Annotated in this window: 55 protein-coding genes and 2 pseudogenes (1 of these 57 only partly in view); 28 read left to right on the top strand and 29 right to left on the bottom strand. The window is 67.1% G+C overall.

Features of this window, described 5'->3' with window-relative positions:
• Window positions 1-70: 70 nt before the first annotated feature.
• The gene (locus ACFXN1_RS05995) at window positions 71-493 is read right to left on the bottom strand and encodes a ribulose bisphosphate carboxylase small subunit (protein ID WP_379396985.1); all 423 of its coding nucleotides are present in this window, start codon (window positions 491-493) and stop codon (window positions 71-73) included.
• Between the two features lie 16 nt (window positions 494-509).
• Window positions 510-1,958, bottom strand: coding sequence for a form I ribulose bisphosphate carboxylase large subunit (locus ACFXN1_RS06000; protein WP_364610746.1), 1,449 nt, complete (start codon window positions 1,956-1,958; stop codon window positions 510-512).
• 123 nt (window positions 1,959-2,081) lie between these two features.
• Between ACFXN1_RS06000 and ACFXN1_RS06005 the strand changes: the two genes are divergently transcribed.
• On the top strand, window positions 2,082-2,957 hold the full coding sequence (locus ACFXN1_RS06005) for a LysR family transcriptional regulator (RefSeq protein ID WP_379441408.1): 876 nt from the start codon (window positions 2,082-2,084) through the stop codon (window positions 2,955-2,957).
• A 94-nt stretch (window positions 2,958-3,051) separates the two neighbouring features.
• On the top strand, window positions 3,052-3,420 hold the full coding sequence (locus ACFXN1_RS06010) for a MerR family transcriptional regulator (protein ID WP_379441409.1): 369 nt from the start codon (window positions 3,052-3,054) through the stop codon (window positions 3,418-3,420).
• On the opposite strand, the gene ACFXN1_RS06015 is transcribed toward ACFXN1_RS06010, so the two are convergent.
• On the bottom strand, window positions 3,395-4,039 hold the full coding sequence (locus tag ACFXN1_RS06015) for a hypothetical protein (protein WP_379463506.1): 645 nt from the start codon (window positions 4,037-4,039) through the stop codon (window positions 3,395-3,397). The genes ACFXN1_RS06010 and ACFXN1_RS06015 overlap by 26 nt on opposite strands.
• Before the next feature lie 195 nt (window positions 4,040-4,234).
• The gene (locus tag ACFXN1_RS06020; protein WP_379463507.1) at window positions 4,235-4,918 is read right to left on the bottom strand and encodes an MspA family porin; all 684 of its coding nucleotides are present in this window, start codon (window positions 4,916-4,918) and stop codon (window positions 4,235-4,237) included.
• 390 nt (window positions 4,919-5,308) lie between these two features.
• Between ACFXN1_RS06020 and ACFXN1_RS06025 the strand changes: the two genes are divergently transcribed.
• Window positions 5,309-7,075: an MFS transporter gene (locus tag ACFXN1_RS06025; RefSeq protein WP_379441017.1), complete on the top strand. Its 1,767-nt coding sequence runs from the start codon at window positions 5,309-5,311 to the stop codon at window positions 7,073-7,075.
• A 102-nt stretch (window positions 7,076-7,177) separates the two neighbouring features.
• Window positions 7,178-7,537 carry a MarR family winged helix-turn-helix transcriptional regulator gene (locus ACFXN1_RS06030; protein WP_379463515.1) on the top strand — a complete coding sequence of 120 codons (360 nt, stop codon included), beginning with the start codon at window positions 7,178-7,180 and terminating at the stop codon, window positions 7,535-7,537.
• A 68-nt stretch (window positions 7,538-7,605) separates the two neighbouring features.
• Here the strand turns inward: ACFXN1_RS06030 and ACFXN1_RS06035 are convergent, their stop codons facing one another.
• The 4 genes from ACFXN1_RS06035 to ACFXN1_RS06050 all read right to left on the bottom strand — a co-directional run bounded on the left by ACFXN1_RS06035 (window position 7,606) and on the right by ACFXN1_RS06050 (window position 12,578).
• The gene (locus ACFXN1_RS06035; RefSeq protein WP_379463508.1) at window positions 7,606-9,111 is read right to left on the bottom strand and encodes an FAD-binding oxidoreductase; all 1,506 of its coding nucleotides are present in this window, start codon (window positions 9,109-9,111) and stop codon (window positions 7,606-7,608) included.
• 134 nt (window positions 9,112-9,245) lie between these two features.
• Window positions 9,246-9,536, bottom strand: a complete 291-nt coding sequence (locus ACFXN1_RS06040) for a hypothetical protein (protein WP_379441014.1) — start codon at window positions 9,534-9,536, stop codon at window positions 9,246-9,248.
• Window positions 9,537-9,740: 204 nt separating this feature from the next.
• The gene (locus ACFXN1_RS06045; protein ID WP_379441012.1) at window positions 9,741-10,901 is read right to left on the bottom strand and encodes a helix-turn-helix domain-containing protein; all 1,161 of its coding nucleotides are present in this window, start codon (window positions 10,899-10,901) and stop codon (window positions 9,741-9,743) included.
• Between the two features lie 396 nt (window positions 10,902-11,297).
• Window positions 11,298-12,578 (bottom strand): ATP-binding protein, encoded by a 1,281-nt coding sequence (locus tag ACFXN1_RS06050; protein WP_379463509.1) that lies wholly within the window; start codon window positions 12,576-12,578, stop codon window positions 11,298-11,300.
• A 549-nt stretch (window positions 12,579-13,127) separates the two neighbouring features.
• Between ACFXN1_RS06050 and ACFXN1_RS06055 the strand changes: the two genes are divergently transcribed.
• On the top strand, window positions 13,128-13,616 hold the full coding sequence (locus tag ACFXN1_RS06055) for a hypothetical protein (protein WP_379441009.1): 489 nt from the start codon (window positions 13,128-13,130) through the stop codon (window positions 13,614-13,616).
• A 204-nt stretch (window positions 13,617-13,820) separates the two neighbouring features.
• Here ACFXN1_RS06055 and ACFXN1_RS06060 read toward each other — a convergent pair whose 3' ends face one another.
• The 3 genes from ACFXN1_RS06060 to ACFXN1_RS06070 form a co-directional block, all read right to left on the bottom strand.
• Entirely contained in the window at window positions 13,821-14,651 is an 831-nt protein-coding gene (locus ACFXN1_RS06060) for a dienelactone hydrolase family protein (protein ID WP_379441007.1), read from the bottom strand.
• 81 nt (window positions 14,652-14,732) lie between these two features.
• Window positions 14,733-15,164: a CBS domain-containing protein gene (locus tag ACFXN1_RS06065; RefSeq protein WP_379441006.1), complete on the bottom strand. Its 432-nt coding sequence runs from the start codon at window positions 15,162-15,164 to the stop codon at window positions 14,733-14,735.
• Window positions 15,165-15,372: 208 nt separating this feature from the next.
• The gene (locus tag ACFXN1_RS06070) at window positions 15,373-16,569 is read right to left on the bottom strand and encodes an FHA domain-containing protein (protein WP_379441004.1); all 1,197 of its coding nucleotides are present in this window, start codon (window positions 16,567-16,569) and stop codon (window positions 15,373-15,375) included.
• Between the two features lie 208 nt (window positions 16,570-16,777).
• On the opposite strand from ACFXN1_RS06070, the gene ACFXN1_RS06075 reads away from it, so the two are divergent.
• The 15 genes and pseudogenes from ACFXN1_RS06075 (at window position 16,778) to nuoN (ending at window position 33,192) form a co-directional block, all read left to right on the top strand.
• Entirely contained in the window at window positions 16,778-17,197 is a 420-nt protein-coding gene (locus tag ACFXN1_RS06075) for a hypothetical protein (RefSeq protein WP_379440900.1), read from the top strand.
• 328 nt (window positions 17,198-17,525) lie between these two features.
• A complete protein-coding gene (locus tag ACFXN1_RS06080; protein ID WP_033090134.1) occupies window positions 17,526-17,906 on the top strand; it encodes an NADH-quinone oxidoreductase subunit A in 381 nt (126 codons plus the stop codon).
• A 74-nt stretch (window positions 17,907-17,980) separates the two neighbouring features.
• Entirely contained in the window at window positions 17,981-18,535 is a 555-nt protein-coding gene (locus ACFXN1_RS06085) for a NuoB/complex I 20 kDa subunit family protein (RefSeq protein ID WP_379381074.1), read from the top strand.
• On the top strand, window positions 18,532-19,281 hold the full coding sequence (locus ACFXN1_RS06090; RefSeq protein WP_379440899.1) for an NADH-quinone oxidoreductase subunit C: 750 nt from the start codon (window positions 18,532-18,534) through the stop codon (window positions 19,279-19,281). Before ACFXN1_RS06085 ends, ACFXN1_RS06090 begins: the two co-directional genes overlap by 4 nt.
• Window positions 19,281-20,612, top strand: a complete 1,332-nt coding sequence (gene nuoD, locus ACFXN1_RS06095; RefSeq protein WP_379397016.1) for an NADH dehydrogenase (quinone) subunit D — start codon at window positions 19,281-19,283, stop codon at window positions 20,610-20,612. The genes ACFXN1_RS06090 and nuoD overlap by 1 nt, the downstream gene beginning before the upstream one ends.
• Complete coding sequence (gene nuoE, locus ACFXN1_RS06100) at window positions 20,609-21,325, top strand: NADH-quinone oxidoreductase subunit NuoE (RefSeq protein WP_379440898.1); 717 nt, start codon at window positions 20,609-20,611, stop codon at window positions 21,323-21,325. The genes nuoD and nuoE overlap by 4 nt, the downstream gene beginning before the upstream one ends.
• Window positions 21,322-22,641, top strand: coding sequence for an NADH-quinone oxidoreductase subunit NuoF (gene nuoF, locus ACFXN1_RS06105; protein WP_379440897.1), 1,320 nt, complete (start codon window positions 21,322-21,324; stop codon window positions 22,639-22,641). Before nuoE ends, nuoF begins: the two co-directional genes overlap by 4 nt.
• On the top strand, window positions 22,638-25,109 hold the full coding sequence (locus ACFXN1_RS06110; RefSeq protein WP_379440896.1) for an NADH-quinone oxidoreductase subunit G: 2,472 nt from the start codon (window positions 22,638-22,640) through the stop codon (window positions 25,107-25,109). The genes nuoF and ACFXN1_RS06110 overlap by 4 nt, the downstream gene beginning before the upstream one ends.
• A 7-nt stretch (window positions 25,110-25,116) precedes the next feature.
• Window positions 25,117-26,464, top strand: a pseudogene (gene nuoH, locus ACFXN1_RS06115) (NADH-quinone oxidoreductase subunit NuoH).
• Window positions 26,383-26,877, top strand: coding sequence for an NADH-quinone oxidoreductase subunit NuoI (gene nuoI / locus ACFXN1_RS06120; protein ID WP_379440895.1), 495 nt, complete (start codon window positions 26,383-26,385; stop codon window positions 26,875-26,877). The pseudogene nuoH and the gene nuoI overlap by 82 nt, the downstream one beginning before the upstream one ends.
• Window positions 26,874-27,749: an NADH-quinone oxidoreductase subunit J gene (locus ACFXN1_RS06125; RefSeq protein ID WP_379397024.1), complete on the top strand. Its 876-nt coding sequence runs from the start codon at window positions 26,874-26,876 to the stop codon at window positions 27,747-27,749. Before nuoI ends, ACFXN1_RS06125 begins: the two co-directional genes overlap by 4 nt.
• Window positions 27,746-28,045, top strand: a complete 300-nt coding sequence (nuoK, locus tag ACFXN1_RS06130; protein WP_357010729.1) for an NADH-quinone oxidoreductase subunit NuoK — start codon at window positions 27,746-27,748, stop codon at window positions 28,043-28,045. Before ACFXN1_RS06125 ends, nuoK begins: the two co-directional genes overlap by 4 nt.
• A 19-nt stretch (window positions 28,046-28,064) precedes the next feature.
• Window positions 28,065-29,936 (top strand): NADH-quinone oxidoreductase subunit L, encoded by a 1,872-nt coding sequence (gene nuoL, locus ACFXN1_RS06135; protein WP_379441020.1) that lies wholly within the window; start codon window positions 28,065-28,067, stop codon window positions 29,934-29,936.
• A 29-nt stretch (window positions 29,937-29,965) separates the two neighbouring features.
• Entirely contained in the window at window positions 29,966-31,582 is a 1,617-nt protein-coding gene (locus ACFXN1_RS06140) for an NADH-quinone oxidoreductase subunit M (protein WP_379441018.1), read from the top strand.
• Window positions 31,579-33,192: an NADH-quinone oxidoreductase subunit NuoN gene (gene nuoN, locus ACFXN1_RS06145; protein ID WP_379440894.1), complete on the top strand. Its 1,614-nt coding sequence runs from the start codon at window positions 31,579-31,581 to the stop codon at window positions 33,190-33,192. The genes ACFXN1_RS06140 and nuoN overlap by 4 nt, the downstream gene beginning before the upstream one ends.
• 49 nt (window positions 33,193-33,241) lie before the next feature.
• On the opposite strand, the gene ACFXN1_RS06150 is transcribed toward nuoN, so the two are convergent.
• Complete coding sequence (locus ACFXN1_RS06150) at window positions 33,242-33,961, bottom strand: hypothetical protein (protein ID WP_379397028.1); 720 nt, start codon at window positions 33,959-33,961, stop codon at window positions 33,242-33,244.
• A 213-nt stretch (window positions 33,962-34,174) separates the two neighbouring features.
• On the opposite strand from ACFXN1_RS06150, the gene ACFXN1_RS06155 reads away from it, so the two are divergent.
• Window positions 34,175-34,885, top strand: a complete 711-nt coding sequence (locus ACFXN1_RS06155; RefSeq protein ID WP_379440893.1) for an SDR family NAD(P)-dependent oxidoreductase — start codon at window positions 34,175-34,177, stop codon at window positions 34,883-34,885.
• A 33-nt stretch (window positions 34,886-34,918) separates the two neighbouring features.
• Here the strand turns inward: ACFXN1_RS06155 and ACFXN1_RS06160 are convergent, their stop codons facing one another.
• On the bottom strand, window positions 34,919-37,411 hold the full coding sequence (locus tag ACFXN1_RS06160; protein ID WP_379440891.1) for a patatin-like protein: 2,493 nt from the start codon (window positions 37,409-37,411) through the stop codon (window positions 34,919-34,921).
• Between the two features lie 747 nt (window positions 37,412-38,158).
• On the opposite strand from ACFXN1_RS06160, the pseudogene ACFXN1_RS06165 reads away from it, so the two are divergent.
• A pseudogene (locus ACFXN1_RS06165) lies at window positions 38,159-38,326 on the top strand (IS3 family transposase); the annotation flags it as partial.
• Between the two features lie 31 nt (window positions 38,327-38,357).
• Here ACFXN1_RS06165 and ACFXN1_RS06170 read toward each other — a convergent pair.
• Window positions 38,358-39,086, bottom strand: a complete 729-nt coding sequence (locus ACFXN1_RS06170) for a VIT family protein (RefSeq protein WP_379440890.1) — start codon at window positions 39,084-39,086, stop codon at window positions 38,358-38,360.
• Between the two features lie 278 nt (window positions 39,087-39,364).
• Between ACFXN1_RS06170 and ACFXN1_RS06175 the strand changes: the two genes are divergently transcribed.
• Window positions 39,365-39,643: a hypothetical protein gene (locus tag ACFXN1_RS06175; protein ID WP_379440888.1), complete on the top strand. Its 279-nt coding sequence runs from the start codon at window positions 39,365-39,367 to the stop codon at window positions 39,641-39,643.
• A 474-nt stretch (window positions 39,644-40,117) separates the two neighbouring features.
• On the opposite strand, the gene ACFXN1_RS06180 is transcribed toward ACFXN1_RS06175, so the two are convergent.
• The 5 genes from ACFXN1_RS06180 to ACFXN1_RS06200 form a co-directional block, all read right to left on the bottom strand.
• Window positions 40,118-40,945 carry an alpha/beta fold hydrolase gene (locus ACFXN1_RS06180; protein WP_379440887.1) on the bottom strand — a complete coding sequence of 276 codons (828 nt, stop codon included), beginning with the start codon at window positions 40,943-40,945 and terminating at the stop codon, window positions 40,118-40,120.
• Window positions 40,946-41,043: 98 nt separating this feature from the next.
• Window positions 41,044-41,595, bottom strand: coding sequence for a carboxymuconolactone decarboxylase family protein (locus ACFXN1_RS06185; RefSeq protein ID WP_379440885.1), 552 nt, complete (start codon window positions 41,593-41,595; stop codon window positions 41,044-41,046).
• A 130-nt stretch (window positions 41,596-41,725) separates the two neighbouring features.
• Entirely contained in the window at window positions 41,726-42,208 is a 483-nt protein-coding gene (locus tag ACFXN1_RS06190; protein WP_379440884.1) for an NUDIX domain-containing protein, read from the bottom strand.
• A 74-nt stretch (window positions 42,209-42,282) separates the two neighbouring features.
• On the bottom strand, window positions 42,283-43,245 hold the full coding sequence (locus ACFXN1_RS06195) for an ABC transporter substrate-binding protein (RefSeq protein WP_379440882.1): 963 nt from the start codon (window positions 43,243-43,245) through the stop codon (window positions 42,283-42,285).
• 64 nt (window positions 43,246-43,309) lie between these two features.
• Entirely contained in the window at window positions 43,310-44,050 is a 741-nt protein-coding gene (locus tag ACFXN1_RS06200) for an ABC transporter ATP-binding protein (protein WP_379440881.1), read from the bottom strand.
• A 137-nt stretch (window positions 44,051-44,187) separates the two neighbouring features.
• On the opposite strand from ACFXN1_RS06200, the gene ACFXN1_RS06205 reads away from it, so the two are divergent.
• From ACFXN1_RS06205 to ACFXN1_RS06215, 3 genes are all read left to right on the top strand, one after another.
• Complete coding sequence (locus tag ACFXN1_RS06205) at window positions 44,188-45,036, top strand: alpha/beta fold hydrolase (protein ID WP_379440879.1); 849 nt, start codon at window positions 44,188-44,190, stop codon at window positions 45,034-45,036.
• 9 nt (window positions 45,037-45,045) lie between these two features.
• On the top strand, window positions 45,046-45,405 hold the full coding sequence (locus tag ACFXN1_RS06210) for a VOC family protein (protein WP_354832850.1): 360 nt from the start codon (window positions 45,046-45,048) through the stop codon (window positions 45,403-45,405).
• Window positions 45,406-45,492: 87 nt separating this feature from the next.
• Complete coding sequence (locus ACFXN1_RS06215) at window positions 45,493-46,332, top strand: NAD(P)H-binding protein (protein ID WP_379440878.1); 840 nt, start codon at window positions 45,493-45,495, stop codon at window positions 46,330-46,332.
• Here the strand turns inward: ACFXN1_RS06215 and ACFXN1_RS06220 are convergent.
• The 6 genes from ACFXN1_RS06220 to ACFXN1_RS06245 form a co-directional block, all read right to left on the bottom strand.
• Window positions 46,293-46,382: a hypothetical protein gene (locus tag ACFXN1_RS06220; RefSeq protein WP_379440876.1), complete on the bottom strand. Its 90-nt coding sequence runs from the start codon at window positions 46,380-46,382 to the stop codon at window positions 46,293-46,295. The genes ACFXN1_RS06215 and ACFXN1_RS06220 overlap by 40 nt on opposite strands.
• Window positions 46,383-46,596: 214 nt before the next feature.
• Complete coding sequence (locus tag ACFXN1_RS06225) at window positions 46,597-47,469, bottom strand: NAD(P)-dependent oxidoreductase (RefSeq protein ID WP_379440875.1); 873 nt, start codon at window positions 47,467-47,469, stop codon at window positions 46,597-46,599.
• Window positions 47,470-47,639: 170 nt separating this feature from the next.
• Window positions 47,640-48,299: a nitrate reductase molybdenum cofactor assembly chaperone gene (narJ, locus tag ACFXN1_RS06230; RefSeq protein WP_379440873.1), complete on the bottom strand. Its 660-nt coding sequence runs from the start codon at window positions 48,297-48,299 to the stop codon at window positions 47,640-47,642.
• Window positions 48,296-48,526 (bottom strand): hypothetical protein, encoded by a 231-nt coding sequence (locus ACFXN1_RS06235; protein ID WP_379440872.1) that lies wholly within the window; start codon window positions 48,524-48,526, stop codon window positions 48,296-48,298. Before ACFXN1_RS06235 ends, narJ begins: the two co-directional genes overlap by 4 nt.
• A 157-nt stretch (window positions 48,527-48,683) precedes the next feature.
• Window positions 48,684-49,250, bottom strand: a complete 567-nt coding sequence (locus ACFXN1_RS06240) for a DUF308 domain-containing protein (RefSeq protein ID WP_379440870.1) — start codon at window positions 49,248-49,250, stop codon at window positions 48,684-48,686.
• Between the two features lie 20 nt (window positions 49,251-49,270).
• A complete protein-coding gene (locus tag ACFXN1_RS06245; RefSeq protein WP_379463510.1) occupies window positions 49,271-50,440 on the bottom strand; it encodes a helix-turn-helix transcriptional regulator in 1,170 nt (389 codons plus the stop codon).
• Between the two features lie 212 nt (window positions 50,441-50,652).
• Here ACFXN1_RS06245 and ACFXN1_RS06250 point away from each other — a divergent pair, with 212 nt between their 5' ends.
• Complete coding sequence (locus ACFXN1_RS06250; protein ID WP_379440868.1) at window positions 50,653-51,927, top strand: GH25 family lysozyme; 1,275 nt, start codon at window positions 50,653-50,655, stop codon at window positions 51,925-51,927.
• Between the two features lie 52 nt (window positions 51,928-51,979).
• On the opposite strand, the gene ACFXN1_RS06255 is transcribed toward ACFXN1_RS06250, so the two are convergent.
• Together ACFXN1_RS06255 and ACFXN1_RS06260 are read right to left on the bottom strand one after the other, a co-directional pair.
• A complete protein-coding gene (locus ACFXN1_RS06255; protein ID WP_379440867.1) occupies window positions 51,980-52,633 on the bottom strand; it encodes a 1,4-alpha-glucan branching protein in 654 nt (217 codons plus the stop codon).
• Between the two features lie 56 nt (window positions 52,634-52,689).
• Window positions 52,690-53,838 (bottom strand): epoxide hydrolase family protein, encoded by a 1,149-nt coding sequence (locus tag ACFXN1_RS06260; RefSeq protein WP_379440866.1) that lies wholly within the window; start codon window positions 53,836-53,838, stop codon window positions 52,690-52,692.
• A gap of 119 nt (window positions 53,839-53,957) precedes the next feature.
• On the opposite strand from ACFXN1_RS06260, the gene ACFXN1_RS06265 reads away from it, so the two are divergent.
• Complete coding sequence (locus ACFXN1_RS06265; protein WP_379440865.1) at window positions 53,958-55,304, top strand: cytochrome P450; 1,347 nt, start codon at window positions 53,958-53,960, stop codon at window positions 55,302-55,304.
• 113 nt (window positions 55,305-55,417) lie between these two features.
• Here ACFXN1_RS06265 and ACFXN1_RS06270 read toward each other — a convergent pair whose 3' ends face one another.
• Together ACFXN1_RS06270 and ACFXN1_RS06275 are read right to left on the bottom strand one after the other, a co-directional pair.
• Window positions 55,418-55,831: a VOC family protein gene (locus ACFXN1_RS06270; RefSeq protein ID WP_379440864.1), complete on the bottom strand. Its 414-nt coding sequence runs from the start codon at window positions 55,829-55,831 to the stop codon at window positions 55,418-55,420.
• Window positions 55,832-55,842: 11 nt separating this feature from the next.
• Window positions 55,843-56,351: the 3' end of a UbiD family decarboxylase gene (locus tag ACFXN1_RS06275; RefSeq protein ID WP_379463511.1), read on the bottom strand. The gene runs 994 nt beyond the window's last position; only the last 509 of its 1,503 coding nucleotides appear in the window; its start codon lies off the right edge, out of view; the stop codon is at window positions 55,843-55,845.

The raw sequence follows: 56,351 nt of genomic DNA on the forward strand, positions 1-56,351 counted from the left end.
CGCGTGGCCCACCCCCCCCGGTACCACGGGGCGTTCCGCGCTCACGATATCCTCCCGTTCCGAAAGCTGTTCAGCCGCCATACCTTTGGCCCGGACGGTCGTCGAGCGCGTAGGCGTGGAAGCCGTAGTGCTGACGGCGATCGTCGGACTCGGTCCGGTCGAGGCGGAAACCGGGCTCGTGGGCCGGGCGCTGCACGAGGAAACTCAGCGCCGTGGTCTGCCGGCCGTAGGAGGCGTCGTAGGCGTTCACGCGAATGTAGTGGCGCGGGAACGTGGCCCGGCAGGCGTTGATCTCGGCGAGCACCCCGTCGGGCTCGTCCAGATCGAACAGTGGCAGGCCCCACATCTCCCAGTAGTTGTTGCGCGGATGTGGATCGTCGGTGTACTCGATGGACACCGGCCAGTTGTTGAGCAGGGCGTAGCGGACCTGCGCGGCGATCTCGGGGTCGTCGAGATCCGGCAGGTGCGAGAAGGTGCCTTGGCGCAGATGCATGGGGATTCCTCGACTTTCAGCGGGAGGCCGTCGGGACGGCGTCGGGGGCGTCGGTGGAGGTGTAGTCGAAGGTGACATCACCCCAGGTGGCGAGCGCGACATCGAGCGGGCGGCAGATCTCGGCGGCGCGGCGCAGCACGTCCGGGCCCTCCTTGAGCAGATCGCGACCCTCGTTGCGCGCCTTGACCACTGCTTCGAGAGCGACCCGGTTGGCTTCCGCGCCCGCGGCGATGCCCATCGGATGGCCGATGGTGCCGCCGCCGAACTGCAGGATGGCGTCGTCGCCGAACAGGTCCAGCAACTGGTGCATCTGGCCGGCGTGGATGCCGCCGGAGGCGACCGGCATGACGCCGGGCAGGCTGGCCCAGTCCTGGTCGAAGAAGATGCCGTTGACCGGGTTCATCGGAATGTGGTTGTCACGCAACGTGTCATAGAAGCCCTTGACCGTGTGCGGATCACCTTCCAGCTTGCCGATGACCGTGCCCGCGTGCAGGTGATCCACGCCGATCAGCCGGCACCACTTGGCCAGGACCCGGAAGCTGACGCCGTGGGTCTTCTGCCGGGTGAAGGTGGAGTGCCCGGCCCGATGCAGGTGCAGCAGCATGCCATTGCGCCGCGCCCACTTCGACATGGACTGCATGGCGGTGTAGCCGACCGTCAGGTCCATCATGATGATGCAGCTGCCGAGCGATTTCGCGAATTCCGCGCGCTCGTACATGTCCTCCATCGTGGCGGCCGTGACATTGAGATAATGCCCCTTCATTTCTCCGGTTTCGGCGATGGCGCGGTTGACGCCCTCCATCGCGAACAGGTAGCGATCGCGCCAGCGCATGAACGGCTGCGAGTTGATGTTCTCGTCGTCCTTGGTGAAATCGAGTCCGCCCCGGCAGGCCTCGTACACCACGCGGCCGTAGTTGCGGGCCGACAGGCCGAGTTTCGGTTTCACCGTGGCACCCAGCAGCGGGCGGCCGTATTTGTTGAGATACTCCCGTTCCATAACGATTCCGTGCGGCGGACCCTGAAAGGTCTTGACATACGCCACGGGAATCCGCATGTCCTCCAGCCGCAATGCCTGCAGCGGTTTGAAACCGAATACATTGCCGATGACCGAGGAGGTGAGATTCGTGATGGAACCCTCCTCGAAGAGATCGAGATCGTAGGCGACATAGGCGAAGTACTCGCCCTTGCGGCCCGGAACCTCGTCGACGCGGTAGCACTTGCCCTGGTAGCGCTCGTGCGCGGTGAGCCGGTCGGTCCAGACCACCGTCCAGGTGGCCGTGGATGATTCACCCGCCACCGCCGCGGACGCCTCCACCGGATCGACGCCCTGCTGGGGCGTCACCCGGAAGACCGCCAGGACATCGGTGTCCTTGGGCTGATAGTCGGGAGCGTAGTATCCCATCGACGCGTACGACTGCACACCCGGATCCCACCGGCTGCGCTGATCATCGACAGATCCGGCCATCATTCCTCCTGCGAACCGGGTTGGGCGACTTGTGATTCCCAGGATGACCGGGCCGTTAACGACAAACAATTCGATTGTTTCTGTTCTCGCTCAACCTTTTCGTCGAGTTTGCTACCGTTGAGTATGGGTACGGTGAGCGCAGTGCGCATGGAAACCTTTCTCGCCGTTGCCAAGCACTCCAGCATTCGCCGCGCGGCCGCACAGTTGCACATCACCGAAGCGGCGGCCTCCGCGGCCGTAGCACACATCGAGAAACAACTCGGCGCGAAACTCGTCGCCAAATCCGGGCGGGGTATCGCGCTCACCGAGGCCGGCCGGGTCTACGCCGACTACTGCCGCAGCATCCTCGGCTTGATGAAGGAGGCACACGCCGCGGTCCGGGAAGCCGAGACCGGCCGGTTGCGTATCGGCGTGGTGGCGACCGCCGGCGAATACGTGCTGCTCCGGCTGCTCGCGTCCTTCCGCGTGCGGTACCCGGACATCGAACTGGGCCTGTCCATCCAGCCCCGCGACGTGCTCTACCTCGAATTGACCCACCACGAAACCGATCTCGTGATCGCCGGCCGCCCACCCCGCGACGCCGGACTGGTCACCCGCGCGCGCCGCCCCTGTCAGCTGGTCGTGGTCGGCGCACCCGACGCCTGGCCCGACCCCTGCGAGGCCACCTGGCTCCTGCGCGGCAAAGGCTCCGGCACCCGCGACACCACCCTCGCCCTCTTCGACCGCCTCCAAATCCGCCCGCCCACACTGACTCTCGGCACCCACGGCGCGGCGCTGGCCGCCGCCCGCGAAGGCCTGGGCATCACCCTCATCCACTCCGACGCCGTCGCCACCGACCTGGCAGCCGGACTGCTCGAAATCATCGCGGTCGAGGGCACCCCCCTCAACCGCCCCTGGCACGTCGTCACCACCCGCACCCCAGCCCCCGCCGCCCGCCTGTTCCTCTCCCACATCACCGACCCGGACAGGGTGGCGGACAAGGCCTTTCGCGGTGCGTAGTACCTGATCGCCGAGTTTTCCAGCAACGAAACTCGCGCCCGGTCCCCGACAGCTGATTGACATTGTCCCTGGGGACAGGGTTTACGGTCCGGGTGTGAGAATTGGGGAAGTCGCGCGGTTGGCGGGCGCGAGCCCGAAAGCGATTCGACGGTACGAGGCGATGGGGTTGACTTCGCTGCGGCGGTCGGCGAACGGGTATCGCGAGTATTCCGAGCACGATGTCCGCGTGGTTCGGGAGATCCGGACATTGGGTCGGCTCGGGATCGCGGTGGATGCTCCCGATGAACACCATCGCGGTGTCGGGGCCCCAGTGATACCGGTCCGGCGGGGAAGGGAACGACAAACGCCCGCCTTGCGTGGTGAAGGCGAGCGTTTGCCGAGCGGGCCCGGTGTCTGTCCAGATGGTTACCGATCCGGCACAGGCGGGGGCGCATGTCCTATAGGTCGACGGTCCCTTCGATGATGTTGGTGCCCAGTTCTTCGGTGAACAGCGGGTTCCGGTTGGCTGCCGCGCCGGTGATGAGGTCGTCGAAGGCGCTGTTCTCGTAGTCGAAGCTGTCCGCGGTGATGCCGGGGCCTGCGACCTCGAGTCTGCGGGGGATGACCGGCCAGGAGCCGACCTTGTTGAGCGCGTCGGCCTCTGCGGCGGTCGGGGTAGTGCTGGAGTAGGACACGAACTGCCCGGTCTGGTGGTCGATGCGGTCGCACTCGCACCTGGCCAGGGTGTAGCGCAGTTGCAGGGCTCCGCGCCCGATCCCGCACACTGTGAACGGAGTCGAGCCCAGGCGCTCGCCGATCGCGCGGAACAGGACCTCGAGCACACTGCGGTGGGCGGAGCCGTCGAGAGCGTCACTACTGCCCAGCGACACCAGGATCAAATCGGCGCCGGCGGCGCGGAGCGCCTCCCGGAACGAGTACCTCGGGCTGTCGAGTTGCCGAGCGAAGGTACCGGGATCGACGGCCGTCACGTCCGAGTCGCCCACCAAGATGAACGGTGCCATCAAGCCGCCGTCCGTGGCGGGAAACACCGCTGCGCTGCCGAGCATGAGAGGCCAGTTACTGGCTGGTGCCACAGTCGTCATCGTCGAACTCCTCACGTGGTCGGGAAGATCCGGAGAAGAACCGAACTTGCAGCAGACACCCCGCAGCGCGGCATCGTGCGAACTGCGCACATCACGCGCGAGGGCGCAGCCCATGCTACCTGCACCGTTGGGCCCGCGGACGAGCCTGGCCACCCGGTACAGGATCTCGCCCGTAGGACCCGATTCGGTCGGGTTTCAGAACGTGAACTGGTCGCCGTAGGCGGTGGTCTGCGCGAGTCCCTCGGCGGTGCTCACCGTGGTCGTGACGAAAGGGACGGCCGACACCGGCGAGGCGCATTGGGCGATGTTCAGCGCGGCATTGTTGAACGCGATGTGATGCGGGAACGTCGTGTTGGCATCGAGGCGGGCCGTCTCCGTTCTCGCAACAGTGACCTGGCCGGGTCCCACGTTCGCGAACACGCCTTCGCCCACGCCCAGAGTCCCGCCGACAGCGGGCCGACCCGTACCGGGCAGGATGACCGAGGCGCCGGGGAAGCCCGCCGAGGGGAAAACCCTGACTCCCAGCCTTTGATCGGTGCCGATCTCGACACCGAAGCCGCCGTCCACACTGATCCCGCAGCCGAGGATGAATCCCGCGACCGCCCGTCCGGACGTGATCGGGCCGCCGTCGACGGTGACCGAGTAATCGCCGGACATCTGCGCGGCATGCGAGAACGTCATGAGGAAGGTCGGTGTCCGGTCACCGGGCGGGTTCGCCTCGATGCTGTCGACCGACGCCGTCACATGAACTCCCCCACCGGAGACGTCTGCGCCGGGCGGCTGGGCGCGGCCGAGTCCGGGGCCACCGGTACACAGGCCCACCACGGCCAGATTTGCCGCGGCCGTAGCGGCCACGGCGCCGGTGAACGAACGTCGCATGCCTGGAGCCTTCCGGTTCGCGACGATAGGCAACTCGACAGCACAGGAACAAACCCACACGGGAGGAACACCGTTTCGCAAGCCTAAACGGTGCCACCGGCCAGGTGGTGTCACAGCAAGGCGTGTCGACCAGGCCACCCCCGTCGACCCGACGGACATCGACACCGAAGCCGCCTCCCTTGTTGATTCACGCTCGCGTTCGGAAAGTGATTGATTCTCGTACAGTTCGGGCGCCGCGCGGAATCCGCAGCACCGCAACAACTCGCGTTCCAGGCGGTGGGCTGTGCGCGGCAGGCGATTCCGGTGAGTGAGCCATCACACGATTTCATTAGTTAGCGGCATGTAACTATATTCAGGCGCTGTTCGTTCGTTGACTTGCGGGAGGCTCTGATGGCTGCGGCCCCGACCACCGGTTTGGATACCGGTGATGTCCAGACCATTCGGAGGCGACTCCGAATCGAGCATGACCACCCGCACTACAAGTGGGTAGCCCTGTCGAATACGACCCTGGGCATGCTCATGGTCACGATCAACTCCTCGATCGTGATCATCTCGCTTCCCGACATCTTCCGGGGCATCGATCTCAACCCGCTTGCGGCGGGCAATGTCAGCTACCTGCTGTGGATGATGATGGGCTTCCTGCTCGCATCCGCGGTGCTGGTGGTCATGTTCGGGCGGCTCGGTGACATGGTCGGCCGCGTCAAGATCTACAACTACGGGTTCGTGATCTTCACGATCGCGGCGGTCGCGCTCTCGTTCGATCCGTTCACGCACGGCGGCGGCGCGGTGTGGCTCATCGGATGGCGTGTGTTCCAGGGCATCGGCGGCGCCATGCTCATGGCCAACGCGGCCGCCATCCTCACCGACGCGTTCCCCGCCGAACAGCGTGGCTTCGCGCTGGGTATCAATCAGGTTGCGGCCGTGGCCGGTTCGTTCCTGGGCCTGCTGCTGGGCGGCCTGCTCGCACAGTGGGACTGGAAGGCCGTGTTCTGGGTGAGCGTGCCGTTCGGCATTCTCGGGACCGTCTGGTCGTACCGGTCGCTGCACGACAACGGTCAGCGCAACGCGGGCTCGCTCGACATTCCGGGCACCGTCACCTTCGCGGTCGGACTGACCGCCCTGCTCACCGGCATCACCTATGGCATTCAGCCGTACGGGGATTCGAATACCGGCTGGTCCAACCCGTGGGTGCTGGCCGCTGTGTTCGGCGGTATCGCGGTGCTCGCGCTGTTCTGCTGGATCGAGACCAAGGTGGAGCAGCCGATGTTCCACCTGTCGCTGCTCAAGGTCCGAGCGTTCGGGCTCGGTAACCTGGCCGGCCTGATGTCGTCGCTGGGTCGTGGCGGTCTGCAGTTCATGCTGATCATCTGGCTGCAGGGCATCTGGCTGCCGCTGCACGGCTTCGACTACGAGTCCACGCCGCTGTGGGCGGGCATCTACCTGCTGCCGCTGACGGTGGGATTCCTTGTGGCCGGACCGGTTTCGGGCAAGCTGTCCGACCTCTACGGCCCGCGGCTGTTCGCGACCCTCGGCATGGCGATCACCGCGGTGACGTTCGTGCTGCTGGTGGTGTTGCCGGTGGACTTCTCCTACTGGGCGTTCGCGGTGGTCATCGCGCTCAACGGCCTGGGCTCGGGCATGTTCGCCTCGCCCAACACCGCCGAGGTCATGTCCGCGGTGCCGGCGTCGCAGCGCGGTGTCGCGTCCGGCATGCGCGGCACGCTGCTCAATGGCGGTATGGCGCTGTCGATCGGTGTGTTCTTCTCGCTCATGATCATCGGTCTGTCCAATACGCTGCCGAGCGCCATGAATTCGGGTCTGCAGGCGCAGGGTGTGCCCGCCAATGTCGCGGAGAACATCTCCGGTCTGCCGCCGGTCGGCAGCCTGTTCGCGGCCTTCCTCGGTGTGAATCCGATCGAGGCGCTGCTGGGCCCGACCGGCATCCTGGACCACCCGGGCGTGCACAAGGACGTCCTCACGGGCCAGGAGTTCTTCCCGCACTTGATCTCTGGCCCGTTCCACTCGGGTCTGGTCGTGGTCTTCCTGGGAGCCGCGATTATGATGCTGATCGGCGCGGTGGCCTCGTGGTTCGCCGGTAGCCCCACCGTCCCGGACGAGGCTGCCGAACTGCGTGAAGCCGTCCGCGAGGGAATCTGACCGGAGGAGATCACGCTGCCCGAGCCCACGAGCGTCGCCGACCCCGACCAGCTCACCGAAGCTGCCGACCTGTACCACTCGATCGGCCGCCTCCTACGCTTGTTGCGCCACTCCGGCGACCTCGGGGCCCTCAGCCCCGGGGCGGCCTCGGCCCTGGCGACCGTAGCCCGCTCCGGACCCCTCCGCCTCGGCGACCTCGCCAATATTGAACGGGTCAGCGCCCCAACCATGTCCCGCATAGTGACGGGCCTGGAAAAGGGCGGCTACCTGACCCGGGACGCCGACCCGGAAGACGGCCGAGCCCAACTCCTCACCGCCACGGCCGCCGCCCACAACCTGGTCACCGGCCTCACCTCCGCCCGTATCCAGCGCTTCGCCGGCGCCCTCGAATCCCTCACCCCGGCCCAGCGCGCGTCCGTCAAATCCGGCCTCAACACCCTCATCGAGGCTCTCGACCAGTAACGTCGCCCCGCTCAGCGAGGCGACGTCTGGCCGCACTCCCCCGTGCCCGGTCACCGTCGGGCGCGTGGTCAGGATGTCAGAACGGAACGAACCCGATTGTCCGGGTCCACACGATTGCGGAGCTCGGACAGACGGGTGTGGTTGTCGCCGTAGTAGCGGGACAGCGGATCGCCGGGCTCCAGGTAGTTGACGTACGCGCCGACCGAATCGGGGGCGAGGGTGGCGTGGGCGTCGGAGAGCCAGGCCATTGCGGCATCGTGCGGGATCGGCTCGTAGGCACCCCATTCCACCATGGCGGCGTGGTCTCGCCAGGGAAAGGCGGTGGCGGTGGGCGACAGGTCGCGGATCGCGCCGTCGAGGGTGTTGATCTGCACCCAGCCGGTGCCGCCGACGCTGGAGAACCGGGTGACTGCCTCGAGCACTCGGCCGATGGTGTCGGGGGTGAGTTCCGAGACGATGTCGGAGCCGTTTGTGAAGGCGGCGCGCGGCTGATCCGGCGTGCCGCCTGCCAGATACAGAACGGTGTCCATATGGCTGAGGGTGCGGGTATCGATGTCGGCAGGCGCGACGCCGATTGCGTCGATGAGCGCGGCCGTCACCGTATCGGCCGAACCTGCCGGGCAGACCAGCTGCATCCAGCAGCGGAGGCCACCCTCGCCGTCGGCGTCCAGGCTGACATCGGCCCACTGCTCGCGGTCGGCGCCACGCAGCCACTCCTGCCAGCCACCGATCACGCGATCCGCGTTCTCGCCCGAGAAGGTCAGGCGCACCACGTCTTTCGCGGTCGCCGGGATGGTGTCGAAGGTCAGGGAGGTGACGATGCCGAACAGTGAACCGCCACCGCGCAGCGCCCAGAACAGGTCCGGACGCGCGGTGGCGGACACCTCGGTGATGGTGCCGTCGGGCAGGACCAGGGTGGCGGCGGTGAGCCGATCACAGGTGAGACCATGGGCGCGGGACTCGAAGCCGAACCCGCCGCCCAGGGTGAGGCCCGCGACGCCGACGCTGGGACACATGCCCGTCGGCAGGCTCTGCCCGGACCGGTCGAGTTCCCCGTAGACCTCGTACAGGGTGTGGCCCGGTGATATGACGGCCTGTCCGCCCTCGACTCGGACGCCGCGCAGCCGCCGGACGTCGACAATCAATGTGCCGGTCGCCGTGGAGACCCCGGCGTAGGAATGCCCGCCCGCCCGCGCCGCGACCTCGAGATCGTTCTCGGCCGCGAAGCCGAAGGCCGTGGCCACATCGGCGGCATCCGCGACCTGCACGACGGCCGTGGGCATCTCGTCGTCGAAACGAGTGTTGAAGACCTCTTTGGCCATCGGGTATCCGAGATCGCCGGGCAGTATCACCCGGCCGCGCAGCTTGTCCTGCAACGCACGCCATTTCGGGTCGGCACTGCCGGTGCTGGAGCCCGAGGCGCTGTCCGAGGAGCCGGCGGTGCCGTCGGAGGAGCCCGCGGCGGGCGCTGCGTCGGAGGCGGGCAGTCGGGTGGTTCCGGCGAAACCGACACCGGCAACCGCGATTCCGAGCGCACCCCGCAGAAACACGCTGCGTGCGAAGCGGGGTCTCACAACGGTCCCCCGAATCCGATCGAGATGCGGTGCGCCGCCCGGTTATTCGATTCAGATATCAAAGTTCGCGACCCACCTATACCCATCGGACAACACAACACCACTCGATCATGGTTCACCCACTGTTCATTCGCTCAATCGAGCCCGGGTGTGTCGACCGCCCCGCTACGAGATCCCATATCAGCCGGAGTGTCGGGCGGAATGAGCCACCGGGCGAAGGTCTGTTCCGGACTCACGGTAACCACATCAGCCCGCTCCACGAGATCCCCTGGCAGCTCACCGTTCTCGAAATGCTCGAGACCCGGCACGATCACAGCATCGACCCCCAGATTCGCAACCAACACCCGCAGCCGATGAACAGGCCGATCAGCATGCGGCCCGAACACCGCGATCCTGCGCAGGTCATAGCCCAGCCGCGCAGCCAACGCCCGAATCCGAGCTTCGTCCCACTGCCGCCGCGACCCCGACACATCCTGCCGCAGATAGCCAATTGCCCCGGGATTCATAGTCCGCCCTCTCACTGCTCGATAGTGCGCGCCGCCGTCGGATGATGGGTTCAGCATCGGTCCACAGCATTTCGGCGGCAATGGCACTTCCGGTGAGGTCGACCGGGAAGTGACACAGAGCGGTCAGTATTCGAGCTGGATGAGGTCGGCGAGAGCACGCATATCGTGGATGAGGGTCCGCCGTTTGCCGATCATGCGGGCGAGCAGGTCCTTGGCGAGGCGTTGTTCGACCAGCCAGGGACCGGCCTCGCGCGAGAGCTGCAGCAGGATATCGAGGGCGGGGTCGGCGCGATGGAGGTCCATGTGCGCCTGTGCCACATCGAGGAGATGGCGGTTGCGGTTGTCGGAGGTGGGCCGCAGCCCGGCCGGCACGTCGCGGGCGAGCCGCAGGGCGAGGTCGGGGCGGTCGTCGATGACGGCATTCTCGACGCGTTTCATCGCGACCGTTGCAGGGCCGAAGAATGTCCAATAGTCCTGGTACGCAGCGGGCTCCCGGTCCACCGCCACCGCAGCGGCCTGGGCGAAGCGCATCATGTCGCCGGCATCGTCGGGCCGGTTGTCCCGGATGGCGGCGGCCGAACCACGCAACAGCAGCCAGCCCCAGGTGGAGAGCTCGCGCTGGGAGGCAGTCGACATCCGCGGCTCGATCCGATCGGCCCAGCGCATCGCGAGTTCGTCGACCTGCTGAAATCGCCGCTCCACCAGCAGCAGCCAGCAGAGCGTGACGACGACCGACGCGGCGTCGAGTACCTCATCTGTCGATTCGGCCTCTACCAGGGCGCGTTCGAGAACCATACGGGCCGTGCGTAATTGACGCGTCTGCACCATCACCGACCCGGTCAGCTGCAGAATGCGCGACCGCAGGCCCGGCGAAACAGTGTCGCCGTACTCGAGCAGTCCAGGCAGCACCCGAGCGAGCTGTCCGTAATCGTTGTCGTGATACAGCCGCACAGCCGAACTCAGCGATGCAGCCACATCATTTTCGGTGACCGGCTCGTCGGACGAAGGCTCGCGGGGTGTACTGATCGCGCGCCGCGTCTCGGCCCAGAGCTCCCCGTTCCGGCTTTCCGGCGGCTTCGGTTCGGACCCTATGAGCGCCGTGAGCGGACAACCCAACCCCACCGCGAGCCGCCGTAGCGTCTCGATGCGCGCATCGTCCCGCTCCCCCTGCTCGATCTTCCGAATGAACGACACCGAAACACCCGAGCTCGCAGCAAGTTCCCGCTGTGTGAGCCCCCGCCGTTTCCGAACCGATTGCAAGCGTTGACCCAGATCCCCGCTCATGAAATCAGCCTAGATCCCCCGTCCCAGCCCTGCAGCGATCCCGCCCAAGCTCGCCGGTACCCCGGACGCATTCCGTGAGCTCTAGCGGCCCCGCTGATCCCACGCGGCCAATACCGCCTCCGCCGGTGATCCGGGGGTGGCAATTGCGGCTTCCATCAGAGGATTTCGGCGGCCACGGTAGCGGTGGTTGTAAATGCCTGTGGTGAAGCCACATCGCCTTATGGGATCAGAGCATCGACAACGGCCTGAATCCGGGTGTTCCGGTCGTGGGGCAGGGCTTGTCGGCCAGCGAGATGCTCGGTCCATGCCTGCAATTGGGCGGAGCCGCAGAACATCAGGGCGAAGTCGACGGATCGACATCAGACGTGAGGTTGAGTTGAACTGGTTCCTCCCCGGTCAGAGGCGGCTGTAGGTCTCGATGTCCTCGGTGAACTCCTCGATGGCCTGCGTGGTGAGCGTCGGTCGCGTGTTGACGATGGCGTCCAGGTAGTCGTCGGTGATGGCCGGCTTGCCCAGTCGCCGGCTGACCTCGCGCTCGAAGGCCGCTTGCGAGCCCTTGCGGGCAGCGAACTCGATGTCGGCAGGGGTAAAGAGCTCACTCGCCGCGACCAGCGCGGCCACATCCACCGATTCGGCGGCGGAGCCGAGATAGCGGGACCAGATTGCCGCGCGCGCGGCCGAGTTCGGCGGGCCGATCGGGATGATGTAGTCGAAGCGGCCAGGTCGCATGAACGCCGGGTCGAGGGAGCGGACCGAGTTGGTGGCGCAGGCCAGCAGCCTGTCATCGTGCTCACGGAAGCCGGGGATCAGCTTGAGTAGCTCATTGGTGACCCCGTGCCCGGGATCGACTGCTTGCCCGGAACGCACACCAGCGATCTCCTCGACCTCGTCGATGAACAGCAGCACCGCCTCCAGTTCGGCGAGGTCCGCGAACGCCTCCCGAAGGGCCGCGGCCAGCCCCTCGCTGGTGGCTGCGGCGAGCCGGGAGGGAAACAACTCCACGAACGGCCATTTCAGTCGGGAAGCCACCGCCTTGGCGAAGCTCGTTTTGCCGGTCCCGGGGGGACCGAACAGGATGAACGCCTTCGGCGGAGCGACGTTGTACCGCTCGGACAAGGCGGGTTCCGCCAGCGGCAGCACGATCCGCTGTTCGACGATCCGCTTCTCCGGCTCCATGCCGGCCATCTGGTTCCACAGTCCCACAGGCAGCATCCGCCCTCCGAGCAGCGCGAGCAGGTCTGCATTGGCCACTCCGGACGGCTCGGGCCGTTCGTAGTAGGTGAGGTCGCTACGAGCGAGGTAACCGGAGTTCTCCAGGGCCTTGGTTCCGGTGCTGTGTGAGGGCAGCAGCGCGCTGATGCGGCGCACCCCTTGCGCACGCAGTCGTCGCTCGAGCTCGGCGAGCAACGCGCTGCCGATCCCGCGCTCGCGCCACCGTCCTGCCAGGGCCACCAGGAGCACCCAGGCGCGCTCCTCATGGACCTGCGCTACCGCGATGCCGACGAGCTCCTCACCGACCACAGCCACGACGCCGTCCTGGCCGCCCCGGGCCGCCGCCATCGCCTCGGAGATGGAAAACACCGGCGTCGCATCGTCGATCTGCCGGTTCTGATCCCATATCCGAAGCGCTTGGTCAAGATCGCCCTCTCGGAAGTCACGCAATCGCCACAGAGCCATGACATCACCTCACCCGATCGCGGACCACCATTCTCCCCGCTGCGCCGACAACACCGCCACGCGCGAACAACAAGCCCAGCTCATGCGGCTCCTGGCCCTGCTGGTCACCATGGCGAGCTTGCAGGACTCTTGCAAACCCAGCCGTAGCGGGTTCATGCAGAAGCTCCAGGAACAGGCTGATCTCCACCTCGTAGCAGCGCAGTGGACACCGATCGGCCGCACCCGACTACGCAAAGAGTTGATTAACGCCTTCCCGTCCTCCGCAGTCCACTGCCACGGATACAGCCCGGAAAACCGTACTAGACGTTCGATCAGCTGAATCCGCGGCCCGATCGTCGCCGCCCGTAGGAGCAGCGCCGACTGCTGACGCCGCCACCTTTCGAGCATCGCCTCGAGCACCGCCGGCATATGGCGGATTTACCGGGGTTCGGCCTCGGTCTGCCCTGCGTGATGGCATGCTGAGCAGCGGATACGTCCCCTGCTCAACTGGGTTCAGCACAGCTGCGGGCACGCCGTTACCCGCAGACGACTCGCGGGAAGGTGAGGGTAATGAGTAAAAGCAGCCAGAAGCTTCGCGGGGAAGGTGAAAATGGCGTCAAGCTCGCAATTTCTGGTCACTCGTATCATTCGGCCGCGCTCGGGTACGCGGCGACACGACGGAAGAAATGGCCGGACAGGACGTTTGTGGTGACCGACGTCGGTCCTACCCGGGAACCTGCGTCCACCGAGCGCCCGAACAAGTCGCCGTTGCCTCGGGTGGTTTCCCTCACGCCCTACGACAGACCTGGCGCTGCCTCGATGCAGGTCCTCGCGTATGTCCCGACGAACTTCAACAAACCCCTGCGCGTCGGGGACGCGGTGGTGACCCGAATGTCCAAGCACGGCGCGCACAAAGGGCTACCGGGAGTACACCTCCGTATCGTCGGCGCAGAACCAGTGGACGTTGCGCTGCGGAGGCACCGCCGTGAATCGGGGGGCGAGTTTGCGCGGAAAGCCGAACAGACAATGAAGACGGCAAGGCTCAAGAACCGCTGGTGAGGGCCGAGCCGCCGCCATCCATCGTTTGGCGTGAAAGCGACTGGGACCCCGGCGAATCAGTCGGTGAAAGCATCCGAGACTTGATAGGCGATGGTGCTGTCGCCTGGGCGCAGCATCGTGAAGTGGCTCGTCCATCGTCACCAGTCCGGGACCCCTCGTCGGCGTAGGCCGGCGGGGGTCGGATACTTCGGCGGCTGAGGGAGGTTACGCGGGTGGTTCGGGGTGGAGGCGGGTGTGGAGGTAGGCGAGGATTTCGTCTCGGGCCTGGAGGGTGGGGTGGCCTTGTTCGTCGACGAGATGGGCGGTGACGACGCTGTGGGGGGTTTGGACGATGTGCTGGAAGAACGGTGGGGGGTTGGGGTTGGCGTGGGTGCCGGAGAGGACTCGGCCGTCGAAGCGGTCGCCGAGGAGTTGGGTGTAGGCGGCGAAACGCTGGCCGGTGCACCATTTGTCGTTGTCGAAGCGGTAGGCGAGGGCGCGGAGGTCGTCGCGTTCGAAGCGGGCGGCGATGGCGGTCGCGTCCTCCGGGGAGAGCTCGAGGCCGGCGGGGTCGTCGAGTGGGAGGGACGGGTGGTTGATGACGGGGGCGATGACCGCGGGTTCGAGAGTCATGGTGAGTGCGAAGTTTCCGGTGAAGCACATGCCCACCGCGCCGACACCGGGGCCGCCGGATTCGGCGTGGGCCAGGCGGGCCAGGGCGCGCAGCCACACGGCGACGGGGCTGGTACCCCCGCCGGCGAAGGCTCGGAACTCCTTGCTGACGCAGGTCTTCCGTGCGATCGGGTCACCCAGTTCGACCGTCGGGTACGCGCCGTCCACACCGAACAGTGAGGGCACGTAGACGGTGAAGCCCGCGTCGCGGACCCACCGTGCGAAGCGCAGCACGTCGGGGCTGATGCCGGGCATCTCCGGCATGACGATCACCGCCGGCCCGCTGCCTGCCACATAGACGGTCTTGTCCGCGCCTTCCAGTGCAATGGTGCGCTTGGTGAAATCGCCCAGAGTGTCGTCAGGCGTTGGGTTTTCGGACTGCACGGGCGCAGGGCCTTCCTCGATACGACGAATCGATTCGATCGTATCGGGCAGGCAGTCGGGTGAAACGAGTGTGTTTATCCGTCAGCCGTGCTGCAGGTACTTGACCAGGGCTTCGCGCTCGGTTTCGAGTTCGGAGATCTGGCTTTTGACGACGTCTCCGATGCTGACGATGCCGATCATCCGGCCGTCGCGGAGGACCGGGAGGTGGCGGATCCGGTGCTCGGTCATGGTGGCGTTGAGGGTTTCCACGCGGTCGTCGGGCGAGCAGGTGTGCACGGCGGCGGTCATGATCGAGGAGACGGCGGCGTCGAGGAGTGCAGCGCCTTGGTCATGGAGTCGGCGCACGATGTCTCGTTCGGAGACGATGCCCGACATGGCGGCACCGTCTCGCGAGACGATCACCGCCCCCACATTGTGGGTCGCCAGGACTCTGAGCAGTTCACGCACTGATGCATCCGGTGCAATCGTGACCACGCCGCTGCCCTTCCGGCGCAGTATTTCGGAGATTCGCATGTGTCCACCGCCCAACGCTCGGGACTATCCGTGGTTACTAGGATGCCGCTGATAACCGGGCGTGACCAGCAAAGATTGCGATTCGATGCCTAACCGGATGCGTGTGCATCGAGACCCGCGTGCCAACTTCCGGCAACAGAGTTATCTGAATATTTGCTAAATGGCCCCGATCTGCCGTGGTCGCCGCGTCGAAGTCCGCCGGACCCGACTAAATTCTCGGGTGATCCTGAGGTGATGGGCCTGTGCTGATCGAGGAATCGAAGGTAAAAACGCGGCCGCCAAGAAGTAGCTGACTGCCCGGTTCAAGCACTGTCGGCCGTCCGGGTGCCGCGGGCACCCAATCCGGACGGCCCGGCGGGCGAATGTGGGTGCCGTTGGCCGACCCGCGGTCCATCACCAGCACGTCCCACCCCACGAGCCGGATCTCGGCGTGCACCCGCGACATGCCGCCCGAGCTGTCGGGGATCCGAATCGCCTGCGCACCGCGCCGCACCTGATCGGATCGTTCCGGCTCCCGCCCGATCACCAGATCGCAGTCGAGCGCATACGAGGTCCCGTCATCGAGCAGCAGCACACCCAGCGGCGGCCGGATGCCCTCGGTGAGCACACAGGTCACCGGCTCCATCCGAATGCCGCACACCGCACAGAGGGGCACGCGCGGATCGTTGAGATGCCCACGCGCGCAATCGTATCCGTGCACGACGACCCCGACCCGAGTGGCGCGCGATGCATTCTTGCCTGCACTGCCGGACACGGCGTCCCCCGACCTTGCAGGCTCGTTCGCCGGCTGCCCGTTGCGTCTCGATTGCCGCACGCGGCGATCAGGATTCGTGCGTGCCCCGGAACTGCGTGCTCCCGCCGACACACCACCGACCGGTGTGTCGGATGCGTCCTCCCGCCACATCACCGCCCCGGACCCGGGCACCCGCCCATCGCGCAGTGCGAAAACACCCGGCGGCAGCAGCGTCGCCCGCGGCTCGCCGTCGTCCACGAAGACCGCCGCAGCCGGCGCGGGCGCGGGGCTGACCACCCGATCGACGCTGAATCCCGCGTCGCGCCCGTGCAGTACCTCGCGGCGCTGCTCACCCTCCAGGATCGCGGTGACCTGCCCGTGTAGGAATACGGCCAGCCCGCGGCTACCCGGCGTGAGCACCCCGAATTCGACGTTCTCCTCGTCGTCGCGAGCCATCAGCCAGGTGCTGACCAACCGGGCGAAGGTCCGCCCGGTCCGCCGGGTCTCCCGCGACGACGCCTCGGCGACCAGATCCAGCAGCTTGTCGAGCACCGCCACGGCGTCGGATTCGGCGGTCAGCGGCCGCGAATCCCGGTGTGCGACAACCACGACCACGCCGTCCACACTGGCCACCAGGTGGCTGCCCGGCACCACCTCGACCCACGCGCTCATCTCACCCGGCCCCCGCCAGCCCCACCGACCCGTCGGTCCGCACGTCGGTTTCGATGAGGCGCTGCGTGATGTATCCCCTCATTCGCTGGATGGTACCGATCGCGAATTACGAACAATCGGCCATCGACGTAGCGCGCGACAGGCGATTCCGCGACGCGCGCGCGACTTCGGGCGAAGCTGCCCCGTACTCCCCCACCAGGGACGTAGCATGCGGAACGTGGCCGATGCGAAACGTCCCGCCGCGGTGCGGGTCCTCGTCTACAGCAATGACGCCGATACCCGGAGCCAGGTGATGCTGGCGCTGGGCAGACGGCCGCACCCGGATCTGCCGCCCATCGAATATCTCGAGGTGGCGACCGGGCCGGTTGTCCTCGAGCGCGTGGACGCCGGCAATCTGGATCTGCTGATCCTCGATGGTGAGTCGGCCCCCGAGGGCGGTCTCGGCCTGGCCAAGCAGCTCAAGGACGAGATCGCGGACTGCCCGCCGATCGTCGTGCTGACCGGCCGCCCGGACGACGCCTGGCTGGCCAGTTGGTCGCGCGCCGAGGCCGCGGTGCCCCACCCCATCGACCCTATCCGGCTCACCGACACTGTCCTGGGTGTGCTCGGTAATAGCTTCGCGGCCTGATCTTCGTTCGCCCTCGTGATCAGGGCAAACCCCTGTCACGTGACATTCGCGATTGCGTCCGATCGGTCATAAAAGACCGTTCCGAATTCGATCAAACGCGATTGCGAATCGTGATGTATCTTCTCATCCGAGTTGTAGGCTGTGCCGTAGCTCACACGAGCGCGGGCATCGGTATCAATGAAGCCGCCGCCTCACTCCCCGATCGTCCGTGTCGTCGCTGAGCGGTGCCCGGGGAACGAGACTGGCCGGCGGACGACGATGTCAGCCCGCGCCTCGGCAGCTGCCGTCCGTATTGCGTCGTCCAGCTCGCAGGAGGGGTAGTGCTGTTGTGAATATCGAGGTGCCGACCCTGGTTCTCGGCGCGGTGGCCGCCGCGTTCGGGGTGTTCTCCATTTTCCTGGCGGCCCTGATCGGCCCCAAACGCTACAACCGGGCAAAGCTCGAAGCCTATGAATGCGGTATCGAACCCACCCCCCACGCTGTCGCGGGCGGGCCGGGAAATGCTGCGGGCCAGCGCTTTCCGGTGAAGTACTACCTCACCGCCATGCTGTTCATCATCTTCGACATCGAGATCGTTTTCCTCTACCCGTGGGCAGTGCACTTCGATGCGCTCGGAGTGTTCGGACTGGCCGCCATGGCGTTGTTCATCTTCAACGTCTCGGTCGCCTACGCCTACGAGTGGCGGCGCGGCGGCCTCAGCTGGGATTGATTGGCGCACAGGGGATTTCCAATGACACGCCCCGTGCGAGGCGGGGTGTAACGATCCGGGAGATGTAGTCCGACATGGGTCTCGAGGAGAAGCTGCCCAGCGGGTTCCTGCTGAGCACGGTGGAAGATTTCGCCGGCTATATGCGCAAGAGTTCGCTCTGGCCGGCGACGTTCGGCCTGGCATGCTGCGCGATCGAGATGATGGCCACCGGCGGCGGGCGATTCGATATCGCCCGCTTCGGCATGGAGGCGTTCCGCGCCTCGCCGCGCCAGGCCGATCTGATGATCGTCGCGGGCCGGGTGAGCCAGAAGATGGCCCCGGTGCTGCGCCAGGTCTACGACCAGATGACCGAACCGAAATGGGTGCTGGCCATGGGTGTCTGCGCATCCTCGGGCGGCATGTTCAACAACTACGCCATCGTGCAGGGCGTCGACCACATCGTGCCGGTCGACATCTACCTGCCCGGCTGCCCGCCGCGGCCGGAGATGCTGTTGAACGCGATCCTGAAGCTGCACGAGAAGATTCAGGAGATGCCGCTCGGCGTCAATCGCGAGGAAGCCGTGCGCGAGGCCGAGCGCGCCGCGCTCGCCAGCACCCCGACCATTCAGTTGAAGGGGCTGCTGCGATGACCTTTGATGCACCTACCGGCACGGAGAGCCCCCCGGAGGCGGCGGTGGAACCGACTGAGAACACCCCGGAGACAACCGAAGCCGCCGAGCCCGCGGACGAGGTGATCGGCGTCCGCAAGGGCATGTTCGGTGTCTCCGGCACCGGCGACACCTCCGGCTACGGCCTGCTGGTCCGCACGGTCGCCATGCCCGGCGGCACGCCCGCGCCCTACGGTCCCGTCTTCGACGAGATCATCGCGAATCTGCGCCTGGCGCTCGCGAGGACCTTCGACGAGGCCGTGGAGAAGATCGTCGTCTTCCGTGGCGAGCTGACCCTGCACATCCGCCGCGAGCACCTGGTGCTGGTGGCGAAGACGCTGCGCGACACCGAAGCCCTGCGGTTCGAGTTGTGCCTGGGTGTCAGCGGCGCGCACTACCCCGAGGAAACCGGGCGCGAGTTGCACGCGCTGTATCACCTCAACTCCATCACCCACAACCGCCGGGTGCGGCTGGAAGTCTCGGTGCCGGACAACGATCCGCACCTGCCCTCGCTGTACGCGGTCTATCCGACCGTGGACTGGCACGAGCGGGAGACCTACGACTTCTTCGGCATCCTGTTCGACGGTCACCCCTCGCTGACCCGCATCGCCATGCCCGACGACTGGCGTGGCCACCCGCAGCGCAAGGACTATCCGCTCGGCGGGATCCCGGTCGAATACAAGGGCGCGCGCATCCCGCCGCCCGACGAGCGGAGGACGTACAGCTGATGAACGACATCGACACCAAGTCCCGTCGCAACACCGAGGAACGACCCGAACACACGGTCACCGTGGTGGGAAACGACTGGGACGAGATCTCCGCTGCCCTGAACGGGGTCGCCGAGGAACGCATCGTCGTGAACATGGGCCCGCAGCACCCCTCCACGCACGGGGTGCTGCGGCTCATTCTCGAAATCGAGGGTGAGACCGTCACCGAGGCCCGCTGCGGCATCGGCTACCTGCACACCGGCATCGAGAAGAACCTCGAGTACCGCAGCTGGGTGCAGGGCACCACCTTCGTGACCCGCATGGACTACCTGGCGCCGTTCTTCAACGAGACGGCGTACTGCCTGGCGGTCGAGAAGCTGCTGGACATCACCGACGACATCCCCGAGCGCGCCAATGTCATCCGGGTGATGCTCATGGAGCTCAACCGCATCTCCTCGCATCTGGTCGCGCTGGCGACCGGCGGCATGGAGCTGGGTGCGCTCACCCCCATGCTGTTCGGCTTCCGGGAACGCGAGCTGATCCTGGACGTGTTCGAGACCATCACCGGTCTGCGCATGAACCACGCCTTCATCCGGCCCGGCGGTATCGCCCAGGATCTGCCGGACGACGGCGTGCAGAAGGTGCGCGAGCTGCTGGACCTGCTGCCGAAGCGCCTGCGGGACATGGAACTTCTGCTCAACCAGAACCCCATCTGGAAGGCCCGTACCCGCAATGTCGGTTACCTGGACCTCACCGGGTGCATGGCGCTGGGCATCACGGGTCCGGTACTGCGCGCCACCGGCCTGCCGCACGACCTGCGCAAGTCTCAGCCCTACTGCGGTTACGAGAACTACGAGTTCGACGTCCAGGTCGACACCGGCTGCGACTGTTACGGCCGCTACCTCATCCGCGTCAACGAGATGAAGGAGTCGGTCAAGATCGTCGAGCAGTGCCTCGACAAGCTGCGGCCGGGCCCGGTCATGGTGGAGGACAAGAAGATTGCATGGCCTGCCGATCTGCAGCTCGGGCCGGACGGCCTCGGCAATTCGCCGCAGTACATCGGCAAGATCATGGGCACCTCCATGGAGGCACTCATCCACCACTTCAAACTGGTGACCGAGGGCCTGCGCGTCCCGCCCGGCCAGGTGTACGTGGCGGTCGAATCCCCGCGCGGCGAGCTGGGCGTGCACATGGTGAGCGATGGCGGCACCCAGCCCTACCGGGTCCACTACCGCGACCCCTCCTTCACGAATCTGCAAGCGGTGGCGGCGATGTGCGAGGGCGGCCTGGTGGCCGACGTGATCGCGTCCGTCGCCTCCCTCGACCCCGTGATGGGTGGTGTCGACCGATGACCGAGATCCTGCTCAACCTGACCACGCGGCCGATTCCCTACCCGGAGAAGGTGCGCGAGGGCCTGCAACTCGAGGCCCGGGAGATCATCGACCGGTACCCCCACGCGCGTTCTGCACTGCTTCCCCTTTTGCATCTGGTGCAATCGGTGGAGGGGTACGTCTCCGGGACCGGCATCGAATTCTGTGCCGAGCAGCTGGGATTGACCGATGCCGAGGTCACCGCGGTGGCCACGTTCTACTCGATGTACCGGCGCACGCCGACCGGTGACTATCACGTCGGTGTCTGCACGAACACACTGTGTGCGGTCATGGGCGGCGATCAGATCTTCTCGGAGCTGAATCAGCACCTGGGAATCACGCACGGGGAGACCACCGCCGACGGCGCGGTCACCCTCGAGCACATCGAGTGCAATGCGGCCTGCGATTACGCGCCGGTCGTCATGGTCAACTGGGAGTTCTTCGACAACCAGACCCCGGAATCGGCCAAGGGACTGGTGGATTCGCTGCGGCGCGGGGAACCGGTGACCGGATCGCGCAGCGGCATCCCGTTGTGCACCTTCCGCGAAACGGCCCGCATTCTCGCCGGATACGAGGACCAGCGGCCCGGGGCCACCGACGGCGCCGCCGGACCCGCCACCCTTGCGGGCCTGCATGTCGCCGAACGGGATCTGCATGTCGCGGAACAGAAGTCGACCGACGGAGGCGCGCAGTGACGACCGCTCTGACTCCCGTCCTCTCCAAGCACTGGGCGGACCCGGAGGGCTGGACCCTGGCGGCCTACCGCGGCCAGGGCGGGTACCGCGCACTGCCGAAGGCGCTGCGCATGAACCCGGACGAGGTCATCGCCACGGTGAAGGACTCCGGCCTGCGCGGCCGCGGCGGCGCGGGCTTCCCGACCGGCATGAAGTGGGGCTTCATCCCGCAGGGCCCCGGACCCGACGGCACCACCAAGCCGCACTACCTGGTGGTCAATGCCGACGAGTCGGAACCCGGTACCTGCAAGGACATTCCGCTCATGCTGGCGAGCCCGCACACCCTCGTCGAGGGTGTCATCATCGCCGCCTACGCCATTCGCGCCTCGCATGCCTTCATCTACGTCCGCGGCGAGGTGGTGACGGTGCTGCGCCGCCTGCAGGCGGCGGTCCAGCAGGCCTATGCCGCAGGCTATCTCGGCCGTGACATCCAGGGCTCGGGTTTCGACCTCGAGATCGTGGTGCACGCCGGTGCGGGCGCCTACATCTGCGGTGAGGAGACCGCCCTGCTGGATTCGCTCGAGGGCCGCCGCGGCCAGCCGCGCCTGCGTCCCCCGTTCCCGGCGGTGGCGGGTCTCTACGCCTGCCCGACCGTGGTCAACAATGTGGAATCCATTGCGTCCGTGCCGTCCATCATCGCCAATGGCGTGGACTGGTTCCGGTCGTTCGGCACGGAGAAGTCGCCGGGCTTCACGATCTACTCGCTCTCCGGTCACGTGAGGCGACCGGGACAGTACGAAGCGCCGCTCGGAATCACGTTGCGGGAGTTGCTGACCTACGCGGGTGGCATCCGCGCCGGCCACACCCTCAAGTTCTGGACCCCGGGCGGATCGTCCACCCCGATCTTCACCGACGAGCACCTCGACGTCGCCCTCGACTACGAGGGCGTCTCGGCCGCGGGGTCGATGCTCGGCACCAAGGCCCTCCAGATCTTCGACGACACCACCTGCGTCGTGCGGGCGGTGTTGCGCTGGACCGAGTTCTACGCCCACGAATCCTGCGGTAAGTGCACCCCCTGCCGCGAGGGCACCTACTGGCTGGTCCAGCTGCTGCAGCGGCTGGAGAACGGCCGGGGCCACGAGACCGATCTGGACAAGCTCGCCGACATCGCCGACAACATCAACGGCAAGTCCTTCTGTGCCCTCGGCGACGGCGCGGCCAGCCCGATCTTCTCCTCCCTGAAGTACTTCCGCGACGAGTACGCCGAGCACATCCGCCTCGGCGCCTGCCCGTTCGACCCGGCCCGGTCCACCGTCTGGGCTGAAGGAGCGCGATGACCTCGACAGTGAGCTCCACGACCGGCGGCGGGGTGACCCCCACCGACATGGTGACCGTAACCATCGATGACACAACGGTTTCCGTGCCCGCCGGCACCTTGGTGATCCGGGCCGCCGAACTCATCGGCACCCAGATCCCGCGGTTCTGCGACCATCCACTTCTCGATCCCGTCGGCGCCTGCCGGCAGTGCCTGGTCGAGATCGAGGGACAGCGCAAGCCCGTCGCCTCCTGCACTCAGACGGTGGCCGAGGGCATGGTGATCCACACCCAGCTGACCTCGCCCGCCGCCGCCAAGGCCCAGGAGGGAGTGATGGAGCTGCTGCTCATCAACCACCCCCTCGACTGCCCGGTCTGCGACAAGGGCGGCGAATGCCCGCTGCAGAACCAGGCCATGTCCACCGGCCGCGCCGAATCCCGCTTCGACGGCGAGAAGCGCACCTATCCCAAGCCGATTCCGCTGTCGGCGGCCATCCTGCTGGACCGGGAACGCTGCGTGCTGTGCGCGCGCTGCACCCGGTTCTCCCAGCAGGTGGCCGGTGACCCGTTCATCGAACTGATGGATCGCGGTGCGCTGCAACAGGTCGGCATCGCCGCCGGGGAGCCGTTGGACTCCTACTTCTCCGGCAACACCGTGCAGATCTGCCCGGTCGGCGCGCTCACCGGCTCCACCTACCGCTTCCGCGCCCGGCCCTTCGACCTGGTGTCCAGCCCGGCGGTGTGCGAGCACTGCGCCTCGGGTTGCGCCCAGCGCACCGACCACCGCCGCGGCAAGGTCATGCGCCGCCTCGCCGGTGACGACCCGCAGGTCAACGAGGAATGGAACTGCGACAAGGGCCGTTTCGCGTTCGCGTACGCCACCGAACCGGACCGGCTCACCACGCCCATGGTGCGCAGCTGGAAGGACGGGACGCTGCAGCCCGCCTCCTGGTCCGAGGCGATCAGGGCCGCGGCACGCGGACTGGCGTCGGCACGCGGCAATGCCGGTGTGCTCATCGGCGGCCGCGTCACGCTCGAGGACGCCTACGCCTACTCCAAGTTCGCGCGAATCGCGTTGAACACCAACGACATCGACTTCCGCGCCCGCGAGCACTCCGGCGAGGAGGCCGACTTCCTGGCGGCTCGCATTGCGGGACAGGGCATCACGGTCGACTACGCGGCGCTCGAACGCGCCCCGTTCGTGCTGCTCGCCGGCTTCGAGGCCGAAGAGGAATCGCCGATGGTGTACCTGCGGCTGCGCAAGGCGGCCCGCAGGAACGGCACCCCGATCTACTCGCTGGCCCCCTATATGACCCGCGGTCTGCAGCGCATGTCCGGCACCCTGCTGATCACCGCGCCCGGCTCGGAACCGCATGTGCTGGAGGCGGTCCGCACCGGTGAGACCGATGCCGCCACCGCCGGATACACCCGCCTGCGCGAGATCGCGGACCTGCTGCGCGAGCCGGGTGCCCTGATCCTGGTCGGCGAACGTCTCGGCGGCATTCCGGGTGGCCTGTCCGCGGCCGCCCGCCTGGCCGACGAGACCGGAGCCGCCCTGGCCTGGATCCCCCGCCGTGCCGGTGAGCGCGGCGCGCTGGAGGCCGGTGCACTTCCGGTGCTCCTGCCGGGCGGACGCCCCGTCGCGGATTCCGCTGCACGCCAGCAGGTCCGGGACGCGTGGAATGTCGACGATCTGCCCGCGGCTCCGGGCCGCGACACCAGCGCCATCCTGGCCGCCGCCCCGACACTGGGCGCGCTGCTCATCGCGGGGGTGGAGGTCGGCGACCTGCCCGACCCGCACGCGGCCCTCTCGGCCATCGACGCCGCGAGCTTCGTGGTGTCGATGGAACTGCGCCGCAGCGATATCAGCGACCGCGCCGACGTGGTCTTCCCCGTCGCCTCGGCCATGGAGAAGACCGGCACCTTCCTCACCTGGGAGGGCCGCCACCGCCAGTTCGACGCCGCCCTGCGCGACGCCACCGTGCGCCGCGAGGCCGCGCCGATGCCCGAATACCGGGTGCTCGACGCCATCGCCACGGACATGGGGATCCGGCTCGGACTGGCCGACGCGGCCAGTGCCCGAGCCGAATTGGCGGATCTGGGCGCGTGGGAAGGCCCGCCCGCCGCGACCCCGGTGCACCGCCCGCACCCCGTCGCCCAGCCGCATGCGGGCACCGCGGTGCTCGCCTCGTGGCGCATGCTCGTCGACCGCGGCCGCCTCCAGGACGGCGAACCCAACCTGGCCGGCACCGCCCGCACCCCGGTGGTGCGGCTCTCGGCGCACACGGCCGCCGAGATCGGCGCCACCACCGGCGATCCGGTGACGGTCGGCAACGATCACGGCCACATCACCCTGCCCCTGGTCATCACCGAGATGCCCGACCGCGTGGTGTGGCTGCCCATGAATTCCCCCGGCTCCGACGTGCTGGTGCAGCTCGGCACCACACCCGGACACCTCGTGCGCATCCGACGGGAGGACCACCGTGAGTGACCTGTCCATGTTCGGCCACGACCCCTGGTGGCTGGTGCTGGTCAAATCGATCGGCATCTTCGTCTTCCTGCTGCTGATACCGATGCTCGCGGTGTACGCCGAACGCAAGATCGTGGCGTTCATGCAGATGCGCGTCGGCCCCAACCGGGTCGGCCCGCGCGGCAGCCTGCAGTCCATCGCCGACGGCGTCAAGATGCTCCTCAAGGAGGACATCGTCCCGGTCATCGTCGACAAGCCCATCTTCATTCTCGCGCCGGTGATCTCGCTCATCCCGGCCGTGATGGCGTTCGCGGTGATCCCGTTCGGGCCGCAGGTCAGCATGTTCGGGCACCGCACGGCGCTGCAGCTGACCGATCTGCCGGTGGGCGTGCTCTACGTCCTGGCCATGGCCTCGGTCGGCGTGTACGGCATCGTGCTGGCGGGCTGGGCGTCGGGCTCCACCTATCCGCTGCTGGGCGGCCTGCGCTCCACCGCGCAGGTCATCTCCTACGAGATCGCCATGGCCCTGTGCTTCGCGGCGGTGTTCCTGCTCTCGGGCACCATGGCCACCTCGGGAATCGTCAAGGCGCAGAACGGAACCTGGTACGTCTTCCTGCTGCTGCCGTCGTTCCTGATCTACGCGGTGTCGATGGTCGGCGAGACCAACCGGGCACCCTTCGACCTGCCCGAGGCCGAGGGCGAGCTGGTCGGCGGCTTCCACACCGAGTACTCCTCGCTCAAGTTCGCCATGTTCATGATGGCCGAGTACATCAATATGGCCACCGTGTCCGCGCTGGCCACCACGCTGTTCTTCGGCGGCTGGCACGCGCCGTTCCCGATCAGCCTGTGGGCGGGCGCGAACTCGGGCTGGTGGCCCGTGCTGTGGTTCATCGCCAAGGTGTGGACGTTCCTGTTCGTGTTCATCTGGCTGCGCGGCACCCTGCCGCGTCTGCGCTACGACCAGTTCATGAACCTGGGCTGGAAGCTGCTCATCCCGGTGTCGCTGGCCTGGGTCATGTACGTCGCCACCCTGAAGGTGCTGCAGGACAACGGGACCCACATCCAGACCGCAGGCATGGTGATCGGCGGGATCGTGGTCGCGGTCGTGCTGCTCGCGCTCGTCATCCGGGCCGGGCACGCGGGCGGCGACCGCACCAAGGCGTCGCCGGATCCGGACTCCACCCGGGCCTACTCGGACTTCCCGGTGCCGCCGATGCCCGCCGAACCTCCGGCGGCCACGGAGAAAGCGGGTCTGCTGGAACCGCTCGGCGGCTTCCTGGTCACGGCCTCGACCATGTTCAAGAAGCCGAACACCGAGATGTATCCCAAGGTCAAAACCCCGACCGCGCCGCGCTATCACGGCCGGCACCAGCTGAACCGGCACCCGGACGGTCTCGAGAAGTGCATCGGCTGCGAGCTCTGCGCGTGGGCCTGCCCGGCCGACGCCATCTATGTCGAGGGCGCGGACAACACCGACGACGAACGCTTCTCTCCCGGTGAGCGTTACGGACGCGTCTACCAGATCAACTACCTGCGCTGCATCGGCTGCGGCCTGTGCATCGAGGCCTGCCCGACCCGGGCGCTGACCATGACCAACGAATACGAGCTCGCCGACGACAATCGGGCCGACCTCATCTACGAGAAGCAGGACCTCCTCGCGCCGATGCAGCCGGGCATGATCGCCCCGCCGCACGCCATGTATCCCGGTGCGGACGAGGGCTCCTACTACCGCGGTGAAGTCCCCGGCGCCGCAGGCGAACTCGCCGGAGCGGAAGGGACGCAGCAATGATCGACCACCTGTCCCAGCCGGCCCAGCAGATCGTCACCCACACCTCCACCGGTGAGGCGGTGCAGTTCTGGATCCTCGCCGTGGTCGCGGTGCTGGGCGCGCTCGGCATGGTGTGCGCGCGCAAGGCCGTGCACTCGGCCATGTGCCTGGCCGCCACCATGATCACGCTGTCCGCGTTCTACATCGCCCAGAGCGCGCTGTTCCTGGGCATCGTGCAGATCGTCGTCTACACCGGCGCGGTCATGATGCTGTTCCTGTTCGTGCTGATGCTCGTCGGCGTGGATTCCGCCGAGTCACTGCGGGAGACGCTGCGCGGGCAGCGGCTCGCGGTCATCGTGGTGGGCATCGGCTTCGGCATGCTCCTCATCGGCGGCATCGCGCACGGGATGTCCGGTAAGAGCGTCGCCGAGACCGGGCCCGGCCTGGGCGGCAACTACAGCATCGGGGCGCTGGCCGAACTCATCTTCGTGCGCTACGTGTGGGCGTTCGAGCTGACCGGCTCGCTGCTCATCACCGCCACCATCGGCGCCATGGTGCTCGCGCACCGCGAGAAGTTCGGGCCGCCCACCGATCAGCGCACGCTGTCGAAGGAACGCTTCCGCCAGGGCACCCGGGTCACGCCGCTGCCGACGCCCGGCGTGTACGCCCGCCACAATGCGGTCGACGCTCCCGCGCGACTGCCGGACGGCTCCTTCGAGGAACTGTCGGTCAGCACCATCCTCCGGCACCGGCGCAATCGGGCCCACACCGAAGCCGTGGTGCTCACCGTCGGCAACGGCAGTGACAGTCACCGGAACGGCAACGGCCACAACGGCACCGACGCGCACGGCGGCAAGAACGGCAACGACTCCCACGAGGAAGGCTTGCGGTGAATCCGGACAACTATCTGTATCTCTCGGCCCTGCTCTTCACCATCGGCGCGGCCGGAGTCCTGGTGCGGCGCAACGCCATCGTGGTGTTCATGTGCATCGAGCTCATGCTCAACGCGGTGAACCTGGCCTTCGTCACCTTCGCCCGCACCCACGGCAACCTCGACGGCCAGGTGTTCGCCTTCTTCACCATGGTGGTCGCCGCCGCCGAGGTCGTGGTCGGCCTGGCCATCATCATGAGCATCTTCCGTGCCCGCCGCTCGACCTCGGTCGACGACGCGAACCTGCTGCGGTACTGACATGGATACCGCACAGATGATGCTGTGGCTGCTGCCGGCGCTCCCGCTCGCCGGCGCCGTGGTCCTGCTGCTGCTCGGCAGGATCAGCGACACGTGGGGCCACCTCGTGGGCACCCTCATGGCGCTGGCCTCGTTCTTGGTGGCGGCCTGGGCGTTCAGCGACATGCTGGATCGGCCGGATGCGCAACGGGCCGTGCACTACAGCCTGTTCGAGTGGCTGCCGGTGACCGGGCTGAAGGTGGACTTCGCCCTGCAACTGGATCAGCTGTCGATGTGCTTCGCGCTCCTGATCACCGGTGTGGGCTCGCTGATCCACATCTACTCGGTCGGCTACATGGCCCACGATCCGGGCCGGCGGCGCTTCTTCGCCTACCTCAACCTGTTCCTGGCCGCCATGCTGGTGCTGGTCCTCGCCGACAACTACCTGGTGCTGTACCTGGGCTGGGAAGGCGTCGGCCTGGCGTCCTACCTGCTGATCGGGTTCTGGTACGAGAAGCCTTCCGCGGCAACGGCGGCCAAGAAGGCGTTCGTGGTCAACCGGGTCGGCGACATGGGGCTGGCCATCGCGCTCATGGTCATGTTCGCAACCTTCGGGAGCATCGACTTCGGAACCGTGTTCGGGGCCGCCGGGCAGGCCGGCACCGGAACCCTCACCGCCATCGGGCTGCTGCTGCTCCTCGGGGCCTGCGGCAAGTCCGCGCAGGTGCCGCTGCAGTCCTGGCTCGGCGACGCGATGGAGGGCCCGACGCCCGTGTCGGCGCTCATCCACGCGGCCACCATGGTCACCGCCGGTGTCTACCTGATCGCCCGCTCGAACCCGATCTTCGATCTGGCTCCCGGCGCACAAGCCGCCGTAATGGCAGTCGGCGCAATCACTTTGCTGTTCGGCGCCATCATCGGTTGCGCCAAGGACGACATCAAGAAGGCCCTCGCGGCCTCGACCATGAGCCAGATCGGCTACATGGTCCTCGCCGCCGGGCTCGGCCCGATCGGCTACGCGGCGGCCATCATGCACCTGCTCACGCACGGCTTCTTCAAGGCCGGGCTGTTCCTCGGCGCGGGCTCGGTCATGCACGCCATGGACGACGAGACCGATATGCGCCGCTACGGCGGACTGCGCAAACTGCTGCCCGTCACCTACGTCACCTTCGGGCTGGGATACCTTGCCATCCTGGGTGTGCCGCCGTTCGCGGGGTTCTGGTCCAAGGACCGGATCATCGAGGCGGCGTTCGCGCACGGCGGATTCGGCGGCATCATCACCGGCTTCGCCGCACTGTGCGGCGCGGGCATCACCGCGTTCTACATGACCCGCGTCATGATCCTCACGTTCTTCGGCGAACGCCGCTGGCGGGCAGGCGTACACCCGCACGAGGCGCCCGCCTCCATGACCGGCCCGATGATCCTGCTGGCCTTCGGCTCGGTGTTCTCCGGCATGCTCTTCGCCTACGGCTCCTCGCTCACCAACTGGCTGGCCCCGGTCGTCGGTGAGCACCACGCCGAACCGTTCATCCCGTCCTGGGCGATCACCTTCTTCGCACTGGCGGTGGTGGCGGCCGGCATCTGGGTGGCCTACGACCAGTACGCACACGGCAAGATCCCCGAAACGGCCCCTGCCGCAGGCCCGCTCGTCGAGGCCGCCCGCCGCGACCTCTACGGCGACGCCGCCAACGAGGCCGCGTTCATGCGCCCCGGCCAGCACCTGACCCGGTCGCTGGTGTTCGTCGACAACCGCGGCATCGACGGCCTGGTCAACACCACGGCCGCCGTCGTCGGCGGACTGTCGGCCCGGATCCGGCGCGTGCAAACCGGTTTCGTGCGCTCCTACGCCCTGTCCATGTTCACCGGCGCGGCCCTGGTGGTCGCCGCCCTGCTGGCGGTGAGGTTCCTGTGAACGACCTTGCTAGTTCCTCGTTGGGCGCCGTGCGGGAATTCCCCTGGCTCACCACGCTGTGGGCGGTGCCCCTCGCCGGAGCCGCACTCGCACTGCTGTTTCCGGCGGGCCGGCGCACCGGGGTGCGGGTCTTCGCGCTGCTGATCTCGCTGGGCACCCTCGGCATCGCCATCTGGCTGGCCACCCGGTTCGAAACCGGTGGCGCGCAATACCAGTTCGTCGAGAAGCAGCAGTGGATCCCCGCCTTCGGGGCGGGCTACACCCTCGGCATGGACGGCATCGCGCTGGTCCTGGTCCTGTTGACCACCGGGCTGGTGCCGCTGCTGCTGCTCGCCGGATGGCAGGACGAGCGTGAGGTCGGCAGCGGCCCGCGGGTCGCGCACTACTACGTGGCGCTCACCCTCGTCGTCGAATCCATGGTGCTGATCTCGTTCACCGCGTTGGACATTCTGCTGTTCTACGTGTTCTTCGAGGTCATGCTCATCCCGATGTACTTCCTCATCGGCGGCTTCGGGCCGCGGACCGGGGATGCGGCGGTGCGGCAGCAGCGGTCGCGGGCCGCGGTGAAGTTCCTGCTGTACAACCTGTTCGGCGGGCTCATCATGCTCGCGGCGGTCATCGGGCTCTACGTCATCACCGCACGCGACAAGCTCGGCAGCAATGGCGGCGGCAGCTTCGACTTCCGGACGGTCATGGAGGCGGCCAACTCCGGCCACCTCGGTGCGACACCCGCGGTGCTGAACGCGCTGTTCCTGGGATTCATGTTCGCCTTCGCGGTGAAGGCCCCGCTGTGGCCGCTGCACACCTGGCTGCCCGACGCCGCGGTGTCGGCCACCCCGGCCAGTGCGGTGCTCATGATGGCGGTGGTCGACAAGGTCGGCACCTTCGGCATGCTGCGCTACTGCCTGCTGCTGTTCCCTTCCGCCACTTCGACTTACGCGCCGCTGATCAGCGTGCTCGCGGTGATCGGGATCATCTACGGCGCGCTGCTGGCCATCGGCCAGACCGACGTCATGCGACTGATCGCCTACACCTCGATCTCGCACTTCGGGTTCATCATCCTCGGCATCTTCGCGCTTACCACCCAGGGCGGTACCGGTGCGACGCTGTACATGGTCAACCACGGTATCTCCACCGCGGCGCTGTTCCTGATCGCCGGATTCCTGGTGTCGCGCCGGGGAACCCGGCTCATCGCCGCGTTCGGCGGTGTCCAGAAGGTCGCACCCATCCTGGCGGGCACCTTCCTCATCTCCGGTCTGGCCACCCTCTCGCTGCCCGGTCTCGCACCGTTCATCAGCGAATTCCTGGTTCTGATCGGCACATTCACCCGATACCCGGTGGCGGCCGTCCTCGCGGCCTCCGCGCTGGTGCTGGCGGCGCTGTACGTGCTGTGGATGTACCAGCGGATGATGACCGGCCCGGTGAAGGAGGGCAACGAGCGGCTCTACGACCTGCTTCCCCGCGAATTGGTGGTCGTGGTCCCGCTCATCCTCGCCCTGCTGTTCCTGGGCGCGTACCCGAAACCGGCGCTGGACCGGATCGATCCGGCCGTCGCCCGCACCCTCACCACCATCGGACAGCACAACCCGGCGCCGGCCGTGCAGCCGGAAGCCGCCCAGACGACCACGGGAGGTGCCCACAAATGAGTGGAGGTCTGCTGCTCGCCGCGACAGTCCCGGCACCGAGCATCGAATATCGAGACCTGTCCCCGATGCTGATCGTGTTCGGCGTCGCCGTCGCGGGCGTACTGGTGGAAGCCTTCGCGCCCAGGCGATTCCGATACGGGATCCAGCTGGTGCTCGGACTGGGCGGGTTGGCGTTCGCGCTCGGCGCGGTGATCGGACTGCGCGATGTCCGCGAGACGGCGGTCGTGGGCGCGGTTGCCATCGACGGGGTTTCGCTGTTCCTGCAGGGCACCATCCTCGTCGTCGGCATTCTCGGACTGCTGTTCATCGCCGAACGCCATGCCGACCGCATACCGGTGCGGCGGGAAGGGCCCGGCACCTGGAGCCTGGCCGCCTCGCGTGGCGGGGTGGACGCCTTCACCCCGCAGGCGGCGGCCACGCCCGGCAGCGTCGACGAAGTCGCCGCCACCAAGGCCGGAGTGGCCACCACCGAGGTCTTCCCCCTCACCCTGTTCGCGCTCGCCGGTCTCATGCTGTTCCCGGCCTCGAACGACCTGCTCACCATGTTCGTGGCGCTGGAAGTGCTGTCGCTGCCGCTGTACCTGCTGTGCGGGCTGGCGCGGCGGCGCCGGCTGCTGTCGCAGGAGGCCGCGCTGAAATACTTCCTGCTGGGCGCGTTCTCGTCGGCCTTCTTCCTCTACGGCATGGCGCTGCTGTACGGCTACGCCGGCACCATCCGCCTGGCAGGCATTGCCGAAGCCGTCACCCGCGATGCCGGAAATTCGCACACCCTGGCCATTCTCGGCATCGCAATGCTGGCGGTGGGCCTGCTGTTCAAGATCGGCGCGGTCCCGTTCCAGTCCTGGGTACCCGACGTCTACCAGGGTGCGCCGACCTCGATCACCGCATTCATGGCCGCCGCCACCAAGATCTCCGCAGTCGGTGCATTGCTGCGCGTGCTGTACGTGGCGGTCCCCGACCTGCGCAACGACTGGCGGCCGGTGCTCGCGGCGGTCGCCATCGCCACCATGGTCGTCGGCGCGATCCTCGCCGTCACCCAGACCGACATGAAGCGCATGCTCGCGTATTCCTCGGTGGCACATGCCGGTTTCATCCTGACCGCGCTGGTGGCCGCGACCACTGCGGGCGTCTCGTCCGTCCTGTTCTACCTCGCCGTCTACGGCCTCGGCACCCTCGGCGGGTTCGCCGTGATCAGCCTGGTCCGCGACGAGAACGGTGACGAGGCGACGGCGTTGCCCGCCTGGGCCGGCATGGGCCGCAGCTCCCCATGGCTGGCGACCATCTTCTCCCTGTTCCTGCTGTCCTTCGCCGGTATCCCGCTCACCAGCGGCTTCATCGCCAAATTCGGCGTGTTCGCCGCGGCAACCGGCGGCGATGCCGCCACCCTGGTCATCGTCGGTGTCATCTCCAGCGCCATCGCGGCCTTCTTCTACATCCGCGTGATCGTCCTGATGTTCTTCACCGACCCGCCGGCCACCCCGCCCACCGTCGTTTACCCCACCCTGACCAGCTCGGTCATCGCCCTCACCGCCGCGGCCACCCTGGTCCTCGGCATCTTCCCCCAACCCCTGCTCGACCTGGCCAAGAACGCCTCGACCTTCACCCGCTGAGCCTCGGCCAATCGATCGGGCCCGCTGCGACATTCGCGGCGGGCCCGATTCATGCTGTCGCCCGGTACGGCGTCGGGTCAGTGGCGATCCAGGTCAGGTATTTGTCCCGCACCCCCCGGTACAGATCGGTGAGGATGCCGTCGGGTGTTGCCGCGGGTCCCTGGGGGCGGCCCTGTGCGATGGCTATCTCGATCGCGCTGTGTGGTGCGATGCAGGCGAGGTAGCCGGTGCAGCGGACCATCGGCCAGACCTGCACGTCGGGCGGTGCGTTGTCGAGCACATTGGTCCACGATCCGTCGAACTGACGCACGAACACTTCCCCGACGAACCGTCCGAACCGATCGATCAGGGCGCGATTCTCAGGGGCGAGGATGCCACGACGATCCACGATCCGTGTACGTGCCACCCGCACGGCGGCCTGCAGCCCCGGCAATGTCCAGGGGTCGTCGAGCGCGCCCACACTCGGCGCGTCCTGCGCGAAGAACAACTCCAGCGCAGCGGCATGCCCAGCCAACCAGGCACCATATTCGTCCAACAGCGATTCGGCCGACAACGAAACCTGTTGCACGACACCATCATCGAGGATCGCCACTGCCCTACCCCTTTCGGAATTCGGGCTGCCACCAGACCCGCCGAGCTCACCAGCAGCCCTACCGCCGACAACACAACCCCAGACCACTGCGCTGGTCCCCGTACCTGACGCCCGACCACCGCGCAGCAAACCAATAGCACCCTTCGAGCTCATTCCCGAATCCTTGGCGGCGAACATGGCTCAAGTGGGAAGATCACCGTAACGGACGAATGACCACATAACTCCCATCGAGATCGAACGGATACACAGGCCGACAACAGCTACCTGTCGGTGACCATTCGCGCCCTTGACCGGGCATTGAGCGATCTCCGTCGTTCTTTACGGCCGCCATGACCTGAACCCGGCGTCCGGGGTTGACTTGGAGTGTGCTCCAGATTCTAGGTTCGGGGCATGAGCAAAATCCTTGTGACTGGAGCCAACAAAGGGATCGGCTTCGAGACTGCGCGGCGACTCGTAGCGGACGGGCACACGGTGTATCTCGGGAGCCGGGACGCCGAGCGGGGGCGGCAGGCAGCGAGAGAGGTGGGGGCGCAGGCGATTCGGATCGATATCACCGATGAGGGATCCGTGGTCGCGGCTGCGGAGGAGATTCGGGCCGAGGGTGGGCTGGATGTGCTGGTCAACAATGCGGGTATCCAGGCGGAGATGAGTGCGGACGGGCTTGTGGTCGGGGCGGACGGGCTGACGGCGGAGATCATGCGGGAGACGTTCGAGACCAATGTGTTCGGGACGGTGCGGGTGCTGCACGCGTTTCTGCCCGTGCTACAGGAGTCCGCGGCGGCGGTGGTCGTGAATGTCAGCAGTGGGCTGGCCTCGCTGACCGGGGTCGCCACGCCGGGCAGTCCGGCCCATGCGTATCCCGGTGTGGCCTATCCGGCGTCGAAGACGGCGGTCAATATGCTGACCATTCAGTACGCCAAGGCTTTTCCGTGGCTGCGCATCAATTCGGTCGAGCCCGGCTACACGAAGACCGATCTCAACAACAACAGCGGACATCAGACAGTTCAGGAAGCGGCCGAGATTATCGTGCGGATGGCGCTGATCGGCGCGGACGGCCCGACCGGCGGCTTCTTCGATATCAATGGCCCGCTGCCCTGGTAGTCCCGCGCTGAAGTCGGCCGCCCGCTGTTTTCGCTATGGCCAGCGTGCGGCGTCACCGCCTCCGGCGATCTTGGCGCTGAGCACCGGAATCTGTGCGCGGAGGGACTCGATCAATTGCGCCGGGATCCGCCGGAGATCATCTTCGGTCGTCAGCACAGCAGACAGCGCCTGCGGGAGCAGGGTTCGGCCCAGTGGTGTTCCGTCCGGGAATGTTTCGTCGAGGGCGCGGAGTATCAGCTCGACGGCGTCGAGCCGGCCCCACAGGTAGTCGTTCTCCCGGTCGGGTGCGTGGGCGAACGCGCCGAAGTGGTGCAGCTCGACACCCTTGAGCTTGCCCGCGCCGAGCGGCTGGAGTGCGGTCGCGCGAAGGGGGCTGAACTGAGTCATCGGAATGGGAGTGAATTGCGGTAGGTACGACAACGAGATCGTCGGGAACAACAGCCCGTCCCAGAGCGGGAAGCCCAGGTACCGGCTGGCCAGGAGGATACGATCGCGCTTGCTCCACATCTGAGTCGTCGCCGCGAACGCGTCCCAGAGCGCCTGTCCACCGTTTCCGAGTCTTTCCTGAATCTGTTCTGCGTAAGCGGTTTTGAGGTCGGTGAAACTCTTCGCATTCTCCTCGCATCCGGCGAAGTCCTCCGGCGTCCGAAACCTCTCGCCCTCGAACACGTTGGCTTGCAACCGTTGTGGGCGCAGAAAGTCGAGCAGCCCCTTGTCGGCCAGGGCTCGAATCGCGGCAACGGGTGCAGCCGTTATCTCATCCAGCTGCGACCATGCCTGGCCCTTGAGATCGTTGATATCCGCCCGCGGCGGCCCGCCCTCGGCCGTATAGAGCTTGTTGAGCCCAGCGAGGATGAACATGATCCGGCGCTGCCGATACGGGGTATCGATGTGTTGCAGGAGCGTGGACAGTTCCGCGGAGTCGTTTGCGGTCCAGCATGGTTGCCGGCGCAGCCAGGCGGCCATGGCGCATCGGATGAACACCGCGGTCCCCGATTCGCCAGGCAATGCGAAATGTTGCACGATCGCGTCCGCGATGCATCGGGCGGCTGCCTCGACCTTCAGCCGTTGATAGGTATTCCAGGTCGAACCGAGTGCGGTTACGGCTTCGGCGTGCATGTTGTCCGAAACCTCCTGGAATTTCTCCTGGTCGCTCAAGAAGCCGAGTGCGGGCATTGCCTCGATGGCCGTACCGAGATCTTGCGAATTGACCTGTGGCACAGCCTGTTCGCAACCAGGTATCGATGCGACGGCAGCGCTGATCCGGTCGAGAACCTCGATCTCCTGGCGCATGGCGATGGCGCCCATCTCGGTGATCTTCTCGTTCATGTCACGCAGTCGGATCAGATCTCTGATCAGTGATCGGCTGCCCCTGATTCCGACGAGCACCTTCTGAACATCCGCTGCCCAACTGCGTTTCGCGGCCTTGCCGCTGTTGGTGTCGGCAGGTGGAGCCGAGAGAGCGCATCCCGGATCCGGCTCGATGTAGACGAGCCGGCGATGCACCTCGGTGGACGACCGCCTGCGGCTGATCGCGTCGACGACGAGGTCGAACGGCGCATTGTCGAGCACGCCGCCGTCCACGAACCAGGCGACGTCCGCGTTACGGCCGTCTTCTTGATAGCTGTAGTGGAAGAGATCGGTATTCACGCGTGTGTCCGGAGGAAACTGAGCCTGGGCCGGGAAGGTTCCAGGATTGACCGGTTCGAACGCACCGGGGAAGGCGGAGGTCGCCCTCGCCGCGAAGGACAGGGTCGGTGTCGCCTGCGGGCCGAATGCGTCCTTATTGTTGTCGTCCCGGAGGAACTCGAGTACCTGCGCATGCTCCCGGTCCCGCTGACCCACACCGCCATCGCTCGACGCGACCGCTACGTCGAATCCGTTGAGATCGGTCGTGGTCACGAAGAGCGACAACTCACCGGTTCGCGAAATCAGCGTTTCGGCCGCGGGCCCGCGCGAATTCGCCGACCAGGCGACCGGTCGCTTCTCATCCATCCCGGCCAGCGCCTGATACAGGAGCCGCGACATGACTTCGCCGTTCAATACCGCGCGATCGGTCCAGAAGGTAGCCAACTTGCCGATGAACGCGAGCGCCGTGCGCAGCTTCGGCCCGCCGATATGCACACTGCGTGCCAATATTCCCAGGTCGGCCTCGTCGATCCAGAGCCGCTTCAACGGTCCCTGATCCGCGTTCTGCGCGATGGCCTTGCCGAGGACTACGCCGTTGATGCCCCCGGCGGAGGTTCCGGCGATGATGTCGATCCCAACCGACAGCGGCTGCCCCTTCGCCTGCATCTGCGAAAGGACGTCGAAGTAGACGCTTTCCGTATCCGATGGTTGACCATCGGCTCCCACGAACGGATTCACGACCTGCGAGTCGCTTTCCAGAATTTGATCCAGAGCACGCGATGCGCGGACGAGTTTGTGCAGTTCTTTAGTTATGCCATGCATGTAAATGGCAAGCGATACACCGCCATAACAGACGAGCGCTATACGCAGTTCAGCAGGTTCGGCATCCCGAGACATCGAGGTCCCCCCTTATTGAGACACCCGGATAGTTGATGCCATCACCCTATCCCCCGGCCGCCTGGACAACCTGCGTATTGCACTACTCGATTCGATACGGAGACTGCCAATAATCTGGACTGCCGACCAGAATCGTGACGCAGTCTATTCCTGAACACGTATCACAAACAAAGTTCGGTCACGGAATTGTCTTCCAGTAGATTCGCGGTCCGAATGTCCCCGTGCATGGTCCGGCGATCGGACCGGCGGCCCTGCCGCGTGATCTCCTGGTCGCTGGCCCCGCCGAGGGCTGCCTGCGTGGCGAAACCGGCGCGCAGGGCGTGGCCGTCCTCCGCACATGACCGACCAGTCGTGCCAAGCCAGAGACCTTGCGTGCCTACCAGCTTTCCTCAGATGCCAGGCCCAGCCGGATACGCGAAACTCGTTGGCACCGGCGGAACTTCGCGCCCGCCGGTATTGATCCGGGCACTACGCGGCGCGCTGCGCGCGGCACCGCGCAGGGAATGCACCCCCGTGTTACCGGCGGCAGACTTCAGACTCCCGCCACCGGTGGCGCCGTAGGACCTCCGGTGCCCAGCAGTTGCGCTGGGCAGCGCATGCAGTGCCGGGGCAGCTCGGCCCGGACGCAGTCTCCACAGTGTCCGGGCCGTCGCACCATCGGGTATCCAATGCAAGAAGGGACCGCTACGCCGGCGGGGTCGAGATCGGTTCGAAAACGCGGTGGCCCGCCGCAGCGACATGGCCAGGTCGATAGGCCGCGTCGGCGGGGCCGGTGACAACGATGCCACGGAGGGGTTCTTCGTGCTGCTGCACAGCAACGTCCTCGACCGCCGATCCTGGTGCAGCCGTGAGGAATTGCGCATCGCGATCGTCACCTGGATCGAACGGACCTACCAACTCGCCCGCCCTCATCGCGTGAGGCCTGGTTGGCCGCAGCGATTCCCGATCAGATCGCGACGCCGACCAGGTGCCCGATCACATAGGTGGTGATCATGGCGAGCGCACCGCCCGCGAGTACACGCACGGTCGCCCGCGCCACCGGCGCCTGGCCGAGCCGGGCGCCCACGGCCCCGGTCAAGGCCAGTGCGGCGAGCACCGCGGCCATGGTGAGTGGTACCCGGATCGCCTGGGGCGTCAGGATCGCCAGCAGGGGCAGCAGCGCGCCCAGCGTGAACGACAGCGCCGAGGACAGCGCGGCGTGCAGCGGGTTGGTCAGTTCGTCCGGGTCGATGCCGAGCTCGGCCTCCGCGTGCGCGGTGAACGCGTCCCGGGCCGTGAGTTCTTCCGCCACAGCCTGAGCCGTGACCGGCGAGAGGCCCTTCGCCCGATAGATGGCCGCGAGCTCCGCCAGTTCGGCCTCGGGCTGCTCGGCCAATTCGCGTCGCTCGGTTTCCAGTAGCGCGCGCTCGCTGTCGCGCTGGGTACTCACCGAGACGTACTCGCCCAAGGCCATCGAGACCGCGCCGGCCGCGAGTCCGGCCACGCCCGCGGTCATGATCGCGGTGCTGTTGCTGGTGGCCGCCGCCACACCGACCACAATGCCTGCCACGGAGACGATTCCATCGTTGGCTCCCAATACGCCGGCGCGCAGCCAATTCAGGCGCGTCGCCAATCCCACCGCATGCGGTTCGGTCGGTTGCGCGACCGCCACCGACCCGTCGAAATCGTCCCTCACGAGGGGAACGGTAATGCTTCAGAGGGTTTCCCGCCAGCAAAGAGAGGCTCACCGAAATTAGGTAATGCATTGCATACCAAGCATTTTCGGTGGTATTCGCGGTGGTGTGGGCGCGGACACTCCGATCGCGACACGTTTGCGAGGGGCAGTTTCTCGGCCGATCACCCTATGTTCGGCGCAGGTTAGCCGTAGCGTTGACACCGGCGCCAGGCGGATCAGTTCAAGAGAGCGGCGAGATGCGGCCACAACCATCAGCGATCGGATTCCTCCGGCACGATGTGTCGGGGGCACAGCAACACTGGGACGAGGCTCAGATCCAGCATCTGGCTCGCCGGCTCGGCTACGACCTGTGCAAGACCCTGGTCTTCGGCCCCGAGACCGATCGCCCGTTCGTGCGCGTACGCACGCTGATCTCCCGCGTCGAGGCCGATGCGGTGATCGTCCCCAGCCTCGCGCATTTCGGCGGCCTGATACCCGACGATATCGTGCAGGTCGCCGACATCATTACGGTGAATCCCGAAAATACTTACGCGCGCTGGGCAATTCGTCCCGAGTGAATCCGGTCAGGAAGTCGGAGCGCATTGTGTCGAGCCCCCGTTCACCTCACCCGGGAGCCATGATTCCCCGGTCGTGCCGCCATTGTCGGAACAATGCACCGTGTAGTTGTCCGAGCGCCTCGAGATATCGAAAGCGCCGGTGATCAATCCCATGGCAGGCGCCCCGCCTCCCGCGGACACGCAATTCCCGGTCCCGAGCCCGTGCCCGTCCATCGTGACCTGCACCTCGTCGCACACGTAGCGCTGCCCATCGGCGTGAGCCGCCGGCGAGACCGCCACGGCGGCCGTGAATATCGCGAGCCCCACCACCCCGAATCCCACGCCCCGAACCATTCGAATCCTCATAGTCCACACCTCCGCACCCTCGGATCAGTGTGTTCTCAGCCTAATCCTCACATTTACCGACGACCATGCATAGCTGCAGGCAAAACCCGGGTGGCCCTGCCGCCCATGCATGGTCGTCGACGAATTCGGTCAGTTGTCGTGCAGGATTTCGCGCAGACGCTTGGCGAAGGCGTCGGGCTGTTCCATGAAACCGCCGTGGCCGCCGGGGAAAAGGGTCGGTTCGATGCCGAGCTCGGTGCCGACGGCCCGGGAGGTGTGGTCGCAGAACTTGTCGGCGGATTCGTCGCCGATGCCGATGATGATCTTCGTCGGGGTGGCGCGGAGTGCGTCGAGGGAGGGCTGCCAGCCGGAGGTGGTGTGCAGCTCGTGGCGGTAGAAGAAGTCGTCGGAGGCGATCGACTGCGGGTCCCGCTCGCCGCCGAACATCTCCTGCAGCACTTCCTCGGGCATGAACAGGCCGGTCATGGCGAAGAATTTGCGGACCGCGCCGAGCACATCGCCGGTCTCGTAGACGGCCCGGACCTCGTCGGTCCGAGCACGCAGCTCGTCGCGATCGGAGAGCAGTTCGCGCAGCGGCGGCTCGTGTGCAATGAGGGTCGGCACGAGATCGGGCCGGGCGATGGCCAGCGCCAGACCGGTGATCGCCCCACCGCTGGACCCGAGCACGGTGGCCGGGCCCTGGCCGACATGGGTGAGCACACGGGCGAGGTCGTCGGCGCGCAGTTCCGGAGTCGAGTCCTTGTCGGTGTCGTTGACCGGGCTGCGGCCGTGGCCCCGCGGGTCGCTGCAGAGCACGGTGTAGTCGGGGGCGAGCAGTTCGGCCAGCGCGCCGAACGGTCCGGAATCCATCGGCGCGCCGATCAGGGCGATCAGTGGGCCGCTGCCGCGGACTTCGTAGTAGATGGTGCCGTCCGGCACGGCGACGGTTCCGGAGGTAACGGGTGCGGTCGAGGTCATGGTTGCTCCAAGTGGTCAGTACATGGACACCGGTTATGACGTTACGACCGCGCCGAATTCATTGCTGCGCGAATGGAAAAGGTGTGAACCTGAAGATGTCAGCGGGCCTGGCGGGGTTCGGGCAGCGCACAGGTCATGCCCTCGGCCATACCGGCCGGGCGTACGCCGAGTGCCTGATTGACGCGCGCACGCTGGTTCTCCCACGCAATGGCCGCGGCCAGTTCGGCGAGCTGGGCCTTGCTCAGGTGGGTCAGCAGCCGGGCGCGAAACTCACTCAGATCGAGTGAGGTCGGCGTGAGAGTCATGGCCTCGGCGTAGGAGAGGACGAGTTTCTCCAGATCGCTGTACGCGTCGCTGTCCCGATACTTCGGCAGCTCGGTGACCTGGGCTTCGGTGAGTCCGCCATAGTGGGCCAGCGTCGAACCGATGTCGAGGCAGAACTGGCAGTTCACCAGAGCGGCGGCCTTGAGCTCGGCCAGGTCCTTCAGATGCGGGTCGACCCGGTTGGAGAACAGCAGCATCGTCTCCTGGATCATGGTGCCGACCAGCAGCTGCGGCCGCCGGATGAGCCAGCCGACGAGATCTGTCCGATTACGGCGAGCCCGCCGCATCGCCTTGACGTAGTTCAGGATTCGGGTGATTACTCGCATGCGCTCCACTCCCCTTCGCGTTCGCGGATGCTCCCTTGAAGACATCGTAAGCAGAAAACGACGAGACGTAGTAGATATTGCCTCATGACCGGGCGAACCCTCCTGGGCCTGGCCGCGCTGCGATCGAGCGTCAACCGATCTCGAAGCCATCCTCCAGATAGACCGTGATCCCCGCCGTTTTGGCCCGGTGCGCTCCCGCCACGCGCCGGGCCAGAACCGCGGGCAGCAGCCGTGTCGCCGTCTCGGTGTCACACCACGCCCAGCTCCGAAGTTCGTCCGCCGGAAGGGTTATCGCGTCGATCTGCTCGGCGGCCAGCAGCCCGCCGTCGTACACCATCATCACCCCGTCGTCGGGATACAGACCGGCGGGCACCCAGTCGACCGCCAGCAGCCGCCCGATCGGCACACTCAGCCCCAGCTCCTCGCGGATCTCCCGCACGGCCGCACGGTAGGGCGATTCACCGGCCTCGACGACACCGCCGGGCACCTCCCAGTACGGCTTGTAGGTCGGTTCGACCAGCAGCACCCGGTCCTGCTCGTCGACGAACAGCGCACCCGCACCCATGCGCTTGCGAGGCAGTCCGGCGACATAGTCGTTCAGTTCGGAACCCATGCGGCACAACAGTAACCGGCACCTTCCGGCCTCGGTCGAGCTTGACCGAGCGAGCGGCGGACTGGCGGAACGAGTCAGTTCCCGTGGCTCACGAAGGTGGTGTCGAGAAGCGTCCGGTAGTCGGGTAGCGGGGTCGATCGGTCGACCGCCCCCTGTTCTTTCGCCCAGCTCGCGAGCGCGCCGAGGGTATCGGCGAGGTCCGGTCGCAACTGCAGGGCATAGTCGAACTCCAGGAGGATCTTCCGGATGAGGTCCGCGGACAACTGGGTGGCGGTGGAGACCGCGGACACCGCGGCGTCGGATCGTGCGGTCAGCTGCGCTCCGGCGTCGTTCAACGCGGCGAAGAAGGCGGTCAGAGCCGCCGATTTCGCCGAGATCGCGGTATCGCTCGCGAGGTACAGGCTGTGCTGGTTGTAGCTCCCACCGGCGAGCTGGACCGCGTCGTCGCCCAGCGCCTCGGCCACCTGGGCCTGGTAGGGCTGGAAGATCGACACGGCGTCGACATTGTGCTGCCTGGCAGCGGTGACCGTCGCGGACGGCGCCAGCTGAACGAGATTCGCCGAAATCTTGTTGTGCGAGAGCACATCCGAGGCGAAGAAGGCCGCGCTGGTGCCCAGCGGTGTGCCGATCGAATGCCCGGCGAGGTTGTCGAGGGAGGTGATGCCGGCGCTGCGCCGGGCCACGATGCGGGAACCCTGCCACCGGGATCCGTCGCCCACGATGCGCAGTGCCGGTGAGCGGGTCAAGGTGGCCGCGGCCGGAACATCGGCGGCGGTGGCGATGTCGAGCTGGTGGGCCGCGAGCGCCTGCAACGCCTCCACTCCGGTCGAGAAGTTGACGACCTTGACCTTCACGTCGTGGTTCGCGAAATATCCGGACTGCTGGGCCACCGGGATCTGGGCCCACGACGGGTCGACCACGAATCCCACGGTGAGCGTCTTCGGGTCGGAATTGCCGGCTGTGCCGCAGGCGGTGAGCGGCCCGAGCAGCGCGAGGAGTGCGACGGCGGCCGTCAGCGGGCGGATGAGTTTCTTCACGGCTGATCTTCTTTTCGTAATTCACGGATTGGGCTGAATCGCTTGGCCGGCAACAGGTGCCGGTCTACGCCGTCACGCTCTCGACACCGAGTTCGTGGTGGAGGATGCGCCGCAGCTCGCTGTAGCCGGGCTGATCGGCGAGGGCATCGGCGGGGCGGGGTCGCGGGAGCGGATTGGGGATCCGGTTGGTGATCCGGCCGCCGCCGAGCACACTGATGGTGTCGGACAACCGAATTGCCTCGTCCACGTCGTGGGTGACGAAGACGATGGTGCGGCGCAGCCGATTCCACAGGTCGATGAGCAGGTCCTGCATCTTCAGCCGGGTGAGCGCGTCGAGCGCGGCGAAGGGCTCGTCCATCAGCATGATGTCGGGTTCACCGGCGAGCATGCGCGCGATCCCGACACGCTGGCGCATTCCGCCGGAGAGCTGCGTGGGTCGTTTGCCGCGTACCTCACCGGGCAGCCCGACCAGGCCGATCAGCTCGTCGATCCGGCTGCGGCGCAGCCGGGCCGGAACCCCGTGTGCCCGTAGCGCGAAGTCGATATTGCCCGCGACACTCAGCCACGGAAACAACACGTCGCGCTGGAAGGCGACGCCGCGACGCGGGTCGGGCGCGAGCACCGGTACGCCGTTGTCGGTGACTGTGCCCGATGTCGGGGTGATGAGCCCGGCGAGGCAGTGCAGCAGCGTCGATAGTCCGCCGACGCGCCCGCGGCGCCGATCGAGGTCCAGCTCAGTATCGGTGAGACCTGCGGCTGCACCCCGGACCGGACCACGTCCCAGCTCGACTGATCCGCTCTCCATCGAACCGAACCGGAATCTCGTTTGGCGAACCATGCAAACCTATGTATATTAGGTTTTACCCTCATGTACCTAGGTTAGGTGCTGTTCTGCCACCTGCGGTTGCCATACAGTCCGAATTCGAAAGAGGAGATACCGCAATGAGATCCGAGATGTTGCGCGTACCCGGCGCGTCCCTCTACTACGAGGTGCGCGGCAGCGGGCCGCTGGTGCTGTTCCTGCCCGGCGGCGGGGGTGACGCGGCCTCGGTCGATCCGATCGCCGAGGTGCTCGAGGACCGGTTCACGGTGGTGTCGCTGGATCCGCGCGGGTATTCGCGCAGCGTGCTGGACGGGCCACAGCAGACACAGCGGGTCGAGGTGCAGAGCGATGACGCGTTCAGGCTGCTCGGCCATCTCACCGAAGAGCCCGCGTTCGTGGTCGGCGGCAGTGCGGGTGCGATCGTCGGCCTGGATCTACTGGCCCGGCATCCGGATCGGGTGCGTCTCCTGGTGGCGCACGAACCGCCGTGCTTCGCGGTACTTCCCGATGCCGCCGAACAGCGCGCCATGATCGAGGAGGTCTACACACTGTTCCGCACCGAGGGCCCGGCCGCGGCGGGCGCGCGCTTCCTGGCCGGGATCGGCCATGCGATGAAGCCGTCTCCCGTACCCGCCGAGCTACCGCCGCGCGCCGCCGAGATGTGGGCGCGGCTGGCTGCCAACGGTCCGCTCATGCTGGAGTACGAACTACGAGAATTCACCTCGTACCTGCCCGATTATGAGGCGCTGGCCCCGGTGGCCGACCGGGTGGTCCTGGCGGTCGGGCACGAGACGCGAGGTTGCCTGCCGTACCGCCCCGCCGTGGAGATCGCCCGCCGGATCGGCCGCGAAGTCACCGAATTCCCCGGCGCCCACAATGGAATGCGCACCGAAGCACCCGAATTCGCCGCGCAACTGGCCGACGCCATGACCGCCCGCCTACGGGCCGAAAGCACCGGCCACTGTTAGCGTCAGCGCATGATCACCGGCGCACACACCATCCTGTATGCCGAGGACGCCGAGGCGGCGCGGGCCTTCTTCCGTGACGTCCTCGGCCTGGCCCACGTCGACGCGCACGACGGATGGCTGATCTTCAAGTCACCGCCCGCCGAACTCGCGGTCCATCCCGCGGCCGCCCCGGACAGCGGCCGCGCCGAGCTGTACCTCATGTGCGACGACCTGGCCGCCGCCATGGACGACCTGCACGCGAAGGGCGTCGAATTCACCTCGGAGGTCACCAATGCGGGCTGGGGCATGCTCACCATGCTGAAGGTGCCCGGCGCCGGCGAGATCGGGCTGTATCAGCCCCGCCACGCCACCGCCTACGATCTGCCCTAGTTGTTCATCGGATGCTTTGCGCCCGTTCGCTTTTCGTGACAGCCTGAACCGACGGCCGATACCCGGACCGGATGCGAAGGGCGAGACATGATTCTGGTGACGGGCGCGACGGGCAATGTCGGCGCCGAACTCGTGCGGGCGCTGGCAGGTGGCCCGGAACCGGTGCGGGCGGTGGTCCGCGATCCCGCGAAGGCCGCCCTCCCTGCCGGTGTGGAGGCGGTCGCGGGCGACATGACCGCGCCCGACACTCTGGCGGCCGCGCTGACCGGGGTTCGGGCGCTGTTCCTGCTGCCCGGCTACCCCGGGATCGCGCAGGCAGCCGCCAAGGCCGGGGTCGAACACATCGTCCAACTGTCCGGTGTCTCCGCGGCGACCGGTGACACCGGCAATGCGGTCACCCGCTACATGATGGCGTCCGAGCAGGAGATCACCGACTGTGGCGCAGCATGGACGATCGTGCGTCCCTGCGCTTTCGGCTCCAATGCCCTGCGCTGGCTGCCGCAACTCCGGGCGGGCAATACCGTGCGGGTCCCGTTCCCGACCGTGCGAACCGCGAGCCTGGATCCCTTCGATTTGGCCGCTGTCGCCGCGCACGCCTTCGTCGACCCCGCACTGCGGGGCGAAATCCTGTGGCCCACCGGGCCCGAATCCCTGCTGCCCGCCGAACAGATCGCCATTCTCGGCGACGTACTCGGTCGGGACCTGGAATGCGTCGGCCTGAGCGACGAGGACGCCCGCGCCGACATGTTGAAATCCACGCCCGTCGAATACGTGGACGCGTTCTTCGACTTCTACGTCGCCGGCGCGATCGACGAGTCCATCGTGCGGCCCACCGTCGAGCAGGTCACCGGCCGTGCACCGCGAACCTTCCGGCAATGGACCACAATTCACGCCGGAGCCTTCCGCCGGGCGGGCACGGACACGTAGGTGGCCGCGCGCAACAGCCACCCCACCGGACCGTGCGGGTGCCGTCGCAACCACCAGGCTCACCCGCAACTGCACCATAGGTCAGAACCGCGAGAACGCCGACCCCTGCGGACGGCATGCGATCGGCCAGCGCCAGACCGTATCCGGTGTAGAGAGCTATCCACAGTCATCCCATGGTCGGCACGCGCGGCCAGACTCGTCAGGATCGCCTCAGGAGAACAGCATGCGCCGCGCGACCGGCCGCAGCTGTGGCGGATCGAGGTTTCAGTCACGCAGCAGGTCGATGAGTTTGGTTTCCGAGAGGTCGCCGTGCCCGGCGTCGACCAGGCGCTGGAAGATCTGCTCGGCGGTGTGGCCGAGGGTGGCGGGGGTGCCGACCGCATCGGCCAGTTCCACGCCGATCCGGGTGTCCTTCAAACGGAGCGCCGCGGTGAAGGCGATATCGCGGTCATGGACGCCGGCCGTCATCTCCTGACACATGCGGATGACGGTCGGGCTGGCTGCCCCGCCTCGCGACAGGGTGTCGGTGACGACGGCCAGGTCGAGTCCGGCGAGTTCGGCGGTGCGCAGCGCTTCGGCGGTGGCGGCGATCTGGATGGAGCCCAGCAGATTCTGGATGAGCTTGTAGCTCGTGCCCGCCCCGACCGCCCCGAAATGCACGATGTCGATGCACAGCGGCGCCAGCAGCGGACGCGCCGCGTCGAGATGCGCAGCGTCCGCGCCGACGAACAGCGTCAGCCGCCCCGCAGCCGCCGCGTCCGGCAACCCGGTCACCGGCGAGTCGAGATAACGAAGACCTTGTGCTGCAGCATGTTTCGCCAGTTCCAGCACCCACGGCCGGGAGATGGTCGAAAACTCCACCGCGAACGCGCCGGGCGCATACTCCCCTGCCAGCGCGCCATCCGCGCCCAGCCATGCCGCCCGCGAGGCGTCATCGTCGGCCACCATGGCGAAAACGGCCTCGGCGCCACGCACCGCCTCCCGAGGGGTCGCCGCGAATGCCGCTCCCGCCCCGATGAGTTCGTCCGCCTTCGCCGGCGTCCGATTGAACACCGTCACCTCGTGCCCGGCATCCACCAGCCGCCCCGCCATCCCCGCACCCATACGCCCGACACCCAGAAACGCAATCCTCGCCACCCGCCGAACCCTACCGAGCCCGAACATATCCGGATGAACGGATTTCGGCTTGCACTAGGCACCCTGGCCCAGATGCGAGATCGAATCAGCGGCCGACCGGCTCCCGGCCACGCTTCGGCTGCGATCAGCCGAGGGTCTTGACCTCCCGCCTGCGTCCTCGGCGCTGAGCGTCATCGTTGGCCTCCGATGAAATTCGGCATGGAGGTACGCGGTGCGAACGGCTTCAGTCCGACGTCCTCATCCGGCGGCCCGGTGGCGAGGAGCGTGGCAATGGCCTCGCGTTCGGTGCCCTGCAGGGCGGGCAGGGTTGCGGAGACCGAATCCAGCACGCCCGTCCAGGGCGCGCCGGCCTCCCGCAGCACCAGGCGCATGACCTCGAAGCCCGCGCGGTGCTCCTCGAGCAGCCGCTGCCCGGGAACCGGATGCGCCGAGGCGAATTCGAGCACCACCGCCAGGTGGTCGGACAGCTCGTCGTCGCCGAGCACCAGACCGGCGCTGCGGTAGACCTGCTTGAACCGCAGCAACGCCATGCCGCGTTTGCGGGTGTCGCCGTAGAGGAACCACGTCAGGTACGGGCTGAAGCGCTTGCGATGATCGAAGGTGTTGACGTATTCGGTTGCCACAGTGGGCGGTTGCGTGGTCTCGAGGTAGGACAGCACTGGATGCAAAGGTGCACCCACTGCCTCGGGCAGCGTCGAAACGGCCCGGGCCAGGATGGGCAGCGAGTCGAGCAGCGCCTCGTCGGGATAGCCGAGTAGCACCGACTGCACCTGCCAGGCTGCGGTCCGCTGGTCGTCGCCGGGCTCGGCTCGCGCGGTCCTGCGCCTCATTTGCGATGCCTCCCCGGCTGTTTCGGCATGAGCCCGTCGGGCGTGCCGGGACCGTCCCAGTTGAGCAGGTTGACCCGGGCGGATCCGGCGACCGACCCCGACCCGTCCGCGGTCTGCCGCTCCCGCAGCATCCGGAAGTTCTCCACCGCGACCGGCGTCAGCTGCCCGGAGCTCTCACCGAACGGACCCCAGCCACCCACCACGCCGCTGCCGTTGTCTCGCGCCATCCAGCCCTGCCTCTCAGCGTGTCGCGGCGGCATCCGTCGCGCGATCGATTACCCGAGCACATGAACAATCCGAACCTACCGGCATATTTTGGGCAATTGACGAATTTCAGACTGGTCAGTTACACGAGAGCGATCCGGTATTCGACCGCGGGAATTGTCAGGCGGTTCCGACGACCTTGCGTTCCACCCGCACGCCGAGCAGGATTTCCGAGACACCCAGGGCAATGGTCAACGGGCCCACCACGATCGACAGCGATGTCAGCGATTCGAACCGGACCACCCCGACCACCACACCGGCGGCGAGCGTCAACAGCCCGACCACCTCCAACCGGCCCGCCCCCGCGAACTGCTCCGACCACACGCCCACAATGGCTTGCACGATGCCCCGCACCACCCAGGCCATCCCAATCCACAAGGACAGCAACGCAACCCACTCACCGCTGGTGAACGCCCAGGCGGCCAGCACCAGCGCGATGATCGCGCTCACGACCTCCAGTACCTTCAACGCGGTGCCGATCCGCGCCCCGAACGCGACGACGAACTGCACCGCCGACGATGCCACCAGCGTGAGCCCGTACAGAATCCCCGCCACCGTCTGCGATTTGTCCGGCCACACCGTCATCACCACCCCCAGCACGACCGAGCAGCCGCCGGTCACGACCAGCGACTGCCAAGCCCAGTCGGCGAATACATCGGTTCGCCCCTCGATCCGATTGGCGGGCATGCATAAATGATATGACCGATTTACCCAGGTAACTGGACGTTTGCGTTCTCACCGGCACCGGCGCGTCGCCCGTCGGCGAATTGCCCGGCACCCGAGAGCACGCACGACAACAGGCGGACAAGCTCGGCCTGCCGGCAGGTGCCGGTCTTGGCGAACACCTGGCGCAGGTGGGTGCGTGCGGTATTGACCGAGATGTAGAGCTCCTCGGCAACCGACGCCAGCCCGCTGCCGCGCAGAACCTCGAAGGCGACCTGCGATTCGGCCCGGGTCAGCCCGTAGAGCTCGCGCAGGGTTTCGCGGCCTCCCGGCTCCTCACGTTCGGGATCGACGATCACCATCAGTGCCGAGCGGCGCGGTGACTCCTGCGAACCCGGGCAGAGCGGCAGGATCGACACGGTCAGCGGCAGCCGGTCGCGGTCGCGTGGAATGAGCAGGCGGGCCGCGGCATTCGACGGGCCGGTCTGCACGGCCGCCGCCAGCAGGCGACGCAGCCGACTCGACACCGCGGGGTTGTTCGATTCCAGGCGCGCCAGGGCGCCCAGGCGCAGACCGTCGCCGGCCCGCAATATCGCCAGCGCCGCAGGGTTGGCGTAATCGACCCGGCCGCAACCGGATACCAGGGCCAGGCCGTGCCGGTGGCGGTCGAGCACGCTGAGCGCGAGATCCCGGTCGATGACGGCATCGGTCAGTCGCGCGGCGATGCCGAGGGCGTGGTCCAGGTGCGGCAGGAACAACCTCAGCACCGGTTCGGCCAGGATACGGTCCAGGTTCCGGTCCGCGCGCGGATAGACGGCGATCCAGGAGCCCGGCGTCGCCAGCCGCGCGAACATGCCGTCCCCGAGCTCGTGTGGCGCGGCCCAGCCGGTGCAGAACGGATGCCGGCGCCCGCCATCCGGTGGGATCAGCTCGCTACCGGTGAGCACCGTTGCGGTGAGCGCGGATTCGAGCGCGGCCGCGAACGGATCGATGCGCCCGTAGCGCTCGTTGTAGCTATCCCGCAGCCCCTCGGCGGTGCTCGCGATCATGGACCGCCGCCCGCCCTGTGCCGTGACGAGGCAGCCGTGGTGGCCGCCGAGGCTGTCGGTGATGGCTCGCAGTGCGCGTGTCCACGCGCCGGGCTGGCCTGTTGCACGGTTGATCTCCGCGATCAGCTCGGAAAAGCGAGCGAGCGAGATGCCCGTCTCCCCCATGTCCATTGTCCCGCCCCCCCATCAAGAACGATCACGTCCCGGCCGCCGAGCCCCGGTCGGAGGTGATACCAGTTTATCGGCCGGGCGCAGCGAGTTATCACAGGGAAAATTCATCTGTTCGGGTGAGGAATCGGACGGGCGATCCCGCTTTACTCGGGTCACAGCAAACGGCCGGGCACCGGATCGGCTGTACCGCAAGGGGGAGAAGGCTCATGGCTTTCACCAGGTATTGGCCCATGGGCGCCGGCCGGGTGGTCACCTCGGGATTCGGGCCGCGCGACGACGGCTTCCACTGGGGCGTGGACTTCGGCAAGGACGGCGGCAGCGGGGGCGAGCCGGTGTACGCGTCGCAAGGCGGGACGGTCGTGTATGCCGGTGCCGCAACGGGTTTCGGCGGACCGGATCCGGCGGGCCGGCTGGTCGTCGACCATCCGGCGGCGGACGGCGGGGGCACCACGGTCTACGGGCACATCGTCCGCGAGGTCGAGCTGGGCAGCCGGGTCGAGGCCGGGCACCGTATCGCCCACGTCAATCCCGACTCCGGCACCAATGGCGGCGTCCCCCCGCACCTGCACTTCGAGTGGCACCGGTACTCGTGGGTGCCGCCGGGCCCGGATCGCCTGGATCCGCTCACCATGCTGACCGACGCCGCCGAGCCGCCCGCGCCCGACCAGAACGGACCCGATATGACTTCCAACGCAACGATTTTCGGCATCGACATCTCGAACTACCAGGACGGGCTCGACCTCACGGAGGTCTTCGCCGAGGGATTCGAGTTCGTCATCGCCAAGGTCAGCGAGGGCGACTACTACACCGACGCTTCCTGGCCCGCGTTCCGCGACGCCACCCTGGCGGCCGGCAAGATCCTCGTCGGCTACCACTACGTGCGCGGCGATGTCGACGCCGACGCCCAGGCCGCGCTGTTCGTCGATCACCTCGGCGATCACGGCATCCCGGCCATGCTCGACCACGAGCTGAACTCCGGCGACATCGGCGTGTTCGAGGCCGTGCGCACCGCCATCGAGAATCGTGGTGTGCACGTCGCACTCTCGTACCTGCCGCACTGGTACTGGGAGGGCACGATGGGCTCACCCGACCTGAGCGGAATTCCGCCGCTGATGACCTCGAACTACGGCGACGGCCGCTCCGGCTACGCCTCGGTCGTCTACCCGGGCGACGACGACATCGGCTGGCAGCCCTACGGCGGGGCCGAGGTCGCGGTATTCCAATTCAGCGACAGCGGCTCGGTAGCCGGTCGCTCCCTGGACGTGGATGCCTTCCGCGGCAGCCCCGACCAATTCCGCACCCTACTCACAGGAGACGATATGTTCACCGACGACGACCGCCGCATGCTGCGTGACATCTGGACCCAGCTGCTCGGACAGGACGGCAAGGGCTGGCCCCAGCTGGGGCAGAACTCCCTGGGCCAGAACCTCACTCCGGTCGACGCCCTCAGCGAGATCAAGGACGATCTCGAACACCACTGAGCCACGGCCGGGTTCGCCGGTGACCTACCGTGCGTCACCGGCCGGCCCGCGTCTACGGAGCGCTGAGGAACACGCCGCGTGACGAGGTGCCGTCCGCGGCCGACCACAGCGCGTCGACGTGGCTGCGGTCGCGCTCGAGCGCCGGTCCGGTGGTGAGGCGGCGGTGGACGCGGATCAGCTCCGCACCCGCGTTGGTCGAGCGGTCGGAATCGAAGGCGATATCGGTGTGGGTATCGGTGTCGATGACCGTCGGACGGAATCCGGGTGCGGGCCAGAGAATGTCGCCAGGGACCACGTGCACGGTCAGGTCGGGGGTGTCGCTCGTGCTCTGGTCCTGGGCGGTGGCCTTGCCGGTCAGCAGCAGAGCGGCCTGCTCGATGAAGACCGGGTCGTGCGCGGCGTCGTAGAGCCAGCGCAGGCCCAGCACACCGTGTTCGGACGTGCCGATCAGTGCCTGGTCGAGGTCCTCGGCCCGCGCACCGTGGTAGGTCATGGGAATCAGATACGCCACCGGCTCCGCGCGCGAGGCGTCGGTGACGACCATGAGTTCGATGCCGACCTCGCCCGCCGGATCGTCGAGACGGAAGCCGCCGGACTTGGACAGGACCGGCGACTCGGCGCCGGAGTACCAGTGCCGGGTGGGCAGCCACCGCGCCAGCAGCTCCAGCTTGGTGGGCACCATGGTCGTCCTGTGGATCTCGGCCATGCCGCCATCCTGCCAGAGATGGGCGGGATAGCGGCGGAACTTCTTGCGGCGGTGCGTTATTCGTTAGGTCCGCGCAACTTTCGGAAGAAGTCACGCAGATCGGCGGTCAGCAGATCGGGGGCCTCCATCGAGGCGAAGTGGCCGCCGCGATCGAATTCCGACCAGTGCACGATCGTGTTCCGGTGTTCGGCGACAGCGCGAATACTGCTGCTGCCCGGGAAGACCGCGACACCGGTGGGAACGCCGGAATCGGCCGGTGCGGCACCCCATTGCCGGGATTCCTTGTAGAGCCGCATGGAGGAGCCGGCGGTATCGGTGAACCACAGCATCGACAGATCGGTGAGGAGCAGGTCGCGGTCGATCGCCGCATCGGGTGTCGGCTTCGCCGGATCCGTATAGGTGTTGACCACATCCAGGACCCACGCCAGCATCCCGGCCGGCGAATCGGACATCGCCGGGGCGAGGGTCTGCGGGCGCGTGGAGTGCATGCCCGCGTAGCCGGATGTCTCCAACCGGTTCCAGTCCTGGTACCGGGCCAGCTTCTCCCGGTCTCGGGCGCTGAGGTCGGCCGGGTCGATGTCCCCGGCCGGGATCGTGATCGGGTCGTTGAGGTGGACACCGGCCAGGTGCTGCGGCGCGTTCCTGCCCATCTGCGGTGCGATGAAGGACCCGGCGTCACCACCGTGCGCCCCGTATCGCCCGTATCCCAGCGCGGCCATGAGCTTCGTGATCAGTTCCGCGCTGCGCTCGGTCGAGGCGTCCCCCGGCCGGCGGGTGGGGCCGGAGAAGCCGAAGCCGGGCAGGGTCGGGATGACCACGTGGAAGGCATCGGCGGGATTGCCGCCGTGGGCGCGCGGATCGGTGAGCGGGCCGATCATGCCGGTAAAATCCTCGAAGGGCCAGCCGTGGACCAGCACCAGCGGCAGCGCGTGCGGCTCCGGCGAGCGGACGTGCACGAAATGCATGCGCTGACCATCGATTTCGGTCAGGAACTGCGGGTGGCGATTGCGCTCGGCCTCGTGGACGCGCCAGTCGTAGCCGCTCCCCCAGTACTCGCACAGCTCCCGCACGTAGGCCGTCGGAATGCCGTAGGTCCAGCCCACCCCGGGCAGGTCCGCGGGCCAGCGGGTGCGGGCCAGGCGGGTCCGCAGGTCCTCGATGTCGGTGGCCGGGATCTCGATTCGGAAGGGCTCGAAAATCGTCATGCGTCCACGGTAGGAATCAACTAGGTCAGGTGCTGTCCTATACCGTCAGCGGATTCCCCTCGGGTTCACCCGCGTTCTACGCTGTTGGACAAGCGTTTCAGCCGCAGCGAGGCGGCCAGGTGAAGGGATCAGGCATCGTGGGCACCGCTTTTCCACCGGGACCGCCACTTCCACGCGCGGTGCAGACCGCCCTCTACGGCAAATGGCGCGGGACCCTGGTGCGCCGGTCCGCGCGCCGCTACGGCGACGTCTTCACGCTCCATCTGGTCGCGCCCTATGCCGAGAACCTGGTGGTGTTCTCGCGGCCGGAGCACATCCGCGAGATCTTCGCCGCCGACCCCGCGGATCTGCATGCCGGCGAGGGCAATCGACTGCTGGTGCACATCATGGGCGAACATTCGCTGTTGCTCACCGATGAGGACGAGCACGCGCGGGCGCGGCGGCTGCTCATGCCGGCGTTCGTCGGCTCGTCGCTGCGCGGATATCGCGGGCTGGTCGACACCATTGCCGCGACCCATGTCGACCGGTGGGTGTCGGGGTCGACGGTGCTCACGCTCGACGCGATGAACGATCTGACACTCGATGTCATCATGCAGGTGGTGTTCGGCATGACCGACGAACGCCGCCGCGCCCAGCTGGCGCCGCGGCTGCGCCGGATCGTCAATATCGATCCGATCATCTTCTTCGGCTGGAAGTATCCGTTCCTGGAACGGCGCGGGCCGTGGAAACGCTTCCGCGACAACCAGAACGCCATCGACGAGCTGCTCTACAGCGAGATCGCGGAGCGGCGCGCCCATCCGGACCTGGAGGCGCGCACCGATGTGCTGTCGCGGCTGCTGGCGGTCGGCTCCGGCGAGAACTCCACCGACGCACCGCTGTCCGACGAGGAACTGCGCGACCAGCTGGTGACACTGCTGCTGGCCGGGCACGAGACCACCGCGTCGGCGCTGTCCTGGACCTGCCACGAGCTGGCCGCCAACCCGGATGTTCAGGACCTGGCGCGCCGGGCGGCGCACGACGGGGACGAGAAGTACCTCGAGGCGGTGCTGAAGGAGGCCATGCGCCTGCACACCGTCATCGGCGGGACCGGACGGCGACTCACCCGCGACATGACACTCGGTGGATACGAACTGCCGAAGGGAACCGTGGTCGCGACCTCGATCCTGCTGGCGCATCGGCGCACGGAAGCCTTCCCGGATGCCCTGACCTTCCGGCCCGAACGATTCCTGGACGGTTCGGTCGCGGCCAACACCTGGCTGCCGTTCGGCGGCGGGGTGCGGCGCTGCATCGGTGCGGGGTTCTCGCTCATGGAGGGCACGGCGGTGCTGCGGGAAATCCTGACCCGCTACCAGCTTTCACTGCCCGACGGGGCGGGCAGCGAACCGTCGCGGATGCGCAACATCACCCACGTTCCGGCACACGGCGCGCGCGTGGTGGTCACCACCGACAACACCGTTCGGGTGTAGCTGGGGTCCCGGACCGGCAGAGTCGCGTATTCGTGGCAGTTGCTGGCCGATCGGCGCGGCCGGGCGCTGGGATCGACGGTTGCGCGATCCGACTGCGTCCGGGCGCGCTCGGATCAGGGGCTGACCCGCTGGGCGGAACGGGACAGATCGACTGCGGCCAGTTTCGCCTGCGACCACTGGACGTATTCGAACAGCGTTCCGTCGGGGTTGCGCACCATCATGTTCCGTCCCGTCGGAATGTCGGCCTGTGGCGTGACGAGGGTGGCGCCCCGGGCCAGCAGGCTCGCCTGCCATTCCTCGAGCGAATCCACCGAGATCACCATGTCCTGCCTGGGGGCGGACGCGAGTGCGTCGGCCGGGCCACCGATCAGTACCACCGGCCCGATGGTCGCGATATCGAGATCTCCCGCCTCGAAACGGAAGTGCAGATCGCAGGCGAGGCCGAGGGCCTGCTCGTAGTAGTCGAGGGTCGGTGCGAAACGCTCGCTCTCTACTCGAACCGGGGTGTATGACTTGACGATTCTCATTGTCCGCCTATCTATTTCGCCTCGGGGAAGCCGTATTCGTGCCAGTTCGCGAGCACCCGCCGCTGGATCTCGGCGGGCCAGCCGTTCTCGAAACTGCCCTTGATCGGCCGCTTGCCGATCGGATAGAGGTCGGCAAGCAGGCAGTTGTAGATGACCTTGCCCGCGCTGAAACCTTGCTGTTCCTCGGCTGACAGATAGATCCCGAGCGGATCGGTGAGCTTGCGTTCGAAATGGAATTCGCCGCGGTTCACGTCAGGGTGCGAGCGGGTGGCGAACGCCCACACCACCTGATCCAATTCGGTGATATCGATATCGTCTTCGACCAGCAGGATCTTGGGGGCGTGCACCGCGGCGGGCCCGCCGAGCACCACCTCGGCGACCTTGTCGACCAGTTCGTGCGACGCCAGCCCCGTCGTCTCGTGCCAGTCCTGACGCACCGCCAGGGTCAGCCAGTGCACGGCGGCCTCGAAGTTGTACCAGGCCGACGAGATCGGTAGCTCGGCCTCGCGTAGCAGGTGCA

The organism is Nocardia sp. NPDC059154 (genome assembly GCF_042755705.1).
Lineage (GTDB): Bacteria > Actinomycetota > Actinomycetes > Mycobacteriales > Mycobacteriaceae > Nocardia.

Bases quoted from the DNA above. Each gene is read 5' to 3' on its own strand.
- ACFXN1_RS05995 (WP_379396985.1), bottom strand. From the start codon at position 493: ATGCATCTGCGCCAAGGCACCTTCTCGCACCTGCCGGATCTCGACGAC.
- ACFXN1_RS06000 (WP_364610746.1), bottom strand. From the start codon at position 1,958: ATGGCCGGATCTGTCGATGATCAGCGCAGCCGGTGGGATCCGGGTGTG.
- ACFXN1_RS06005 (WP_379441408.1), top strand. From the start codon at position 2,082: ATGGGTACGGTGAGCGCAGTGCGCATGGAAACCTTTCTCGCCGTTGCC.
- ACFXN1_RS06015 (WP_379463506.1), bottom strand. From the start codon at position 4,039: ATGACGACTGTGGCACCAGCCAGTAACTGGCCTCTCATGCTCGGCAGC.
- ACFXN1_RS06020 (WP_379463507.1), bottom strand. From the start codon at position 4,918: ATGCGACGTTCGTTCACCGGCGCCGTGGCCGCTACGGCCGCGGCAAAT.
- ACFXN1_RS06025 (WP_379441017.1), top strand. From the start codon at position 5,309: ATGGCTGCGGCCCCGACCACCGGTTTGGATACCGGTGATGTCCAGACC.
- ACFXN1_RS06045 (WP_379441012.1), bottom strand. From the start codon at position 10,901: ATGAGCGGGGATCTGGGTCAACGCTTGCAATCGGTTCGGAAACGGCGG.
- ACFXN1_RS06050 (WP_379463509.1), bottom strand. From the start codon at position 12,578: ATGGCTCTGTGGCGATTGCGTGACTTCCGAGAGGGCGATCTTGACCAA.
- ACFXN1_RS06055 (WP_379441009.1), top strand. From the start codon at position 13,128: ATGAGTAAAAGCAGCCAGAAGCTTCGCGGGGAAGGTGAAAATGGCGTC.
- ACFXN1_RS06065 (WP_379441006.1), bottom strand. From the start codon at position 15,164: ATGCGAATCTCCGAAATACTGCGCCGGAAGGGCAGCGGCGTGGTCACG.
- ACFXN1_RS06070 (WP_379441004.1), bottom strand. From the start codon at position 16,569: ATGAGCGCGTGGGTCGAGGTGGTGCCGGGCAGCCACCTGGTGGCCAGT.
- ACFXN1_RS06075 (WP_379440900.1), top strand. From the start codon at position 16,778: ATGCGGAACGTGGCCGATGCGAAACGTCCCGCCGCGGTGCGGGTCCTC.
- ACFXN1_RS06085 (WP_379381074.1), top strand. From the start codon at position 17,981: ATGGGTCTCGAGGAGAAGCTGCCCAGCGGGTTCCTGCTGAGCACGGTG.
- ACFXN1_RS06090 (WP_379440899.1), top strand. From the start codon at position 18,532: ATGACCTTTGATGCACCTACCGGCACGGAGAGCCCCCCGGAGGCGGCG.
- nuoD (WP_379397016.1), top strand. From the start codon at position 19,281: ATGAACGACATCGACACCAAGTCCCGTCGCAACACCGAGGAACGACCC.
- nuoE (WP_379440898.1), top strand. From the start codon at position 20,609: ATGACCGAGATCCTGCTCAACCTGACCACGCGGCCGATTCCCTACCCG.
- ACFXN1_RS06110 (WP_379440896.1), top strand. From the start codon at position 22,638: ATGACCTCGACAGTGAGCTCCACGACCGGCGGCGGGGTGACCCCCACC.
- nuoI (WP_379440895.1), top strand. From the start codon at position 26,383: ATGTTCAAGAAGCCGAACACCGAGATGTATCCCAAGGTCAAAACCCCG.
- ACFXN1_RS06125 (WP_379397024.1), top strand. From the start codon at position 26,874: ATGATCGACCACCTGTCCCAGCCGGCCCAGCAGATCGTCACCCACACC.
- nuoL (WP_379441020.1), top strand. From the start codon at position 28,065: ATGCTGTGGCTGCTGCCGGCGCTCCCGCTCGCCGGCGCCGTGGTCCTG.
- nuoN (WP_379440894.1), top strand. From the start codon at position 31,579: ATGAGTGGAGGTCTGCTGCTCGCCGCGACAGTCCCGGCACCGAGCATC.
- ACFXN1_RS06150 (WP_379397028.1), bottom strand. From the start codon at position 33,961: ATGTTCGCCGCCAAGGATTCGGGAATGAGCTCGAAGGGTGCTATTGGT.
- ACFXN1_RS06155 (WP_379440893.1), top strand. From the start codon at position 34,175: ATGAGCAAAATCCTTGTGACTGGAGCCAACAAAGGGATCGGCTTCGAG.
- ACFXN1_RS06160 (WP_379440891.1), bottom strand. From the start codon at position 37,411: ATGTCTCGGGATGCCGAACCTGCTGAACTGCGTATAGCGCTCGTCTGT.
- ACFXN1_RS06180 (WP_379440887.1), bottom strand. From the start codon at position 40,945: ATGACCTCGACCGCACCCGTTACCTCCGGAACCGTCGCCGTGCCGGAC.
- ACFXN1_RS06185 (WP_379440885.1), bottom strand. From the start codon at position 41,595: ATGCGAGTAATCACCCGAATCCTGAACTACGTCAAGGCGATGCGGCGG.
- ACFXN1_RS06190 (WP_379440884.1), bottom strand. From the start codon at position 42,208: ATGGGTTCCGAACTGAACGACTATGTCGCCGGACTGCCTCGCAAGCGC.
- ACFXN1_RS06200 (WP_379440881.1), bottom strand. From the start codon at position 44,050: ATGGAGAGCGGATCAGTCGAGCTGGGACGTGGTCCGGTCCGGGGTGCA.
- ACFXN1_RS06205 (WP_379440879.1), top strand. From the start codon at position 44,188: ATGAGATCCGAGATGTTGCGCGTACCCGGCGCGTCCCTCTACTACGAG.
- ACFXN1_RS06210 (WP_354832850.1), top strand. From the start codon at position 45,046: ATGATCACCGGCGCACACACCATCCTGTATGCCGAGGACGCCGAGGCG.
- ACFXN1_RS06215 (WP_379440878.1), top strand. From the start codon at position 45,493: ATGATTCTGGTGACGGGCGCGACGGGCAATGTCGGCGCCGAACTCGTG.
- narJ (WP_379440873.1), bottom strand. From the start codon at position 48,299: ATGAGGCGCAGGACCGCGCGAGCCGAGCCCGGCGACGACCAGCGGACC.
- ACFXN1_RS06235 (WP_379440872.1), bottom strand. From the start codon at position 48,526: ATGGCGCGAGACAACGGCAGCGGCGTGGTGGGTGGCTGGGGTCCGTTC.
- ACFXN1_RS06240 (WP_379440870.1), bottom strand. From the start codon at position 49,250: ATGCCCGCCAATCGGATCGAGGGGCGAACCGATGTATTCGCCGACTGG.
- ACFXN1_RS06245 (WP_379463510.1), bottom strand. From the start codon at position 50,440: ATGGGGGAGACGGGCATCTCGCTCGCTCGCTTTTCCGAGCTGATCGCG.
- ACFXN1_RS06250 (WP_379440868.1), top strand. From the start codon at position 50,653: ATGGCTTTCACCAGGTATTGGCCCATGGGCGCCGGCCGGGTGGTCACC.
- ACFXN1_RS06255 (WP_379440867.1), bottom strand. From the start codon at position 52,633: ATGGCCGAGATCCACAGGACGACCATGGTGCCCACCAAGCTGGAGCTG.
- ACFXN1_RS06260 (WP_379440866.1), bottom strand. From the start codon at position 53,838: ATGACGATTTTCGAGCCCTTCCGAATCGAGATCCCGGCCACCGACATC.
- ACFXN1_RS06270 (WP_379440864.1), bottom strand. From the start codon at position 55,831: ATGAGAATCGTCAAGTCATACACCCCGGTTCGAGTAGAGAGCGAGCGT.